41 protein-coding genes and 1 pseudogene (1 of these 42 running past the window's edge) are annotated in these 57671 nt (G+C 65.1%); 28 read left to right on the forward strand and 14 right to left on the reverse strand.

Annotated features, from left to right (window positions below):
* Window positions 1-388: 388 nt before the first annotated feature.
* The 5 genes from C8J98_RS15050 to C8J98_RS15070 form a co-directional block, all read right to left on the reverse strand.
* Window positions 389-1117: a hypothetical protein gene (locus tag C8J98_RS15050; protein WP_107914013.1), complete on the reverse strand. Its 729-nt coding sequence runs from the start codon at window positions 1115-1117 to the stop codon at window positions 389-391.
* A 20-nt stretch (window positions 1118-1137) separates the two neighbouring features.
* Window positions 1138-2889, reverse strand: coding sequence for a hypothetical protein (locus C8J98_RS15055; RefSeq protein WP_158272722.1), 1752 nt, complete (start codon window positions 2887-2889; stop codon window positions 1138-1140).
* A gap of 106 nt (window positions 2890-2995) precedes the next feature.
* Window positions 2996-4234 (reverse strand): imidazolonepropionase, encoded by a 1239-nt coding sequence (gene hutI / locus C8J98_RS15060; protein WP_107914015.1) that lies wholly within the window; start codon window positions 4232-4234, stop codon window positions 2996-2998.
* A complete protein-coding gene (locus C8J98_RS15065) occupies window positions 4231-5586 on the reverse strand; it encodes a chloride channel protein (RefSeq protein ID WP_107914016.1) in 1356 nt (451 codons plus the stop codon). The genes hutI and C8J98_RS15065 overlap by 4 nt, the downstream gene beginning before the upstream one ends.
* A complete protein-coding gene (locus C8J98_RS15070; protein ID WP_107914017.1) occupies window positions 5583-7154 on the reverse strand; it encodes a bifunctional GNAT family N-acetyltransferase/carbon-nitrogen hydrolase family protein in 1572 nt (523 codons plus the stop codon). Before C8J98_RS15070 ends, C8J98_RS15065 begins: the two co-directional genes overlap by 4 nt.
* Window positions 7155-7208: 54 nt before the next feature.
* On the opposite strand from C8J98_RS15070, the gene C8J98_RS15075 reads away from it, so the two are divergent.
* Complete coding sequence (locus C8J98_RS15075; protein ID WP_107914018.1) at window positions 7209-8567, forward strand: formimidoylglutamate deiminase; 1359 nt, start codon at window positions 7209-7211, stop codon at window positions 8565-8567.
* Here C8J98_RS15075 and C8J98_RS15080 read toward each other — a convergent pair.
* Window positions 8531-8962, reverse strand: a complete 432-nt coding sequence (locus C8J98_RS15080) for a hypothetical protein (RefSeq protein WP_146171647.1) — start codon at window positions 8960-8962, stop codon at window positions 8531-8533. The two genes, C8J98_RS15075 and C8J98_RS15080, sit on opposite strands and share 37 nt — an antisense overlap.
* Before the next feature lie 369 nt (window positions 8963-9331).
* On the opposite strand from C8J98_RS15080, the gene asnB reads away from it, so the two are divergent.
* The 15 genes from asnB (at window position 9332) to treY (ending at window position 37462) form a co-directional block, all read left to right on the forward strand.
* Window positions 9332-11002: an asparagine synthase B gene (gene asnB, locus C8J98_RS15085; RefSeq protein WP_107914020.1), complete on the forward strand. Its 1671-nt coding sequence runs from the start codon at window positions 9332-9334 to the stop codon at window positions 11000-11002.
* A 134-nt stretch (window positions 11003-11136) separates the two neighbouring features.
* Window positions 11137-12262 (forward strand): peptide chain release factor 2 gene (prfB, locus tag C8J98_RS15090; RefSeq protein ID WP_107914021.1). Its coding sequence is split into 2 segments (ribosomal slippage): window positions 11137-11211 and window positions 11213-12262, totalling 1125 coding nucleotides; the frame shifts between segments, so codons are not numbered across the junction.
* Between the two features lie 56 nt (window positions 12263-12318).
* Window positions 12319-13851, forward strand: a complete 1533-nt coding sequence (gene lysS, locus C8J98_RS15095; protein WP_107914269.1) for a lysine--tRNA ligase — start codon at window positions 12319-12321, stop codon at window positions 13849-13851.
* A 13-nt stretch (window positions 13852-13864) separates the two neighbouring features.
* Complete coding sequence (locus C8J98_RS15100; RefSeq protein ID WP_107914022.1) at window positions 13865-14164, forward strand: YciI family protein; 300 nt, start codon at window positions 13865-13867, stop codon at window positions 14162-14164.
* Entirely contained in the window at window positions 14161-14424 is a 264-nt protein-coding gene (locus C8J98_RS15105) for a BolA family protein (RefSeq protein ID WP_107914023.1), read from the forward strand. The genes C8J98_RS15100 and C8J98_RS15105 overlap by 4 nt, the downstream gene beginning before the upstream one ends.
* A gap of 147 nt (window positions 14425-14571) precedes the next feature.
* Window positions 14572-18072 (forward strand): chromosome segregation protein SMC, encoded by a 3501-nt coding sequence (smc, locus tag C8J98_RS15110; protein ID WP_107914024.1) that lies wholly within the window; start codon window positions 14572-14574, stop codon window positions 18070-18072.
* A 22-nt stretch (window positions 18073-18094) separates the two neighbouring features.
* Window positions 18095-19171: a cell division protein ZipA gene (zipA, locus tag C8J98_RS15115; protein WP_107914025.1), complete on the forward strand. Its 1077-nt coding sequence runs from the start codon at window positions 18095-18097 to the stop codon at window positions 19169-19171.
* Window positions 19172-19810: an FMN-binding negative transcriptional regulator gene (locus C8J98_RS15120; RefSeq protein ID WP_107914026.1), complete on the forward strand. Its 639-nt coding sequence runs from the start codon at window positions 19172-19174 to the stop codon at window positions 19808-19810.
* Window positions 19811-20132: 322 nt separating this feature from the next.
* A complete protein-coding gene (locus C8J98_RS15125; RefSeq protein WP_199229930.1) occupies window positions 20133-23405 on the forward strand; it encodes a maltotransferase domain-containing protein in 3273 nt (1090 codons plus the stop codon).
* 3 nt (window positions 23406-23408) lie between these two features.
* Entirely contained in the window at window positions 23409-26726 is a 3318-nt protein-coding gene (treS, locus tag C8J98_RS15130) for a maltose alpha-D-glucosyltransferase (RefSeq protein ID WP_107914028.1), read from the forward strand.
* Between the two features lie 50 nt (window positions 26727-26776).
* Window positions 26777-28909: a 1,4-alpha-glucan branching protein GlgB gene (gene glgB / locus C8J98_RS15135; RefSeq protein ID WP_233260256.1), complete on the forward strand. Its 2133-nt coding sequence runs from the start codon at window positions 26777-26779 to the stop codon at window positions 28907-28909.
* An 11-nt stretch (window positions 28910-28920) separates the two neighbouring features.
* A complete protein-coding gene (gene glgX / locus C8J98_RS15140) occupies window positions 28921-31029 on the forward strand; it encodes a glycogen debranching protein GlgX (RefSeq protein WP_107914029.1) in 2109 nt (702 codons plus the stop codon).
* Window positions 31026-32777 carry a malto-oligosyltrehalose trehalohydrolase gene (gene treZ, locus C8J98_RS15145; protein WP_107914030.1) on the forward strand — a complete coding sequence of 584 codons (1752 nt, stop codon included), beginning with the start codon at window positions 31026-31028 and terminating at the stop codon, window positions 32775-32777. Before glgX ends, treZ begins: the two co-directional genes overlap by 4 nt.
* A 3-nt stretch (window positions 32778-32780) precedes the next feature.
* Window positions 32781-34859 (forward strand): 4-alpha-glucanotransferase, encoded by a 2079-nt coding sequence (gene malQ / locus C8J98_RS15150; protein ID WP_107914031.1) that lies wholly within the window; start codon window positions 32781-32783, stop codon window positions 34857-34859.
* Window positions 34856-37462 carry a malto-oligosyltrehalose synthase gene (gene treY, locus C8J98_RS15155; protein WP_107914032.1) on the forward strand — a complete coding sequence of 869 codons (2607 nt, stop codon included), beginning with the start codon at window positions 34856-34858 and terminating at the stop codon, window positions 37460-37462. The genes malQ and treY overlap by 4 nt, the downstream gene beginning before the upstream one ends.
* Here the strand turns inward: treY and C8J98_RS15160 are convergent.
* Entirely contained in the window at window positions 37459-37719 is a 261-nt protein-coding gene (locus C8J98_RS15160; RefSeq protein WP_107914271.1) for an acyl-CoA-binding protein, read from the reverse strand. The two genes, treY and C8J98_RS15160, sit on opposite strands and share 4 nt — an antisense overlap.
* Window positions 37720-37843: 124 nt before the next feature.
* Here C8J98_RS15160 and cmk point away from each other — a divergent pair, with 124 nt between their 5' ends.
* From cmk to galU, 8 genes and pseudogenes are all read left to right on the forward strand, one after another.
* A complete protein-coding gene (cmk, locus tag C8J98_RS15165) occupies window positions 37844-38524 on the forward strand; it encodes a (d)CMP kinase (RefSeq protein WP_107914033.1) in 681 nt (226 codons plus the stop codon).
* A gap of 169 nt (window positions 38525-38693) precedes the next feature.
* Window positions 38694-40367 (forward strand): 30S ribosomal protein S1, encoded by a 1674-nt coding sequence (gene rpsA / locus C8J98_RS15170; protein ID WP_107914034.1) that lies wholly within the window; start codon window positions 38694-38696, stop codon window positions 40365-40367.
* Window positions 40368-40407: 40 nt separating this feature from the next.
* Window positions 40408-40722, forward strand: a pseudogene (locus C8J98_RS15175) (integration host factor subunit beta); the annotation flags it as partial.
* Window positions 40723-41002: 280 nt separating this feature from the next.
* The gene (locus C8J98_RS15180) at window positions 41003-41263 is read left to right on the forward strand and encodes a LapA family protein (RefSeq protein WP_107914035.1); all 261 of its coding nucleotides are present in this window, start codon (window positions 41003-41005) and stop codon (window positions 41261-41263) included.
* Window positions 41260-42432, forward strand: coding sequence for a lipopolysaccharide assembly protein LapB (gene lapB, locus C8J98_RS15185; RefSeq protein ID WP_107914036.1), 1173 nt, complete (start codon window positions 41260-41262; stop codon window positions 42430-42432). The genes C8J98_RS15180 and lapB overlap by 4 nt, the downstream gene beginning before the upstream one ends.
* Before the next feature lie 5 nt (window positions 42433-42437).
* On the forward strand, window positions 42438-43466 hold the full coding sequence (locus C8J98_RS15190; RefSeq protein WP_233260249.1) for a glycosyltransferase family 4 protein: 1029 nt from the start codon (window positions 42438-42440) through the stop codon (window positions 43464-43466).
* Entirely contained in the window at window positions 43453-45354 is a 1902-nt protein-coding gene (locus tag C8J98_RS15195) for a nucleoside-diphosphate sugar epimerase/dehydratase (RefSeq protein ID WP_107914038.1), read from the forward strand. The genes C8J98_RS15190 and C8J98_RS15195 overlap by 14 nt, the downstream gene beginning before the upstream one ends.
* Window positions 45351-46226 (forward strand): UTP--glucose-1-phosphate uridylyltransferase GalU, encoded by an 876-nt coding sequence (gene galU, locus C8J98_RS15200; RefSeq protein WP_046966714.1) that lies wholly within the window; start codon window positions 45351-45353, stop codon window positions 46224-46226. Before C8J98_RS15195 ends, galU begins: the two co-directional genes overlap by 4 nt.
* Before the next feature lie 130 nt (window positions 46227-46356).
* On the opposite strand, the gene C8J98_RS15205 is transcribed toward galU, so the two are convergent.
* Window positions 46357-47940 (reverse strand): amidase, encoded by a 1584-nt coding sequence (locus C8J98_RS15205; RefSeq protein ID WP_107914039.1) that lies wholly within the window; start codon window positions 47938-47940, stop codon window positions 46357-46359.
* A gap of 136 nt (window positions 47941-48076) precedes the next feature.
* On the opposite strand from C8J98_RS15205, the gene C8J98_RS15210 reads away from it, so the two are divergent.
* Both C8J98_RS15210 and C8J98_RS15215 read left to right on the forward strand, forming a co-directional pair.
* A complete protein-coding gene (locus C8J98_RS15210) occupies window positions 48077-48787 on the forward strand; it encodes a c-type cytochrome (RefSeq protein WP_107914040.1) in 711 nt (236 codons plus the stop codon).
* Between the two features lie 32 nt (window positions 48788-48819).
* The gene (locus C8J98_RS15215; RefSeq protein WP_233260257.1) at window positions 48820-50004 is read left to right on the forward strand and encodes a cytochrome c; all 1185 of its coding nucleotides are present in this window, start codon (window positions 48820-48822) and stop codon (window positions 50002-50004) included.
* On the opposite strand, the gene C8J98_RS15220 is transcribed toward C8J98_RS15215, so the two are convergent.
* From C8J98_RS15220 to C8J98_RS22090, 5 genes are all read right to left on the reverse strand, one after another.
* The gene (locus C8J98_RS15220) at window positions 49980-50498 is read right to left on the reverse strand and encodes a mismatch-specific DNA-glycosylase (protein ID WP_107914042.1); all 519 of its coding nucleotides are present in this window, start codon (window positions 50496-50498) and stop codon (window positions 49980-49982) included. The genes C8J98_RS15215 and C8J98_RS15220 overlap by 25 nt on opposite strands.
* Window positions 50491-51171 carry an ATP-binding protein gene (locus C8J98_RS15225; protein ID WP_107914043.1) on the reverse strand — a complete coding sequence of 227 codons (681 nt, stop codon included), beginning with the start codon at window positions 51169-51171 and terminating at the stop codon, window positions 50491-50493. The genes C8J98_RS15220 and C8J98_RS15225 overlap by 8 nt, the downstream gene beginning before the upstream one ends.
* Window positions 51172-51373: 202 nt before the next feature.
* Window positions 51374-53218 (reverse strand): translational GTPase TypA, encoded by a 1845-nt coding sequence (gene typA / locus C8J98_RS15230; RefSeq protein ID WP_107914044.1) that lies wholly within the window; start codon window positions 53216-53218, stop codon window positions 51374-51376.
* Window positions 53219-53345: 127 nt separating this feature from the next.
* Window positions 53346-53687, reverse strand: a complete 342-nt coding sequence (locus C8J98_RS15235; RefSeq protein ID WP_158272723.1) for a pilin — start codon at window positions 53685-53687, stop codon at window positions 53346-53348.
* A complete protein-coding gene (locus C8J98_RS22090) occupies window positions 53642-55534 on the reverse strand; it encodes a hypothetical protein (protein ID WP_158272724.1) in 1893 nt (630 codons plus the stop codon). Before C8J98_RS22090 ends, C8J98_RS15235 begins: the two co-directional genes overlap by 46 nt.
* A 451-nt stretch (window positions 55535-55985) precedes the next feature.
* Between C8J98_RS22090 and C8J98_RS15240 the strand changes: the two genes are divergently transcribed.
* Window positions 55986-56699, forward strand: coding sequence for a hypothetical protein (locus tag C8J98_RS15240; RefSeq protein WP_107914046.1), 714 nt, complete (start codon window positions 55986-55988; stop codon window positions 56697-56699).
* 7 nt (window positions 56700-56706) lie between these two features.
* Here C8J98_RS15240 and C8J98_RS15245 read toward each other — a convergent pair whose 3' ends face one another.
* Window positions 56707-57147 carry a hypothetical protein gene (locus C8J98_RS15245; RefSeq protein WP_107914047.1) on the reverse strand — a complete coding sequence of 147 codons (441 nt, stop codon included), beginning with the start codon at window positions 57145-57147 and terminating at the stop codon, window positions 56707-56709.
* Between the two features lie 304 nt (window positions 57148-57451).
* Between C8J98_RS15245 and C8J98_RS15250 the strand changes: the two genes are divergently transcribed.
* Window positions 57452-57671, forward strand: the 5' end (the start) of a protein-coding gene (locus C8J98_RS15250; RefSeq protein WP_146171649.1) for a hypothetical protein. The gene runs 722 nt beyond the window's last position; 220 of the gene's 942 nt are visible here — the first part of the coding sequence; the start codon lies at window positions 57452-57454; its stop codon lies off the right edge, out of view.

Consider the following 57671-nt stretch of genomic DNA (forward strand, 5'->3'; position numbering starts at 1 on the left):
GCCTTCGGTGCCCACCCTCGCTGCTCAGACAGTCCTCCGCGCTCGGTTCGGAAGACCGCTTCGCGGCCCATGTCTTATGTGGCCTGCGGCCGCTCCACTTGTGCGGAACTCGCCTCGAGGGTGGGCACCGAAGGCTCTCCCGAGCCCTGAGGTTCGCGTGGGTCGAGCCAAAGCGCGCGGCAGCATCGCCGGCCGGCGCGCAGGCACAGGCGCGAGGAAGGTGTTCGGCAGCCGGGTGCCAGCAACCGCCTCCACATCGACCCGGGGCTCCGACAATGGCCGGGGGCACCAAGGTCTCCCCCGCGAGACGCCCAAGTGTAGAGAGCGACCCGGTAATCCGCGAAGAACCTTTTTGTTTGGCTCGCTTTCGGCCTCGCGACGCACCGCCTCAAAGCTCGAGACGGTCGCCGAACTCGAAATGACTGTCTGCCGGCGCGGCGATGGCGTTCTGCTGGACGATGCCGGGGAAGATGTTGTCGTCGACACCAGCGTGATTCTCGCTGTTGTACAGGTAGGGTACGTGCGACCACACGCGGTAACCGAGCGCCTTGATTGACGCGACTTCCGCTGCGGCCTGGTCCATGCCCGACAGGCGCACATAGAGCAGAGGGCGGTGCTCGCGCAGCGTTTCCCTCGCACCGGCGAGCGCGTCGACAAGCGTGTCGGCAAGGTTGAACTTCATCAGGTGCACGGATTCCAGTTGCAGGCTGTCGATTGTTATCGCGCGCACGGTTTCTCTCGCGCCGAACGAGTGCAGCCCCGCACTGCGATCCAGCCACACCGGGTGGGTGAAAACATTGTCGAGCCGGTTCAGGGCCACGTTCGCGCAGAGTTGCTGGAAGCGAATGCGACGGGGCTCCACGACATGCACCTGTCCGAGTGGGCCGACAGCGTGCGCCATCCATAGGGCATGTGCAGCGAAATCGCCGCCGAACTCGAGGACGGTGTGGCCTTCTTCGATCAAGCCGCTGAGCAGGTTGGTCTCGTGCTCGGCCCATTCGCCATAGAGCTGGAGCGACCGCGCGACGACGTTGTCGGTGGCAACCGCTGCGGTAATGCCGTAACGCGTGTTCCAGAATGGCAAAGGCGCGTCGTCAGTGAAGTGGGGGGAGCTCATGGGTGTGCGGCGTTCCTGGTCTAGAGAGTGGCGCGTGCGATCGCAAGCTGGCGTACGGCCTGAGCGAGTGCGTGTCGGTCGTGGCCTGTGGTGTCGGCGGTCTGGGTCCAGCCGCGACAGGCGTCGCGCCAGAGATTAAGCAGGTGGGTGTCGTCACCCCCGCTGCGCCACGCCGCTTCGCAAAGTGCGCTGGCGCCGGCGAAATCGCCTTCGCGCAGACGCGTCGCCGCCATGGCGGTGCGTGCGCCAACGGAATCGGCTTCCATCGATGCGAGTTCACGTCCCAGTGATGCCGCCACTTCGCCCTGGATCGCGCGTCCGGGTAGCGACTCATAGGTCAGCTGTATGGAGAGACGACACTCGAGCGCATCCATGCGCCATGCGGGATCCTGCTCGGCGAGAAAGGCATGCGTGAGCCCCAGCGAGCAGGCATCGACGGCATCGGCGGGCGGCAGTGTCATCGCGCGCAGACGTGCGCAGCGGGCGAGCAGTAGTGCCGTGCCGGCATCGCCGCCCTGCGTGTAGGCGTCCTCGAGCAGGGATTGCGCGCGTTGCAGACTGGTCAGGCGTGCCGCGCCTTTCTCACCCTCGGCGCGCTGGAGAAAGACTTCGGCTCGCCGGCGCAGTGCGCGTGTCACCGCGTCGGGCCCGATCGCGGCGAGACGATCGCATAAGGCTTCGGCTTCGGCCTGGCGCGCGGCGGCGCCACCACCGAGAAGCCAGCCGGCCCAGGTCAGTTGCACGTCGATCCACGCGTCGAGCACGGGCGGTTCCTCGGCACCGAGGTCGACGCCCTGGCGCGACTGCAAGGCGCGCAGGGCAAACAGTCGTGTCGCCCCCGAAAGGCGCTCGATGCGGGCCAGCTCGACCCGAACCGCGCGGGCCACCCAGTGCGGGCGCTCGTCGTCCGCGGCGCGATTCATGCCGTCCCGGGTGCGCTGGGCGGCATCCTCGAGCAGCGCTTCGGCGTCCGGTCGGCGCAGGTCGCGCGAGCGCAGCGCGAGGATGGCCGGTGCGAGCCAGCGTGCCAGTCGGGCATCATCGCTGTCTCCCTTGCCGGCGTCGTCGACGATGGCCTGCCAGGCATCGACACTGGCGCTGCCCTCGCCCACGCGACGGATTTCCGGGAAGTGTTCGTCGCCGACAAGATGCAGGGCGGGGCTTGCATCGATGCGGTGAAGCTGCTCCAGCAGCGTGTCGCCAGGCGACGAGGTGGACGAAGCGGGCAAGAGCAGGTCGACAGGATCCGGGACCAGATAGAGCAACGGCGTTGCGTAGGGTGAGTCCTCATAGACCCATTCAGGTGGCTTCAGGTCGATGGCCTCGGCAGTCGGCACGGAAACGTCGGTGGCAAACAAGGCCGTGATGGACGGTTTCGGGGTGGGAATGAGTCGAGGTCGCCGGCGACGCCACCACAGGCAGGCACCGATGCCGGCGACGACGACGCCGGCAGTCACGGCGAGCAGCCCGCCTGGCCAGACGGCGGGAGCATACGGTTCGGAAGCTTGCGTGGGCGTGGCAGGTTCCAGCAGTGCTGAGGTCGCATCTGCGGCGGCACTGGGCGCGAGCCCGTTCGTGCCCGGTGGAGGCGGCGATTCCATCGCGTCGAGCATCCGCGATACGTCGCGCATCTGCCGTGCGCGCGTGCTGCGCTCGGCCTCGGTTTCCCTGCGGTCGGCACAACTGCCGAGCAGCGATAGAGCGAACATCAGGCTTGCGACGCGGCGGGACGTGGCGCGGTTCCCGCGGCGTGCTGGCGGTGTAACGTTCAACGGTGTTCCTTACGACGCGCGGCTCGTGCCACGCGAGATCAACGTCGAAGATCTTAGGCGAGAAGTTCCCGCCAATCGATGGAACTATTCGGAAAAGTAGCGCGGATTACGCCGCTTCAGGACGTTCCCCGGCGACCCGTACCTCGCGCAACAGGCCGCCGCCGATCCAGTAGCAAAGCTCCGGCAGATGGCGGATGTTCCAGATGGCGAGGTCGGCCCGTCGGCCGGGGGCGAGTGTGCCGCGGTCGTCGAGGCCGAGGGCGCGTGCCGCATGGACCGTTGCACCACGCAGCGCTTCTTCCGGGGTCAGGCGGAACAAGGTGCAAGCCATGCCCATCGCCAGGCGCAGCGAGAGCAGGGGTGAGGTGCCGGGATTGAGGTCGGTTGCCACCGCCATGGCCACGCCGTGGCGACGAAACGCCTCGACCGGTGGCGGGCGCGTGTCGCGAAGGGCGTAGTAGGCACCAGGCAGGAGCACGGCGACCGTGCCGGCCTCGGCCATGGCACGCACGCCTTCCTCGCTGGTCCATTCGAGATGATCGGCGGAGAGACCGCCGTAGCGGGCGACCAGCGCCGCACCGCCTAGGTCGGACAGCTGTTCGGCGTGGAGCTTGACCGGCAGGCCCAGCTCGCTCGCCTTATGGAAAAGCCGCTCGGTCTCGGCGTGAGTGAAGCCGATACCCTCGCAGAACGCATCCACCGCATCGACCAGGTCTTCCCCGGCCAGCGAAGGCAGCATGGTGTCGCAGACCAGCGCGACGTACTCGTCGCGTCGCCCTGCATACTCGGGGGGCAAAGCATGTAGTCCCAGGAAGCTGGTGCGCACGTCGATACCCAGTTCGACACCGATGCGTCGGGCAACGCGGAGCATGCGCCGCTCGGCATCGGGTTCCAGGCCATAGCCGGATTTGATTTCCAGCGTGGTCACGCCGTCCGCGAGCAGGGCTTTCGCCCGCGGCAGCGACTGTCGCAGCAGTTCGTCTTCGCTGGCGGCTCGCGTGGCGCGTACGCTGGAGACGATGCCGCCGCCCGCACGCGCAATCTCCTCGTAGGTAGCGCCTTCGAGACGCTGCTCGAATTCCTGCGCGCGGTCACCACCGAACACCAGGTGCGTGTGGCAATCGACGAGACCGGGCGTCACCCAGGTGCCGGGCAGGGATTCGACCCGATGCGACAAGGTATGTGGCTCACCCGGCAAATCGCTCAGCGCGCCGGCGAACGTGATGACGCCATCGCGCCAGCCGATGGCGCCCTCCGCGATGGCCCCATAGGGCACGCCATTGTCGACGAGCGTGGCGAGGCCAACGTCCAGTAGCAGGCCGTCCCAGCGATCATCGGTCGTCATGGCGATGTTGCTCCCTCGGCGGCGGGAGGCTCGCGGCGCAGGCGTTCCTCTTCGTAGTTGTCCATGAGCGCATCGGCGAGCGCCTTGTAGACGGGGACACGACAGACCGCGCCCGAGATCGCACGCGCCAGCAGGCAGGCGGCCATGATCGGCAGCGCCATCTGATGATTGGCGGTGAGCTCCAGCGAAATGACTACGGCGGTCAGCGGTGCCTGGGTGACGCCGGCGAGATAGGCAGCCATGCCGAGCAGCACGACGGCCGATGTGTCGGCACCGGGAAGGAGGTGGGCGATGTTCCCGCCCAGTCCGGCACCGACGGCGAGGGCCGGAGAGAAAATGCCGCCGGGAATGCCAGCCCACGACGAAGCGATATTGCCGAGGAACTTGAGTACGCCGAACAAAGGGCCCGTGTCACTGTGACCCTGGAGGATATCGCGTGCCTGGGCATAGCCCGTTCCGTAGAGACCATTGGCACTGAGCAGGCTGAGCAACACGAGCGCCAGGCCGCAGACGGCGGCGAAGACCACGGGCTGGCGCGCGCGAAGACGTCCCATGGCACCGCGAAAGCCGACGGCGGACGGAATGATCAGGCGAGAGAACAGGCCGCCGGCGAGGCCGCCGACGACGCCGGTGAGCAGCACCGCAATCCACGCCCTGCCCAGCGGCAGCGCCGCGGTGATATCGCCGAAGTACGAGTAATTGCCCAGGATACCGAGCGAAACGACACCTGCCACGACGATCGCGGTGAGCAGGGTGCCGCTGATGCGGTGTTCGAACGTACCGGACATCTCTTCAATGGCGAAGACCACGCCCGCCAGCGGCGTATTGAATGCGGCCGCGAGGCCGGCCGCCGAGCCGGCGAGAATGAAACGGCCCGCCGCGGTCGGATCGTCGAAACCGAAGCGTCGCCCCATGGAATACAGCAGTCCCGCGCCGACGTGGACGGTCGGGCCTTCGCGGCCGACAGAAGCACCACCGAGGAGGGCCGCCAGGGTGAGAGCCATCTTGCCGCCGGCCACCTTGAGCGAAAGCAGGCGCGCGCGGAAGTCTTCATCTTCGATCTTCAATGCGGCGATCGCCTGCGGGATGCCGGAGCCCCGCGTGGCCTTCATCGCGCCCTGGGTCAGCCAGCACAGCAGGGCGAACACGGTCGGGGTGATGAACAGGGGCACCCACCAGCCATGCGAGGCGACGCCACGGAATAGTTCGAAGGCGAAATCCGCCGCCTTGGCGAAAAGCACGGCGGCGAGGCCGACCACGACGGCGCCCGTCCAGAACAGGATGCGACGACGCCATTGGTAGGGCGAGAGCCAGCGGTGCTGACCGACTTCCCGGAGACGGGAGAAGTTCATTTGGCCTCCGGCATGCGCGACCAGCGCACCTGGTAAAGGTCGAAGCGGCGGTCTTTCAGGTTCTGCACGGCGCCGGAGTTGCGCGCGCGGGCCAGGTTTTCCAGTCGAAGGTCAGCGAACAAGACAGTCTCGATATTGGGTGTGGAGTCCGCGGCGATGCCATCGCGCGCGAAGGGTAAATCGCTCGGCGTGAGGATGCAGCTCTGCGCGTACTGGATGTCGAAATTATTGACGCCGGGCAGGTTGCCGACGTTACCGGAAAGCACCACGTAGCACTGGTTCTCGATGGCACGCGCCTGCGAGCAGTAACGTACGCGCAGGTAGCCCTCGCGTACATCGGTGCAGAACGGGACGAACAGGATCAGCGCACCCTGGTCGGTGAGGTGGCGCGCTACTTCGGGGAACTCCGAGTCGTAGCAGATCATCACGCCGATCGGCCCGCAGTCGGTCTGGATCGTCGCAGCCGTATCGCCGCCGGTGATGTTCCAGACATTGCGCTCGCTGGGCGTCGGGTGCAGCTTCTCGCGCTCGTGGATCGAACCGTCGCGAAGGCATACGTAGCAGACGTTGTGGATATCGCCGTTCGGTTGCCGCGTCGGGTGGGAACCACCGATGATGTTGATGTTGTAGTGCACGGCAAGGCGATGGAACATCGCCTTGACCTCGTCGGTGTACTCCGAGAGTCGGCGGATGGAATCCACCGGCGACAACTCGGCGTTCTCGATCGAGAGCAACTGCAGCGTGATCAGTTCGGGAAAGGCGACGAAGTCGGCATCGTAGTCGGCGGCGATATCGACGAAGTACTCCACCTGGGTGGCGAACTCGGCGAAGGAGCTGATCCGTCGCTGCTGGTACTGCACCGAGGCCACGCGCACGGAGTCCGGCAGACGATGGCTCTGCGAGACCTTGGGCGTATCCGGATGATCGTGCAGCTGTGGGTTACGCCAGATCAGGTGCGCCGCATAACCGAGTGATTCATGGTCGGACGGCACATACTCGCGCAACAGGCCGATCACTTCGAAACCATTTCGCAACTGGAAACTCAGTGTCGCATCGCGACGGCTGCCGTCGACCACGGCCTGCACGTAGCCTTCCGCGCTGCCGTAGCGGTTGATCGCGCGTGCGAGGCCGGGCATTCGGCCACCGAAAACGATGCCGCGAAGTTTCAGGTCGGTGCACAGTCGCTTGCGCGCCATGTACAGGCGCTGCCCGATGCGCATGCCGCGGTAATCCGGATGCACGACGACTTCCATGCCGTAGAGCCAGTCACCCTTTGGGTCGTGACGCGACGCGAAGCCACCACCGGTGATCTGCATCCAGGTGTGCGGCGCGAGTGCCACGGCCTCGTTGATGCGAAAGGTGGCACAGAAGCCGACGATCTTCCCCTCGTACTCGACCACGAACTGGCCTTCGGGAAAGTGGGTCTGCTGGCCCTGCAGCATTTCCGCCGAGTGGCCCCATTCGGGCGTGTAGACACGGGCGGTGAGGGCGACGAGTTCGGGCACGTCCGTCGGGCGCGCCAGACGAAGAAGCAGCTTCGGCGATTGGGCGGCGAGGGTCTCGGTCATTCCCCCATTATGCCCGTCGGTTACCATGCCCGCTGGAAACCACAGGACACCCCCATGTCACTTGCCACCTTGACCGCGGATTTCCTCTGGCAGGAAGGCAGCTGGCATGCGGGAGGGCCGGCCCTGGCGATCACCGGTGGGCGGTTCGCTCCCGCTCCCGCCGTTGTCGGCGAGCGCATCGGCCGTTTCGTGCTGCCGGGCATGCCGAATCTACATTCGCACGCCTTCCAGCGGGCGATGGCGGGCCTGGCGGAGCGGCGCGGTCCCGGTGAGGACAGCTTCTGGACCTGGCGCGAAACGATGTATGCCTTCGCAGAAGCCATCGATCCGGACGACCTGAAGGCGATCGCCACCCAGCTCTATGTGGAAATGGTGAAGGCGGGGTACACGCAGGTCTGTGAGTTCCACTATCTGCATCATGGCCCGCGCGGCGTTCACTATGCCGAGCCCGCGGCGATGTCGCTGGCGCTGATCGAGGCGGCAAAGGAGGCTGGCATCGGCCTGACCCTGTTGCCGGTGCTCTACATGACCGGCGGCTTCGACGGCCGCCCGCTGACCGAACGGCAGCAGCGTTTCCGTCACGACGTGGGCCAGTACGTGGCCCTGCTCGAACGCCTGGCGCCGATGCAGAACGACATGCTGCGCCTGGGCATCGCGCTGCATTCGCTGCGTGCGGTGCCGGAAGAGGCCATGCGCACCCTGTTGGCTAGCGGCGTGTGCCGCGAATTGCCTATTCATATCCATATCGCCGAACAGATTGGCGAAGTCCAGGACTGCCTCGCCGTACGTGGCGCGCGTCCGGTCGAATGGTTGCTCGACCACGCGGACGTGGACTCGCGCTGGACCCTGATCCACGCGACGCACCTCACGCCGCAAGAAACCGATCGCCTGGCGAAAAGCGGCGCGGTCGCCGGGCTTTGCCCAACGACGGAAGCCAATCTCGGCGATGGACTGTTCCCACTGGCTGCCTTCATCGATGCGGGCGGCACGCTGGGCATCGGCTCGGACTCGCACATTTCCGTGTCGCCGGTGGAAGAGCTGCGCTGGCTCGAATATGGCCAGCGCCTGATTACGCGGCATCGCAACGTGGCCGCCCGGCGGCCGGAAGAAAGCGTCGGTACGACACTCTGGCAGCGTGCGTTGCAGGGCGGTGCCCTGGCTGCAGCCACGGATATTGCACGGCTGGGCGAGGGTGCGCGCGCCGACCTTCTCGTTCTCGATGACCGTTCGCCGCTGCTCGCTGCACGCGACGAAGCCGACGTGATCGACACCTTCCTGTTCGCCGGCAACACGCCTCTGGTGCGCGACGTGATGGTGGGCGGCCAGTGGCGCGTGCGCGATTTCGCGCACGTTGCCGAACGATCCGCCGCCGAGGCTTACCGCGTGGTGGTCGAAAGATTGGCCGCGGCCTGAGACGCCGGCCCCGACGGGCACCTGGATTTGCCGTATAGGCCTTCCGCGGACGGCTCGTTACGTTTGGCAGCATCAGGCGACGCGTAGACGGCTACGCCCAGATCGCAATGGTTGTCGCGAAGGGTGAAACGCACCGTGTCCATGCGTGTTGGCGGTGCGTCGTCGAGCGTGCATCGGCTGTTCTTCGCCAGGTGGATCGTCACGCTGTTGTCGCTGGTGTCGACGACCTCAAAGCTTGCGTTGCTGCAATCCTTCCAACTGAGCGTGTTGTTGCCCTGGACGCTGAGCATGTGCAGGCCGATGAAGGCGTTGCTGTAGGGCTCCCAGTCGCCGGCCAGCCAGGCGGGTGCGGGCTGGGCGGTGGCGATGAGGGCGACGGCGAGTAGGGGGTGCATCTGGTAATCCTTGACGTTGTGCTTCGCAGGCATCGCCGCTGAAGCGGCTCCCACACAAAGCGCCGGGGAATCCAAGGATAATGTGGGAGCCGCTTCAGCGGCGATGCTTTCCGCTTTCCGTGGGAGCCGCTTCAGCGGCGAAAGGGTGCTTGCATCGATCTCGGGATCATGCTCTATTCACCCCATGATCCGCCTCACCGCCAATAACGCCAATACCAATAATGCCCGGAACCTCGGGAGGGTCGGCGTGTAGGCGGGTTAGCGAAATCACCCCACACACCAAAGGCCCGCCCTCACCAGGCGGGCCTTTTTCTTTGCACCTTTCTCGTCATCAGTAACTTTCCAGATACCGACCAGGAGTGACAGATCATGTGTTCGATCTTCGGGATGTTCGGCCTCACGGCCGGCGACGACCTTATCGCCCTGCGTACGCAGGCGATGGAGCTTTCCCAGCGGCAGCGCCATCGCGGCCCGGACTGGAGCGGCGTTTACGTCGACCAGGGCGCGATTCTCGTTCACGAGCGCCTTGCCATTGTCGATCCCGCCAGTGGCGCCCAGCCGTTGCGCTCGCCGGAAGGTGATCTGGCCCTGGCTGTGAACGGCGAGATCTACAACCACCGCGAACTGCGCGCCGCCAGCGACTACGCCTTCACCACGGGCTCCGACTGCGAGGTCATCAACGCGCTCTATCGCGAACACGGCGCAGGATTTCTTGGCCAGCTCAACGGAATTTTCGCCTTCGCCCTCTGGGACGCCGGTCGCCATCGCTTCCTCATCGCGCGTGATGCGCTCGGCGTCTGTCCGCTGTATTGGGGCCACGACCGGGCAGGGCGCCTTTGCGTGGCCTCGGAGATGAAGTCCCTGGTCGGCGTGTGCGCGGACGTGGCGCCATTTCCGCCCGGCCATGTTTACGACAGCGAGACGGGCGAGGCGGTGCGGTTCTGGACCCCGGCCTGGCGCGACTACGACGTCACCGCGGGACGAACGATCGAACCGAAAGACCTGCGCGCGGCCTTCGAAGCGGCTGTGCATCGGCAGATGATGACGGACGTGCCGTACGGCGTGCTCCTGTCCGGCGGCCTTGATTCATCCCTTGTCGCCGCCGTGGCGGCCAGCTTCGCGCGTCGCCGCATCGAGGAAGACGACCGCGGTGAGGCCTGGTGGCCGCGCCTGCATTCGTTCGCCATCGGCCTGGAAGGCTCGCCGGACCTGGCGGCTGCCGAGGTCGCCGCCAAAGCGTTGGGCACCGTGCACCACGGCTTCCGCTATACCTTCGAAGAAGGCCTGGATGCACTGCCCGAGGTGATTCGCCATATCGAAACCTACGATGTCACCACGATCCGCGCGTCCACACCCATGTTCCTGCTAGCGCGGCGTATCAAGGCGATGGGTGTGAAGATGGTGCTCTCCGGCGAGGGCTCGGACGAGATCTTTGGCGGCTACCTGTACTTCCACAAGGCGCCTTCGGCCCGGGCTTTCCACGAGGAAACCATCCGCAAGCTCGACGCGCTGCACTATTACGACTGCCTGCGCGCGAACAAGTCGATGTCCGCCTGGGGTGTAGAAGCACGCGTGCCCTTCCTGGATACCGAATTCCTCGATATCGCCATGGCCTTCGACGCCGAAGCGAAGATGGTGGCCCGCAAGGGCATCGAGAAAGGCATCCTGCGCGAAGCATTCCAGGGTGCGCTGCCCGAGGAGATCCTCTGGCGACAGAAAGAGCAGTTCAGCGATGGCGTGGGGTATGGCTGGATCGACGGACTGAAGGCCCATGCCGAGGCCATGGTCTCCGACCGTGAGTTCGCCGCGGCCGCCGCCCGTTTTCCGCTGAACACGCCGGCCACCAAGGAGGCCTTCTTCTACCGGACCCTCTTTGAGAAGCACTTCCCCGGCGAGGCCTGCGCCGCGACCGTGCCCGGTGGCAAGTCGATCGCCTGCTCGTCGCCCGCGGCCCTCGAATGGGATCCCGCCTTCGCCGCCGCCGCCGATCCCTCCGGCCGGGCCGTCCGCGGCATCCACCAGGAGGCCCTGCCAGCCTGATACAACCTTGTGGGAGCCGATTCATCGGCGAAAAGCCAACGGAGCGGTGATGCCATGACCCCTCTCGCCGCTGAAGCGGCTCCCACAGGGCACCGCAGGATTTGTTAGGATTAGACGCTTTAGGCAAGCCAACCATGATCGAGACCAATCCGATCTTCGCGCAGATTACGGACCTCAAGGGCCGTGTCGAGTCGCTTAGGGGGTATCTTTGACTACGCTGTCAAGAAAGAACGCCTCGAAGAAGTAACCCGCGAACTGGAAAATCCCAAGGTTTGGGATGAACCCAAGCGCGCCCAGGAGCTGGGCCGTGAACGCGCCCAACTCGACGGCATCGTCACCGGCATCGACGAGATGACCGGCTCCCTCGACGATTCGAAGGAACTGCTCGAGATGGCCGCTGCCGATGGCGACGAGGGCACCATTGCGTCGATCCTCGACGATCTCGGCAAGGTCGACGCCCGCGTCGGTAAGCTGGAATTCCAGCGCATGTTCTCCGGCGAACTGGATTCGGCGGCGGCCTTCGTCGATGTCCAGGCCGGTGCCGGTGGCACCGAGGCCCAGGACTGGGCTGAAATCCTCCTGCGCATGTATCTGCGCTGGGCGGAGTCGCGCGGCTGGAAAACCGAGATGATGGAAGTCAGCGCGGGCGACGTCGCCGGCATCAAGTCGGCCACCTTCCGTGTGGAAGGCGACTATGCCTATGGCTGGCTGAAGACCGAGATCGGCGTGCATCGCCTGGTCCGCAAGAGCCCGTTCGACTCCGACAACCGCCGGCACACCAGCTTCACCTCGGTGTTCGTCTCGCCGGAAGTCGACGACAACATCGAAATCGACATCAATCCGGCCGACCTGCGTACGGACGTCTACCGTTCGTCCGGCGCCGGTGGTCAGCACGTCAACAAGACCGAGTCGGCCGTGCGCATTACGCATATCCCGACCAACACGGTCGTGGCCTGCCAGACCGAACGCAGCCAGCACGCCAACCGCGACCGCGCGATGAAGATGCTCAAAGCCAAGCTCTACGAGCTGGAAGTGCAGAAGCGCAACGTCGAGCGGGATGCGCTGGAAGCGACCAAGTCCGACATCGGCTGGGGCAGCCAGATCCGCAACTACGTGCTCGACCAGTCGCGCATCAAGGATCTTCGCACCGGTCTTGAACGCACCGACACACAGAAGGTGCTCGATGGCGATCTCGACGGATTCGTCGAAGCCAGCCTGAAGTCCGGCCTCGAGGCCGGCTCCAAGCGCATCGATGCCTGATGTTCCCGGGCGCGCAGCCGCGCCCGGCCCTCCATCCACGAAGCCAGAATCACATCATGACCGACGACACCAGCGCCGACACTCCCGTTACCGCCGCCGACGAGAACCGCCTCATCGCCGAGCGTCGCGAGAAACTGAAATCGCTGCGTGCGCAGGGCATCGCCTATCCGAACGACTTCAAGGTCGATAGCTTCGCAGGCGACCTGCAGGCCGAATTCGCCGACAAGGACACCTTTACCGCCGAGTCCATCGAGGGTACGCCGCGCCGCGTGACCGTCGCCGGTCGCATCATCCTGATGCGCGGGCAGGGCAAGGTGAGCTTCGTGCAGATGCAGGACGGCACAGGCCGCATCCAGCTGTTCGTTCACCAGGGCACGCTGGGTGAGGAAGGCTACGACGCATTCAAGCGCTGGGACCTCGGCGACATCGTCGGTGCCGAAGGCCTGCTCATGCGTACGAAGACGGGCGAGCTGTCGGTCAAGGTCGAGTCGATCCGGCTGCTCACCAAGTCGCTGCGTGGCCTGCCGGACAAGCACCACGGCCTGGCCGACGTCGAGCAGCGCTATCGCCAGCGCTATGTCGACCTCATCGTCACCGAAGAGTCGCGCCGCACCTTTGCACTGCGCTCGAAGATCATCAGCCATGTGCGCCGCTGGCTCGAAGACGAACCGCGTCGCTTCATGGAAGTCGAAACGCCGATGATGCACGTGATCCCGGGCGGCGCCACGGCGCGCCCGTTCACCACGCACCACAACGCGCTCGATATCCCGCTGTTCCTGCGCGTGGCGCCGGAGCTCTACCTCAAGCGCCTGGTTGTCGGCGGCTTCGACCGCGTCTACGAGATCAACCGCAATTTCCGTAACGAAGGCGTGTCCACCCGACACAACCCCGAGTTCACCATGCTCGAGCTGTACCAGGCGTACGCCACGTACCACGAGATCATGGACATCACCGAAGGCATGATCCGCACAGCGGCTGCCGATGTGGTCGGCCACACGGTGATCGAGTGGGACGGTGAGACCATCGACATCGGTCCGGCGTTCCGTCGCTGGCGCATGGAAGACGCCGTGCTCGAACTCAATCCCGAGATCAAGCCGGCCGACCTGCGCAACCGCGAAGCGATGGCCGCGCACGCAAAGCGCCTCGGTATCCACGTCAAGCCGGGCTACGGCTGGGGCAAGCTCCTGCTGGAAATCTTCGAGGCGACCGTGGAGCACACGCTCATCCAGCCGACCTTCATCACCGATCACCCGGTCGAGGTCTCGCCGCTGGCGCGCGAAAGCGACACGGACAAGGGCATCACCGACCGCTTCGAGCTGTTCATCAACGGCAAGGAGCTGGCCAACGGCTTCTCCGAGCTCAACGATTCCGAGGACCAGGCCGCGCGTTTCCAGGCCCAGGTTGACGCCAAGGACGCCGGCGACGACGAGGCGATGCACTACGACGCCGATTACATTCGCGCGCTCGAAGTCGGCCTGCCGCCGACCGGTGGCCTCGGTGTCGGTATCGATCGCCTCGTGATGCTGCTGACCGGTTCCTCGTCGATCCGCGATGTCCTGTTGTTCCCGACCATGCGTCCCGAAGCCTGATAAGGAGCCACCCATGTTCTACGCCATCACCGGTATCGATCACCCGAACTCGCTTGAAAAGCGCCTCTCCGTGCGTCCGGCCCACGTGGCCCGGCTTTCGGCGCTCAAGGAAGAAGGCCGCCTGAAGCTGGCTGGCCCGTTCCCGGCCATCGATGCCGAGGATCCGGGCGAGGCCGGCTTCACCGGCAGTCTCATCGTGGCCGAGTTTGAAAGCCTCGAGGCCGCCCAGGCCTGGGCCGACGCCGACCCGTACATCGGCGCGGGCGTCTACCGCGAGGTCACGGTCCGGCCCTTGCGCGTCGTCCTGCCGTGACCGTCGAGAAGGTCGAGCGCATCCGCCAGCTGCTGACCGAGGCTCTCGCCCCGGTCCAGCTCGAAGTGATCGACGAGGGCCACAAGCACGCCGGGCATTCTGGCGAGGGCAAGGGCCACTTCTTCGCCCGTATCGTCAGCCCGGCTTTTGCCGGGAAGAACCCGATCGAGCGGCACCGGATGGTCTACGCTGCACTGGGCGAGATGATGCCGGACGGTATTCATGCCCTCGCGATCGAGGCAAAAGCTCCCGGTGAGTGATCGTTGGGCCGACAAAACAACGGGTTAGCGCTTTAACCTCATGCTGCTTCGCGTATTGCGCACCCCGCCCCCCTTTGGCAAAGTGACCGATCAGCCAGGGGGTGGCTCCCGAACGGAGCCCTCGGCCGCGTCCCAACGGAAACCATAATGCGTCTGACCACGATCAAGCTGGCGGGATTCAAGTCGTTCGTCGACCCCACCACGCTGCACCTGCCCACCAATATGACCGGCGTCGTCGGCCCTAACGGCTGCGGCAAGTCGAACATCATCGACGCCATTCGCTGGGTCATGGGCGAGTCCGCCGCCAGCCGGCTGCGCGGTGATTCGCTCACCGACGTGATCTTCTCCGGCTCCAGTGCGCGCAAGCCGGTGGGCCAGGCCATGGTCGAGCTCATCTTCGACAACAGCGATGCCACAATCCAGGGCGAGTACGCGAGCTTCGCGGAAATCTCGGTCAAGCGCATCGTCAGCCGCGACGGACAGTCCTCCTACCACCTCAATGGCGCGCGCTGCCGTCGCCGCGACATCACCGACCTGTTCCTCGGCACGGGCCTGGGCCCGCGCAGCTACTCGATCATCGAGCAGGGCATGATCAGCCAGATCATCGAGGCGGCGCCGGAAGAACTACGTACCCACCTCGAGGAAGCGGCGGGCATCTCCAAGTACAAGGAGCGCCGCAAGGAAACCGAAAGCCGGATCAAGGCCACTCGCGAAAACCTCGACCGCGTCCGCGATGTGCGCGACGAAGTGGAGAAGCAGCTCGACCACCTCAACCGCCAGGCCCGTGCGGCCGAACGCTGGAAGGCATTCAAGGAAGAGCACACCCACCGCGAAGCCGAACTGCGCGCGCTCGAGTACCGCACGCTGCACCGCCAGCACGAAGGTGAGGGTTCGGGTCTGCGTGAGGCTGAACTGGAGATCGAGAAGCATCTCGCCGGCCAGCGCCAGATCGAGGCGCAGCTGGAGAGTGTTCGCGAGCGCCACCACGGCGCGAGTGAGCACCTGAACCAGGTGCAGGGCGAGGTGTACAAGGTCGGCGCCGAGATCGCACGCGTCGAGCAGCAGGTTCGCCACAACCGCGACCTGAGCGAACGCCTGACCCGTTCCCGCGCCGACACCGAGCGCGAGTTCGAGGAACTGAACGGCCACATCACCGCCGATCGCGAGCAGGTGGAAACCCTGCGAATGGCCCTGGCCGAGGGCGAGCCGAAGCTCGAAGCCCTGCAGCAGATCCAGGACGACACCGGCGAAGCACAGCGCGCCACCGAAACCAAGCTGGCCGACTGGCAGCAGCGCTGGGACGCGCATACGCGTGGCGCCTCGGAATCGAGCCGTGCCGCCGAAGTCGAACGGACCAAGCTGGCCTATCTGGACCGCCAGACCGTCGATCTTTCCCGCCGGAAGGAAGCGCTCGAAACCGAACAGCGCGCGACCGACGTCGCCGCGCTCAACGCCGCGTCCGAACAGCTCGACATCGAGCACGACACCCAGCGCGAGCGCGTCGAAGCGCTCGGTGGCGTACTCGACCAACACAAGGTGTCGTACGAGCGCGTGCTCGACGAAGAGCGCCAGGTGCAGTCGACCCTCAACGAAGCACGCCAGCAACTGCAGACCGCGCGTGGCCGCCAGGCTTCGCTCGAAGCCCTGCAGACCGCAGCGCTCGGCCAGGAGGAATCCGCCGCGAGCGGCTGGCTGTCGCGTCTGGGTCTCGACCGTTCGCGCCGTCTCGGCGAGTCGCTCCAGGTCGATGCCGGCTATGAATCCGCGGTGGAAACCGTGCTCGCCGGTGTGCTCGATGGCGTGCTGGTGGATGCCATCGGCGCGTTGACCCCCGAGTTCGACTCGCTCGGCCAGGCCGATGTCGCGCTGTTCTCGAAAGAGCAGGGCGGCCCCGGTGCTTCCGGCACGCTGGCTGCCTATGTGCGCGGCCCGGTGGCGGCCGTGGCATTGCTCGGCCACGTCTTCATCGCCGACTCCGTCGACGATGCCGCGGCCCGAGTGTCCTCGCTCGCCGCGCATCAGTCGGTGATCACCCGCGATGGTGCCTGGATGGGTCCGGGCTGGGCCCGCGTGCTGCGCGCCCAGGGTAACCAGGTCGGCGTGCTCGCCCGTGAGCGCGAGATTCGCCAGCTGGCCGAACAGATCGAAACGCTGGAAGCCTCCAGCGAAGAGGGGACCGAACAGCTCGAGGCGCTGCGCACGCGCAAGTTCGAGACCGAGCGCCAGCGCGACGACGCGCAGCGCGACCTCTACGCCGCCCATCGCCGGCTCTCCGAGCTGGCCGGTCAACTGCAGAGCCATCGCGGCAAGATGGAAACCGCGCGCGCTCGCGCCGAGAAGGTCGGCGGCGAAATCAGCGTCATCCTCGAGCAGGTCGACGAGCTGGCCGGCCAGACGCGGGATGCACGCTCGCGCCTGGACGAGGCCGTCGGCCTCATGGGCGACCGCGAAGACGAACGCCGTGGCCTCGAGAACGAGCGTCGCGAACTGCTTGAAGCGCGCGAAGAAGCGCGCATCAACGCACGCGAAGCCGCCGACCAGTCGCATCAGCTCGCGCTGGGCATGGAGTCCAAGCGCGCGGCGCTCACCTCGCTCGAGCAGGCGTTGGCCCGTCTGGATACGCAGTTGCGCCAGGTCACGGCGCGTCGCGATGAGATCGACCAGCAGCTCGCCGCCGGGTCCGACCCCATCGCGGAGCTCGAGGAAGAGCGCCAGACCTACCTCGACCAGCGCCTGCTGGTCGACAAGCAACTGGTGGAGGCGCGCCGCGCCCTCGAAGACTGCGACGCCGAGTTCCGTCGCCTCGAGCAGGAACGCCAGCGCACCGAGCACGTCCTCAACCAGGTGCGCGAGAACGTCTCCGAGAAGCGTCTCGCTGCGCAGGCTTTGCAGCTTCGCGCCGAACAGCTGGCCCAGGCAATCAAGTCTTCCGGCCTCGAGCTCGAAGCCCTGCTCACCGAACTGGCCGAAGACGCCGAGCCCGAGCACTGGCAGAAGCAGCTGGTCGACCTGGCACAGAAGATCGCCCGCCTGGAGCCGGTCAACCTGGCCGCGATCCAGGAACACGCCGAACAGTCACAGCGCAAGGAATACCTCGATGCGCAGCTGGCCGACCTGGTCAGCGCCATGGAAACGCTGGAAGGCGCGATCAAGAAGATCGACCGCGAGACCCGCCAACGTTTCAAGGAAACCTTCGACCGCGTGAATGCGGGTGTGCAGGAGCTCTTTCCGCGCCTGTTCGGCGGCGGACACGCCTACCTGGAACTTACCGGCGAAGACCTTCTCGATGCCGGCGTGGCGATCATGGCGCGCCCGCCAGGCAAGCGCGTGAGCAACATCACGCTGCTCTCCGGCGGTGAGAAGGCGCTCACCGCGGTCTCGTTGGTGTTTGCGATCTTCGGCCTCAACCCGGCGCCGTTCTGCCTGCTCGACGAGGTCGACGCACCGCTGGACGAAGCCAACGTCGGCCGCTTCTCCGCCCTGGTCCGTGAGATGAGCGAGAAGGTGCAGTTCATTTTTGTCAGCCACAACAAGGCCACCATGGAGGCCGCGTACCAGCTGTGCGGCGTTACCATGCGCGAGCCGGGTGTGTCCCGCCTGGTTCAGGTCGACCTCGCCGAAGCGTCCAAACTCGTCGGCGCGGCTTAAGTACTAAACAAGGAATCGAAGCATGAATCCCGTCATCGGCCTCGCCTGGAACCCCGCAGTAGGCATCCCGATGCTCTTCGTCGGCATCGTCGTCCTTGTGCTGATCTGGCTGTTCGGCCAGCCGCGCAAGGAGCAGCAGGGCCGCCGCAAGCCCATGCCGGAGGCGCAGGAGCGTTCGCGCGAGCGGCGCGAGCCGGTGTTCAACGACAACGGTGACGAAGGCGGCGAAGCCGGCGGCGAATCCTTCAGCGCGCGGGACGATCGTACGTACGACACCCGCGACGACCGCGAATTCAGCGCCCGCGACGACGACGCCAACGACCCGCTGTTCCGCCCATCGCCCAAGCAGGGCGAGCTGGACGTGGATCTGCGCGCCGAACTGGAGCGCCTCGGCACCTCGCTTTCCGGCGATCGTGGGGCGATTCGTCCGCCGGAGGCTCGCGATGAGCCGGTCGCGCCGGCTGCTCCGCAACATCCGTCGCAGCAGCGCATCGAGCCGCGTATCGACCTGCCGTTCGAGCTCGACGAGCCCGTTGCCGCGGCTCCTGCGCCGGTGCGCCCACCCGTAGCCGCGCCGGCACCGGTCCCGGCGCCCGCACCGCCGCCCAAGGCCCCGCCGCGCTCGGATCTCGGTCGCCGTCCGTCGCACGCGCCGGTGGAGCGTATCGTCAGCCTTTACGTGGTCGCTCGCGAAGGTAGCAAGTTCCACGGCTCCGACCTGGTCGTCGCCGCTGAGAAGGCTGGCCTCGAATTCGGCGACATGGGTATCTATCACCGCCTGGTCGACGGTCATCCGGAGCAGGGTCCGATCTTCAGCGTGGCCAACCTGACCAAGCCGGGTAACTTCGACATGGGCCGCATCGCCACGCTGCAGACCTCGGGCCTGTCGTTCTTCATGGCCCTGCCGGGCCCGGCACCTGCGTTGGACGCCTGGGATGCCATGCTGCCGACGGCGCAGCGACTGGCTGAGTTGCTCGACGGGCTGGTCCTCGACGAGGAGCGCAATGCGCTCGGCCGCCAGCGCATCGCCCATATCCGCGACGAACTGCGCGGTTGGGACCGCGGCCACGAAGGCGAAGAGATCAAGTTCGGCCAGTAAATGTATACGCCGAAGTCCTTCGTCGAATCCCGCCTGCCCGTGTTGCACGAGGCGATCCGCTCGATCGCCTTCGGCACCCTGGTCACGGCGGGCGAGGGCGGCATCGAGGCAAGTCACCTGCCGTTCGTCCTCGTCCCGGATGAAGGCCCGTTCGGAACGCTGTACGCCCACGTGGCCAGGCCCAACAACCACGTGAGCCGCCACGCCGGCGAGGTGCTGTCGATCTTCGCCGGCGCCCATGCCTACATCTCGCCGAACGGCTACCCCGGCAAGGCCACGCATCACCGCGAAGTGCCGACATGGAACTACATTGCCGTCCATGCCTATGGGCGCATCGAAACCTATGACGACCCCGTACGCCTGCGCGCGCATCTGGTCAGCCTGACCAACCAGTCCGAACACGCCGCCAACCAGCCGGTTCCCTGGCAGGTCGACGACGCCCCGGACGACTACGTCGCCGCCAACCTCCGCGCCATCATCGGCATCCGCCTGCCCATCGACCGCATCGAAGGCAAATGGAAGCTCGGCCAGAACCGGCCGGTCGAAGACCGCCTCGGCGCGGCGGCATTGCTCGCCGAACGGCCTGGCGATGACGAGCAGGCGATTGCCCGTGCGATGCGGGACAGCACAAACGGATAGCTCGCGACGCGAGCTCATGCCTACCATTGTAGGAGCCGGCTGCGCCGGCGAAGCCTCAACAGTGATCTCGCGAATGAGGCGTTGATTCGCATTATGCAGGCGTTCACTCGCTCGCAAGATCACCTCGCGGCTTCATTCGCGTACCGGACAGCCTGAGGGTTCGCCGCTGAAGCGGCTCCCACACACCGCAAAAACCCACGCGTTCACATTGCCGCAACACCCGTCTGCGTCACTGTGAATGCCTTCGCGTGTCCGGGTCCATTGGCACGACGCATACATCCGACCCGGCATGCTCGTTCCAACCCCGAGGAACACGAGAGACATGTCGGCAAGCATGCGTGCGCCCCTTTGTATCTACTACCTGCATCCGTTGCTTGCAGGGCCGATGACCGCGTGGAACGCCTGGATCGAGCATGCGGCCTCGCTGGGCTTCCGCCAGCTGCTGATCGCGCCGCCGTTCGAGGCCTCGGCCTGCGGCGACGTCTTTGTCACGCGGGACTTCGACCGGCTCAACCCCGCCCTCGCCGCCGACGGCGACGCCACGACGCGACTGGGCCAGATCGCCAAGGCCTGCCGTGCGCAGCATATGGAGCTGTGGCTCGACCTGCCGCTGGACGAACTGGCCTCGGACTCGCCGGTGCGCAGCGAGCATCCTGGCTGGTTTCGCGCGATTGCGGTCGAACACGGCACGCCGGACCCCCGTTGGACGCCGAGCGAAAGCGATAGCGCCCGCTGGCGCCTGAACGATCCGGCCGTCGCCGACGCCGCCACGCAATGGTGGATCGAGCGTCTTCGCCGTTGGGCTGCGGCCGGCGTGGCCGGCTTTCGCCTGATGCATCCGCAGCGACTTCCCGCATCGCAGTGGAAGACCCTGATCGACGCGGTGCACGAGGCGACCCCCGAGGTCGGTTTCCTGGCCTGGACGCCGGGCAGCGCCCCGGAAGACCTGACGGCGATGCGCGGCGCGGGCTTCGATGCCGTGGTCTCCTCGGCAAACTGGTGGGACTTTCGCTCACCCTGGTTCGCCGAGGAAGCCGTTCGCCTGCAGGCGATTGCGCCCGCGCTGGCCTGTACCGAACAACCGTTCGCCACGCGGCTGGGCGATGAACTGGGCGAAGAGAACCAGCTCGATCACGCCTACCGTCGGGCCATCGCCTTCGCCGCCATCGCGCCTGCCGGCTGGATGATGCCGGTCGGCTTCGAGTACGCCGCGCACGACGCGCTCGATCCGCGGCGTGGCCATGCGATCACTCCCGCCGAGCTGGCATCGGTGGCAGTGCTGGACGTAACCGCGACCGTCAAGGCCGCCAACGCTGCCATCGGCGAACACGTCGGCAGCGTTCCGACCATCGTCACGCGAAAGGGCATCGCCGCCTTCCTCACCGTGGACGGCGCGGATGCGCGCACGGCGCCGCGCGCCACGCTCACCCTGGTCAACGCATCGCTCGATCGCGAGGCACCGCTGACCGCTGACGACGCCTTGATCGGCGACGCCTCCCACTTCGGTCCCTGGACCACGCCCGATGGCCGCAAGGTGTTCGATGAAGGTGACGGCGTCGTATTGCATCCGGGTGCCGTGCTGACGCTGACCGCCCATGCCGGCACGCCGGTGAAACGCAAGATCGGCGCCTCCGCCCATAAGGAATTCATGCAGTCAGCTACCAAAGCCCCTCGCGTCGTCATAGAAGCCGTCCAGCCCACCGTGGACGGCGGTCGGTTTCCCGCCAAACGGATCGTCGGGCAGGCCATCGATGTCACCGCCGATATCTTCATGGATGGCCACGATGTACTCGCCGCGCGTCTGCGCTACCGCGCGCTGGACGAAAAGACCTGGCGCGAAGTCGTGCTCGAGCCGGTGAACAACGACATCCACTCGGCGCGCTTCACGCCTATACGCATGGGTCGCTACGAGTTCCGGATCGAAGCCTGGCGCGATCCGTTCGGCAGCTATCGCCACGAACTCGAGGTGAAGCACGAGGCCAACGTTCCCGTGGAACTCGAGCTGGAGGAAGGCAGGCTTCTGGTCGAAGCACGCGCGAAGGATGCCTCGGGCGCGAAGGCGAAGGGTTTGCGCAGCCTCGCTGCGGCCGTGGCCAAAGCCGAAGGCGACGAGCGGCTGGAGCTCCTGCTTGCCGATAGCACGCTGGAACTGATGACCGTGACCGACCCGCGCGTTCGTTCGACGGTCACTGACTCGTTCCAGCTCGAGGTAGATCGACGCGAGGCCGGTTTCGCCAGCTGGTACGAACTGTTCCCGCGTTCGATGACCCAGGACAAGACGAAGCACGGCACGTTCCGCAGCACCATCGCACGCCTGCCTGCCGTTCGCGACATGGGCTTCGATGTGCTCTATTTCCCGCCGATCCATCCTATCGGCACGGCCTTCCGCAAGGGGCCGAACAATACGTTGACGCCGGGTCCCGACGACCCGGGCAGTCCCTATGCGATCGGCTCGCCGGACGGTGGCCATACCGCCATCCATCCACAGTTGGGCACCCTCGACGACTTCCGCGCGCTGCGCGATGCCGCTCGCGAGCACGGCCTCGAACTGGCGCTCGACTTCGCCATTCAGTGTTCGCAGGACCACCCCTGGCTGAAAGAACATCCGGAATGGTTCGACTGGCGACCTGACGGCAGTATCCGTTATGCGGAGAACCCGCCGAAAAAGTACCAGGACATCGTCAATGTCGACTTCTATGCCGACGGGGCGGTGCCTTCGCTGTGGCAGGCGCTATGCGACGTCGTGCTTTTCTGGGCCAACGAAGGCATCCGCACGTTCCGCGTCGACAACCCACACACCAAGCCATTCCCGTTCTGGGAATGGATGATCGCGAGGGTCCGCGCGAAGTATCCCGACGCGCTGTTCCTGTCCGAAGCGTTTACCCGCCCCAAGCCGATGTACCGCCTGGCCAAAGTGGGTTTCAGCCAGTCGTACACGTACTTCACCTGGCGCAATTCGAAGCAGGAGTTCATCGACTACCTGACTGAGTTGACGACCACGCCGCCGAAGGATTTCTTCCGGCCGAATTTCTTCGTCAATACGCCGGATATCGATCCGTACTTCCTGCAGACCTCGGGCCGGCCGGGATTTCTCATCCGTGCGGCGTTGGCGGCGACATTGTCCGGGCTGTGGGGCATGTATTCCGGCTTCGAGATCTGCGAAGCCGCGCCCATGCCGGGCAGGGAGGAGTACCTGGATTCGGAGAAGTACGAGATTCGCGTCCGCGACTTCAACGCACCAGGCAATATCGTTGCCGAGATCACCCGGCTGAATGCCATTCGTCGCGCGCATCCCGCATTGCAGAGTCATCTGGGAGTGCGTTTCCTGCCAGCAAACAACGCGCAGGTGCTCTTCTTTGAAAAGCGCTCGGGCGACGACGTGGTGCTGGTGGCCATCAGCATGGATCCGCACAACGCCCAGGCCGCCGACCTCTCCTTACCGCTGGGCGACTGGGGCTACGCCCCTGACGCCCCGCTTGATATCCACGACCTGCTTCATAACCAACCCATCGCCTGGCGCGGCGCCAACCAGCATGTGTGGCTCGGCCTCGGTCAGCCGTATGCGGTCTGGCACGTGCGTCTACCCGGAGTCTGATCCATGGCTACACGCGCCAAAGCAAAGAAACAGGCTGCCGCTCCGGATTTCTCGAGCGACCCGCTCTGGTACAAGGACGCCATCATCTACCAGGTGCATCTGAAGTCGTACTTCGACTCCAACGACGACGGTGTCGGTGACTTCCAGGGCCTGATCGAGAAGCTCGACTACATCGCGGAGCTTGGCGTGAATACGCTATGGCTTCTGCCTTTCTATCCGAGCCCGCGGCGCGACGATGGCTACGACATCGCCGAGTACAAGGCGGTGCACGAGGACTACGGCAAGCTCGCCGATGTGAAGCGTTTCATTAACGAGGCGCATGCACGCGGCTTGCGTGTGATCACCGAGCTGGTCATCAATCATACGTCAGACCAGCACGCCTGGTTCCAGCGCGCACGCACGGCGAAGGCGGGGTCGGCGGCGCGTAATTTCTACGTCTGGTCCGACACCGACCAGGCCTACGACGGTACGCGCATCATCTTCCTGGACACCGAGAAGTCCAACTGGACCTGGGATCCGGTGGCGGGGCAGTACTTCTGGCATCGCTTCTTCTCGCACCAGCCGGATCTGAACTTCGATAACCCGGCCGTGCTCAAGGCCGTGCTCGACGTCATGCGCTTCTGGCTGGACATGGGTGTGGACGGTCTGCGCCTGGACGCGGTGCCCTACCTGATCGAACGGGAAGGGACGAACAACGAGAACCTGCCCGAGACGCACGACATCCTCAAGGTGATGCGCGCGGAAATCGACCAGCACTATCCGGATCGCATGCTCCTGGCCGAGGCCAACCAGTGGCCGGAAGATACGCAGGACTATTTCGGCAACGGCGACGAATGCCACATGGCCTTCCATTTTCCGCTGATGCCGCGCATGTACATGGCGATCGCGCGCGAAGACCGCTTCCCGATAACCGACATCATGCGGCAGACTCCGGCGATCCCCGAAAACTGCCAGTGGGCGATCTTCCTGCGCAACCACGATGAGCTCACGCTCGAAATGGTGACCGATAACGAGCGCGACTATCTGTGGCAGACCTACGCCGCCGACAAACGCGCGCGTATCAACCTCGGTATCCGTCGCCGTCTTGCTCCTCTGCTCGAACGTGACCGCCGTCGTATCGAGCTGATGAACGCGTTGCTGTTGTCGATGCCCGGCACGCCGGTCCTGTACTACGGCGACGAGATCGGTATGGGCGACAACATCCATCTCGGCGACCGCGACGGCGTGCGTACGCCGATGCAGTGGTCGGTGGATCGTAACGGCGGCTTCTCTCGCGCCGATCCCGCCAGCCTCGTGTTGCCACCGATCATGGATCCGCTGTACGGCTACCAGGCGATCAATGTCGAGGCGCAGTCGCGCGACCCGCATTCGCTGCTGAACTGGACACGGCGCATGCTCGCCGTGCGCAAGCGTTACAAGGCGTTCGGCCGCGGCACGCTCAAGTTCCTTTACCCCGGTAATCGCAAGGTCCTTGCCTACCTGCGTGAGTTCGAGGGCGAACACGTGTTGTGCGTGGCGAATATGTCGCGCTCCCTGCAGGCCGTCGAGCTGGAGCTCGCCTCGTTCGATGGCCAGGTGCCGATCGAGATCATGGGTGGCTCGTCGTTCCCTCCCGTGGGACAGCTGCCTTACCTGTTGACCGTGCCGCCGTACGGCTTCTATGCCTTCCAGATCTGCCCGAACGCGCAGATGCCGGAATGGCACGAAGTACCCGCCGAGCCACTGCCGGACTACGAGACCCTGGTGGTTCGTGGGGCGCTGGTCGAAGGCCCGGTGATGGCGCATCACCGGGGTGTCATCGAAAAGCAGGTGCTGCCGACCTACCTGGCTGTGCGCCGTTGGTTCGCGTCGAAGGACCGCGGCATCGAGTCGGTGAAGATCCTTTACGCCGTGCCCTGGCCCGATCGCAGTGACGACGTGATATTTACGGAAGTCGAGGCGACGCTTGCCGACGGTGGGACAGAGCGCTACAGCCTGCCAGTCGGCATCGTCTGGGAAGATGAAAGTCCAACGGCGCGCCAGCAGCAGCTTACGCTCGCACGCGTGCGTCGCGGTCGCCGGATCGGCGTGCTGACGGACGGCTTCTCGCTTGATGCCTTTGCTTCCGGCCTGCTGATCGGCTTGCGCAACGAGATTGAACTGTCGGTACACAACGGCTTCGTCCGTTTCGAACGCACCGACGCCTTCGATCCCGATGCATTTTCGAGTGAGGTCGAGAATCGCTGGATGACCGCCGAGCAGTCGAACAGCTCGATGATCCTGCACGAGCAGGGCGTTTTAAAACTGTTCCGGCGTACCTCGGCCGGGATCAATCCCGAAGTCGAGATGGGTCGGTTCCTTACCGACAACGGTTACGCGAACACATCGCCCCTGCTCGGCGAAGTGGTCCGCGTGGATGAGCACGGTGATCGCACGACGATCGCCGTGCTGCAGGGTTTCCTGCGCAACCAGGGTGATGCATGGCGCTGGACGCTGGACTTTCTGCGTCGCAGCTACGACGAGTACAGCCACTCGAGCGATGACGAACGGCGTGCGGAAATCGAAGGCGGCTACGATGCCTTTGCCGCGGCCGTAGGTACGCGCCTGGCTGAATTGCATGCGTTGCTGGCTCGCCCGTCGGAGTTCCCGGCATTCGATCCGGAGACGGCAACCGACGCGGTGGCCCACGCATGGCGCGACAGCGTGCGTGAACAGGTCACTCGTGCGTTGCGTTCGCTCGACCATGCCATGGACGTTTCCGACTTCGTTCACGCCGAGATCGAAGCACTGCATGGCCTGGCTGCGGCGCTGGATCAGCGTATCGGTGACCTGGCGAAGGCAGGCAAGGGCGCACTGCTCACCCGCACCCACGGTGACTTCCACCTGGGCCAGATCCTCGTGGTCCAGGATGATGCGTACATCATCGACTTCGAAGGCGAGCCGTCGCGCCCGCTGGAGGAGCGGCGCGGCAAGCACACGCCGCTGCGCGACGTCGCGGGTTTCCTGCGTTCGCTGCACTACGCGGCCGCCATGGCCCGGCGCGGCGAAGACGGTCTGGCACCGGTTGAGGACGAAGGTTTCGGCCACTACCTCACCCGTTTCCGCGAGCGTTCCTCGAAGGTCTTCCTGGAGGCCTACCGGAGCGTGCTCGATGCGGCGCCCGCGCGCTGGGTCGATGCAGGCGCGCTCGCGCCGCTGCTGGAACTCTTCATCATCGAGAAGGCGGCCTACGAGGTCAGCTACGAAGCCGCGAACCGGCCGGGCTGGCTCGACGTGCCATTGCGCGGCCTGCTGCACGCGGCCCGTGGCGATACCGCCACCGAACTGAAGGAGGATACGTGACCGAAGCACGTAACTACGGCCTTGGCGATAGCGCTGCGGTCGCCGCGTTGGTGGAGGGCCGTCACGGCGACCCCTTCGCCTTGCTTGGACCGCATACGGTCGACGGACGGCGCGTCGTGCGCACCCTGCAGCCCGGCGCCCTGGGCGTCGAGCTGATCGACGCGAGGGGTCTGCCGGTAGCGGAGCTGCGACGCGTTCACGACGGCGGCCTGTTTGCCGGTATCGCTCCGGACGATGCCGCCTATCGCCTGCGCGTTCGCTGGTCCGGCGCAAGCCACGACACGCATGACCCCTATGCCTTCGGCACCTTGCTGGCCGACGACGATCTGGCGCGCATGGCCGACGGCAGCCATGTTGAATTGTTTCGCGTGCTCGGTGCTCATCCGGTCACGCTCGACCGCGTGCATGGGGTGCGCTTCGCCGTATGGGCGCCGAATGCGCAGCGGGTGAGTGTGGTTGGCGACTTCAACAGCTGGGACGGTCGCCGACACCCGATGCGTAAACGCGTGCCGTCCGGTGTGTGGGAGCTTTTCGTGCCGGGGCTGCTTGCCGGTGCGCGATACAAGTATGAGATCTGGGGCGCCGACGGCTCGCTCACCCAGCGGGCCGATCCCGTGGCGCTGGCGGCGGAGCTACCGCCGGCGACGGCGTCCATCGTGGCCGACCCGACCGCCTTCCACTGGACCGACGGAGACTGGTTGCGCAGGCGCGGCGCGTTGCACCATGCCGGTTCACCGCTGTCGATCTACGAACTGCATGCCGGTTCGTGGCTGCGCGGCAAGAATAACGAAGAGCTGCACTGGGACGATATCGGTGAGCGACTGATCCCTTATGTCGCCGGCATGGGGTTCACCCATATCGAGCTGCTGCCGATTTCGGAGCATCCGTTCGGCGGCTCGTGGGGTTACCAGCCACTGGGCCAGTTTGCCCCGACCTCGCGCTTTGGCACGCCCGAAGCCTTCGCGCGTTTTGTCGACCGCTGTCACGAGGCGGGTGTGGGTGTGATCGTCGACTGGGTGCCCGCGCATTTTCCGACCGATATCCACGGCCTGGCGCACTTCGACGGCACACCGCTCTATGAGCATGCGGACCCGCGTGAAGGCTTCCATCAGGACTGGAATACGCTGATCTTCAACCTCGGCCGTAATGAGGTCTCGGGCTTTCTTGTCGCCAGCGCGCTGGCGTGGCTCGAACGGTTCCATGTCGATGGCCTGCGCGTGGACGCTGTCGCATCGATGCTCTACCGGGATTACAGCCGCAAGCACGGCGAATGGGTGCCCAACAAGTACGGTGGCCGCGAGAACCTGGAGTCCATCGACTTCCTGCGCCGCGTGAATCAGCTCGTCGCCGAGCGGCATCCGGATTGCATGACCATCGCCGAGGAATCCACGGCCTGGCCGGGCGTCACCCAGCCGGTGGATCAGGGCGGCCTCGGTTTCACCTTCAAGTGGAACATGGGCTGGATGCACGACTCGCTCGACTTCATGACCCACGACCCGATTCATCGTCGATGGCACCATGGCGAGATGACCTTCAGCATGGTCTATGCGTATTCGGAGAAGTTCGTGCTTCCGCTGTCGCACGACGAAGTGGTGCACGGCAAGCGCTCGCTGCTCGGCCGCATGCCGGGCGACGAATGGCAGAAGTTCGCCAACCTGCGCGCCTACTACGGTTTCATGTGGGGGCACCCCGGTAAGAAGCTGCTGTTCACCGGTGGCGAAATTGCCCAGCCGCGCGAATGGAACCACGACGCCCAGATCGCCTGGGAGCTGCTCGACCATCCGCTGCACCTGGGTGTGCAGAAACTGGTACGCGATCTCAACCAGTTGTACGCGAACACACCGGCGCTCCACGCCTGGGATTCGGACCCGCGTGGCTTCCGCTGGGTCATCGGCGACGATGCCGAGCAAAGCGTGTTCGCCTGGTTGCGCATGGCCGACGGTGGGCGCACCGTATTGGTGGTGAGCAACATGACGCCGACACCACGGCACAGCTTCCGCATTGGCGTACCCGAAGGGGGGCGCTGGCGTGAGGCGCTGAACTCCGACGCCACCGAGTACGGCGGGTCGGGTGTCGGCAACGAAGGCGAACGCCACGCCCAGGCGGTGCGCGCGCAGGGCTTCGAGCAATCGCTGGTGCTGAGCCTGCCGCCGCTATCCACGGTCATGTTCGTGGCCGACTGACGAGGATCTCGATGCCTGCACTTCCCGAACGCATGCAGTCCGGTACGCCGTACCCCCTGGGTGCGACCTGCGACGGCATGGGTACCAACTTCGCGGTGTTCTCCGCCCATGCGGAGCGCATCGAGTTGTGCCTGTTCGATCCCTCCGGCAAGCGCGAGATCGCGCGTTACGAACTGCCCGAGTGCACCGACGAAACCTGGCACGGTTATCTTCCACGCGTCCGCGGTGGCACCTTATACGGATTCCGCGCGTACGGACCTTATGATCCCGAAGAAGGGCATCGGTTCAATCCGAACAAGCTCCTGCTCGATCCGTATGCACGCCTGTTACATGGCCAGGTGCGGTGGTCGGACGCCTTGCACGGCTACCGCGTTTCCTCACCACGTGCCGATCTCTCGTTCGACCGGCGCGACAGCGCCGTCGCCATGCCCAAGGCGGTCGTGGTCGACGAGCCGATGCACTGGACGGGCGGCAACCGGCCGCATACGCCGTGGAACGAGACGATCATCTACGAGACGCACCTGCGGGGCTTCACGCGTACGCTCAAGCGCATTCGCCAGAACGAGCGCGGCACCTTCATCGCCCTGGCCGACCCCTATGTCATCGACTACCTGGTCAAGCTCGGCATCACCGCCGTGGAGTTGCTGCCCGTACACGCCTTCGTGCAGGACCGCCGCCTCACCGAGATGAAGCTGCGCAACTATTGGGGCTATAACACGTTGGCCTTCTTCGCTCCCGAACCGGGTTACATGGCCGAAGGTGCGCTTAACGAGATACGTGCAGCCGTGCAGGCACTGCACGCCGCCGGCATCGAAGTCATCCTGGACGTGGTTTACAACCATACCTGCGAGGGTAGCGAGCTGGGCACGACCATGTCATTCCGCGGCCTGGACAACAAGAGCTACTACCGGCTGATGGCGGACAACCCGCGTTATTGCATCAACGACACCGGCACCGGCAATACGGTTAACACGGCACACCCGCGGGTGATCCAGCTGGTGATGGATTCCCTGCGCTACTGGGTGCAGACCTTCCACATCGATGGCTTCCGTTTCGACCTCGGGGTGAGTCTGGGGCGCGAGGAGGGTGGTTTCGATCCGTGTTGCGGCCTGTTCGACGCGATGCGGCAGGATCCGGTCCTGGCCAATGTGAAGCTGATCTCGGAACCCTGGGACATCGGTCCCGGGGGCTACCAGCTGGGCAATCATCCGCCCGGTTTCGCCGAGTGGAACGGCAAGTTCCGCGACGACATCCGCAAGTTCTGGAAAGGCGATTCGAACATGCGCGGGATTCTTGCCGGCCGCCTGCAGGCGTCAGGGGAACTGTTCGATCATCAGCGGCGCAAGCCATGGGCCTCGGTGAATTTCGTCACCGCGCACGACGGCTTCACGCTGGAAGACATGGTCAGCTACAACGACAAGCACAACGAAGCCAATGGCGAAGAGAATCGCGACGGCGGCAACGACAACGAGAGCTACAACCACGGTGTCGAAGGTCCGAGCGAAGACCCCGCCATCCGCGTGCCCCGCGACCGCGTGAAGCGCGCCATGCTCGCGACGATGTTCTTCTCGCACGGCACGCCCATGCTGTTGGGCGGTGACGAGTTTGGACGCACGCAGCAGGGCAATAACAACGCGTACTGCCAGGACAACGAACTGTCCTGGTACGACTGGAAACTTGCCACGTCCGAGCAGGGCAGGGAGCTCACCGATTTCGTGGCCCGGCTGTCCCGGCTGCGCGAGCAGCATCCCACGTTGCGTGCGAAGCACTTCCTGCGCGGCGACACGGAAGTGGCGCCCGGCATGCGCGAGGTCGCATGGTTCGACGAGAGCGGTGCGGAGATGACACAGGACACCTGGGGCTATACCGAGGGCAGGTTGCTGGCCCTGCGGCGTGCCCAGGCTTATGGCGAGAAGCGTGCCGACGTGACCCTGGTACTGATCAACGCCACCGCGGAAACCCACGTGTTCCATCTACCCCAGCCCATGGCCAGCTGGCGGCTGCGCTGCAACAGCGCGGCGCCCGCCGCCACCGAAGTCCCGTGGACGGAGCCGACCATTGCGGTGGCGGGACACAGCGTGATCCTGCTCGGCGCGATCGTCCGGACCGACCCGGCATGACCGCGCGCTACGTGCATGCCATGCCCTACGGCGCCAGGTCGCTGGGCGATGGGAATACCCGCTTCCGGTTATGGGCGCCGGATCTCGATGCGGTATCGCTCGAATGCGATACCGGGCACACCGCCGTGATGCGATCCCTCGACGACGGTTGGTTCGAATGCATCTGTCCCGCCGAAGTCGGCGTGGGCTACCGTTTTCGTGTCAACGCTTCGCTGGCTGTGCCCGATCCCGCATCGCGTCGCCAGCGCGGCGGCGATGTCCACGGCTACAGCATCATCACCGATCCGACCTCGTTTGAATGGCGCAACACGCAGTGGAACGGACGGCCCTGGCGCGAGACGGTGATCTACGAGCTCCATGTGGGCGTACTCGGTGGATTCCATGGCGTGGAGATGATCCTGCCGCACCTGGCCTCGTTGGGCGTCACGGCGATCGAGCTGATGCCGATTGCGCAATTTCCCGGTGAGCGCAACTGGGGTTACGACGGCGTGCTGCCGTATGCGCCGGCCGACGCTTATGGCTCGCCGGAAGACCTCAAGGCAATGATCGACACGGCACACGATCTCGGGCTGATGGTTTTCCTGGACGTGGTCTATAACCACTTCGGGCCCGATGGCAATTACCTCGGTGCCTATGCCTCGCGATTCTTCGACGAGGGCGTGCACACGCCCTGGGGTGCCGCCATCGGTGTCTCGTCGCCGCAGGTAGGCGACTATTTCGTTCATAACGCGTTGTACTGGATCCAGGAGTTTCGCTTCGACGGCCTTCGCTTCGATGCCGTGCACGCGATCGGCAATCCCGGCTGGTTGTCCTCGCTGGCCAGTCGCGTCCATGCGGCGGTGGGGCCCGATCGCCACGTCCATCTGATTCTCGAGAATGAGGCCAACCAGGCCAATCTGCTGGGACGCGGCCGCTTCGACGCGCAGTGGAACGACGACTTCCACAATGCGCTGCACGTGCTGCTCACCGGTGAGCGCGACGGCTACTACGCCCACTACCAGGCAGCAATGGACAAGGTTTTGCGGACCCTGCGCGAAGGCTTCGCCTTCCAGGGCGAAATGATGGGGCCGCGTCGGCGCGGTGAGCCCAGCGGGCACCTGGCACCGTCGCGCTTCGTCAATTTCCTGCAGAACCACGATCAGGTCGGCAATCGCGCCTTTGGCGATCGCCTCACCACCCTGATCGATGCCAGGACGATGGAAGCAGCCTTGACCCTGCTCCTGCTTGCCCCCTTCGTACCGATGCTCTTCATGGGCGAGGAATGGGCCAGCCGATCGCCTTTCCTGTACTTCACCGACTTCACCGACGACGACCTGCGCGACGCGGTGCGCGACGGCCGTCGCAAGGAGTTCGCCGAGTTCACCAGTTTCGGTGGCGAGGAGATTCCCGACCCGAACGACTATGACACCTTCACCGCGTCGATCCCAAAACGGGATATCGCAGACGGTGAGCATCGCCGCTTATTCATTCGTGACCTGATCGCCCTGCGCCACAAGTACGTGGCGCCTTACATCGACGACGCGCGCAGCCTCGGCGCGGTGTCTCTTGGTGAGCGTGCCTTTAGGGCGTCATGGTCGCTCGGCGGCCAGGCGCTGACCTTGTTCGTCAACCTCGGCGACACCGAAGTCACCTTCGCACAGCCACCATCGCCGTCGGCAGCGTGGCTACACGGCGACGCCGCCGAAATTGCTTCTGTATCGCGTGGCCTGCTTCCCGCATGCCGCGCGGTCGCCTGCCTGGAGTCCTGAGCCGTGAACGCCCCCCTCGACGATCGTCTCGCCCTGCTAGCGGAACAGGCCGGTGTGGACGTCTATTGGCGCGACGCGCTGGATCGTCCGCAATCCACCCCGGCCGACACGCTGCGCGCCGTCCTGCGTGCCCTCGATCTGCCTGCGGATAACGCCGACGATGTCGAGGCCAGCCTGCAGCGCATGGAACAGGAGCGCAGCGGCCGTCAGCTGCCACGGCTGCTCACGGCCGATGCGGGTGAGCGCTTCATCGTGCCGGTCGTTCCCCGCGGTCGCGTGTGGAAGCTGCTTGCCGATGACGGCACGCTGGTCAGCGAAGGCCAATTGCCCTCGGGCGAAGGTCAGCTCGATGCGCCCTCCCTCCCGGGCTACTACACGCTGTTTGTCGACGAGGACGAAGTGACGCTCGCTGTCGCGCCGCCGCGCACCTTTGGCATCGGCGACATCGCCGCCGCGCGTCGACCCTGGGGCATGGCCGTGCAGATGTCTGGCCTGCGTCGGCCAGGCGACGGTGGTATCGGCGATTTCACCGCCCTCGAGGCTTGCGCGAAGGCAGCGGCGGAAAAGGGTGCGGATGCGCTGGCCATCAGCCCCTTGCATGCCCTGTTCGCCGCGGCACCCGAGCGGTATAGCCCGTATGCGCCATCGAGTCGTCTTTTTCTCAACGGTCTGTACATCGACCCGGTGAGGACCAGTACCGCCCCGACCGTGCGCGCGGTGATCGACACGCACAATCTTCGCCAGGAACTCGCCGAACTGGAATGGCTGGAACTGATCGACTGGCCGCGCGCCGCGCGCGCACGGATGACCATACTGCGATCACTGTTTGAAAGCGCTTCGGTGGACCTGGCGCACTCCGAGCGCTTCGGCGCGTTCCGGCGCGAGCAAGGTGAACCGCTGGAGCGCCACGCGCGATTCGAAGCATTGCATGCAGACTTCAGCGCCCATGGGCGCCCGGGTGGATGGCAGGGCTGGCCCGCCGCGTTCCACGATCCGGCCAGTCGGGAGGTGGCTGCCTTCGCCCGCGAGCATTCGCGCGAAGTGGCCTTCCACGCCTGGTTGCAATGGCTCGCGAAACGAGGGCTCGAAGGCGCACAGAAGGCGGCACGCGATGCGGGCATGGCCATCGGTCTTATCGCGGACCTCGCCGTCGGCGCGGATTCGGGCGGCAGTCATGCATGGGCGCACCAGGCCGAAGTGCTCAAGGGCCTCTCCGTTGGCGCGCCGCCAGATGCGCTCAATCGGCTCGGCCAGGACTGGGGACTCACTACGTTCTCGCCGCGGGGACTACGCGATACCGGTTTCAAGGGTTTTATCGGCATGCTGCGTGCCGCGCTGGCGCATGCGGGCGGCGTGCGTATCGACCATGTGCTCGGCCTGAAGCGCTTGTGGATGGTGCCGCATGGTGCAGGTGCCACCGAAGGTGCGTACGTGCGCTATCCGCTGGCCGACATGCTTCGCCTTATCGCGCTGGAGTCCCACCTGCATCGCGCGATCGTGATCGGTGAAGATCTCGGTACGGTCCCCGCCGATTTCCGTCAGGCCATCGGCGACAAGGGCGTGCTCGGTATTCGTGTGCTCTGGTTCGAGCGCGCCGCGGACGGCGGCTTCGTCTCGCCGCATGAGTGGTCGGAGAAGGCCATGGCCACGACCAGCACGCACGACGTGCCCACGGTGGCCGGCTGGTGGAGTGGTCGCGACGTCGAGTGGCGCAAGAAGACGGGCCTGGACGATCCTGCCGTGGACGAAACCGCGCAGCGCGAGCGTGACCGCGTGCTGCTCTGGCGCGCCTTGTACGCGTCCGGCTCGGCGTGGAACGAAGAGGCACTGCCGACACCGGACGACATCTCCCCGGTGGTGGTGGCAGCCGCCAGGCATGTCGCGCTGGCACCTGCGCCGCTGGCCATTTATCCCGTCGAGGACATACTGGGCCTGCACGAGCAGCCGAATCTTCCGGGTCCCACCGATGCCATTCATCCGAACTGGCGGCGGCGCATGCCCGACTCGTCCTCACGCCTGTTCGACGGTCCGATCGCCCACGCGGTTTGCGACGTCATCGACAAAACACGGAACCGTACGTGAGCCCTCCGCGCGCACTGGCACGCCTGCAATTCCATGCGGGCTTCACACTCGACGACGCCGTCCCGGTGGTCGGCTATTATGCGCGGCTGGGCGTGAGTCATCTTTACGCTTCGCCGATCCTGCGGGCACGTGCAGGGTCCACGCATGGCTACGATGTCGTGGACTGCCACGAGGTCAACCCCGAGCTCGGCGGCGAAGATGCACTGCGCCGTCTCGTCGCCGAGCTGCGCAAGCACGGCATGAGCCTGGTTCTCGACATCGTGCCCAACCACATGGGCGTGGGCACGCAGAATGCCTGGTGGATGGATGTGCTGCGTCACGGACGCGAGAGCCGCTACGCGAATTATTTCGACATCGACTGGCAGGCGCCGGATCCGTTGTTGCGCGGTCGCGTGTTGCTGCCGATCCTCGGCGCGGGCTATGACGAGACGCTTCGCGAAGGGCATCTCCGCCTCGCGCGGCGAAAGGAAGCGTGGGTACTTCGTATCTACGACGACTACCTGCCGCTGTCACCGGTTTCGGTTGCCGGACTGGACGACGGTGCCGTCGCCGCGCACGATCCCACCCGGGACGAGGGCAGGGCGGCACTGCATGCCCTGATCGAGCGACAGCATTACCGCCTGGCGTTCTGGAAGCTCGCCAGCGACATGGTCAACTACCGGCGCTTCTTCGACATCAACGAACTCGCCGGCTTGCGTATCGAGCGAACGGCCGTCTTCGAAGACACGCACAAGACCATTTTTCGCCTTTATGCGGAAGGTCTTATTGACGGACTTCGCTGCGATCACGTCGACGGCCTCGCCGACCCGCGGCGCTATTGCCGGCAGTTGCGTCATCGCCTGGACAAACTGCGTCTGCAGCGGCCGCCCGGCGCCCCGCGTGACGGCGCTTACCTTGTGGTGGAGAAGATCCTCGCCGAGGACGAATCGCTGCGCCTGGACTGGCGTACCGACGGCACCACGGGCTATGAGTTCATGGACCAGGTCTCCGCCGTGTTGCACGACGGCGCGGGCGAAGCGCCCCTGACCGAACTCTGGCGCAAGCTCACCGGCGAGTCGGCCGACTTTGCGACGCAGGCCGTGCGCGCCCGGCGGCAGATCCTGGTCGACAGCTTCGAAGCCGAGCTGGACCGAACGGCGCGTGCCCTGTTCGCTTCGGCACGCGCCGATCGGGCGACGCGAGATGTTTCGCTGGCCGCCATCCGCCGTGTGCTGATCGAGCTGCTCGTGCATTTTCCCGTGTACCGGACCTATGCGGGCGGCGCGGGACGCGATGCCTACGACGAAGCGATTTTTGCGCGCGCTGTCGAGGGCGCGCTGCGGACGATTCGCATGGAAGACGCTGACCTGTTGCACCTGGTCGCCCAGTGGCTGGGCGGCGTGGCGCCGCGCAGCCTGCCGCCCGGCCCTGTACGGCGTGCGCGCGAGCGCGCGATCGCCATCTTCCAGCAGGCGACCTCGCCGGTGGCCGCCAAGGCGGTGGAAGATACGGCGGGGTACCGCTATGGGCGGCTGCTTTCACGCAACGAGGTTGGCGTGGATGCTGCGCAGCTGTCGATAACGACCGAAGACTTTCACGCGCGCTGCGTGGCCAGGGCGGCGACCTTGCCGCACAACCTGCTGGCCACGGCGACGCACGACCATAAGCGCGGCGAAGACCTGCGGGCACGCCTTGCCGTGCTGTCGGAAGTGGCCGAGCGCTGGGTGATCACGGTCGATCGGTGGCGCATTCGCCACGCCGACCTTCGCCAGCGCGCCGATGGGCGCATGGCGCCGTCGGCCGGCGACGAGCTGATGCTCTACCAGATGCTCGTCGGGGCCTGGCCGCTGAACCTGGCCGCGGACGATGTCGACGGACTGGAGCTGTTCGCCACGCGGATAGCCGCCTGGCAACGCAAGGCGCTCCGCGAGGCCAAGCGCTGGACGCGCTGGACTTCGCCGAACGAGCCCTATGAGGACGCCTGCGAGGATTTCCTCCGCGCGGTGCTTTCCGGCGAGGCCGCCGCCGAGTTCGCCGCCTTTGCCGGGTATATCGCCACGCCAGGCGCGGCGAACGGTCTTGCCCAGACCGTGCTGCGCCTGGCCACCCCCGGCGTCCCCGATATCTACCAGGGCACCGATTACTGGGACGTCAGCCTGGTCGACCCGGACAACCGGCGCCCGGTGGATTTCCCCGCCCGCGCGGCGTCACTGGATCGCGTCACCGCGCCGCGGGACGCGCTGGCGCACTGGCGGGACGGAACGATCAAGCAGGCGGTCATCGCCCGGCTGCTCTGGGCCAGGCGGGAGCATCCGGAACTCTTCGCCCGCGGCAGCTACCGGCCTGTGGAGATCGAGGGTCCTGCGGCGGGGCATGTGCTGGCTTTCCTCCGCGAACATCGGGGGCAGCGCCTGGTCGTCGCGGTGGCCAGGCATACGGCGCCGTGGCTGGCCGGTGCATCCGCGCCTGCGATACCCGCCGAATATTGGGCCGAAACGACCGCGGTCCTGCCCGGAGGGCGCTGGACGGGATTGCTTGCGGAGGGGGAGCTGCAGGGTGGGGTGGTGGACGTCGCCGGCTTGTTCGGCGACATGCCGGTGGCGGCCTGGTTGTCACACGGCTAGCCGCCCAGCGACCTCACCAGATCGATGTACTGGCGCATCGCGGCGTCCCGCGGCATACCCGCCAGCTTCGCCCACGCCTCGTACTTCGCCGTGCCGACGAAATCGAAGAACCCGGGCTTCTCACCCTGGAAATCACCCTCGGAACCCTGTTTGTACAGGGCATAGATCCGCAGGAGGGTGTCATTGTCCGGTCGGTGGCCGAGGCGGGTTATGTCCAGGGAAGCCTGCTCGAACTGGCTCTGGAGGTCGTCGGACATGGAGCTGGTAACCCGCGGATGTGGAACGATGGGGGCTTGTAGCACGCGCCCGCGAAAGCTGTCCATGGGACCAATTCGCCTGTCATGAGGGGATATCATGCCCGTTTCGCGAGAGAGCTATCCCATGCCCCATTCGGCTGTCGCCCCTGTCCTGACCATCGACGGCCCCTCGGGCTCCGGCAAGGGCACCATCAGCCGCCTGGTCGCCGAGAAGCTCGGTTGGCACCTGCTCGATTCCGGCGCGCTGTACCGGGCCGTCGGCTATGCAGCGGCGGAGGAGGGCATCGACCTCTCCGACGTGGACGCCGTCACGCGCTGCGCCCAGACCGTGAAGATTCGCTTCCGGGCCAGTCCGGACCACAGTGAGACGCACATCCTGGTCAACGGTCACGACGCCACGGACGAGCTACGTACGGAGACCGCCGGCGCCGCCGCTTCGGCCATCGCGGTGATCCCCTCCGTCCGCCAGGCCCTGGTGGACATGCAGCTCGGCTTCCGCAAGGGCCCGGGCCTGGTCGCCGACGGGCGTGACATGGGCACGGTGATTTTTCCGGATGCCGCCCACAAGGTATTCCTGACCGCCAGCGCCTCGGAGCGCGCGAAAAGACGCTATAAGCAGTTGAAGGATAAGGGTCTGAGCGTTACACTTGCAGGCCTCCAGCGAGAAATCGAGGCGCGCGACGAGCGGGATGCGTCGCGCCCCGTTGCCCCGTTGAAGCCCGCCGAAGGCGCCGTGGTGATCGATACCACCGGCATGCCGATCGACGTGGTGGTGGCAAAAGTATTCGCCGTGGTGCGTCCGTAAGGGGCATCCGGCACAACGCCCGCGCAGTGTGCGCGGGTTCTTGGCAACGGCACGGGGCGGTCCCAACCGGGATTGCTCAATGTGCCCACAACCGGTGGGTCCCCTGTCCGCACGCGTTAAAGAATGTACGCAGGCGCCGGGTACGACCTTTCATAACCCTGGAATCAACATGACTGAAAGTTTTGCCGAACTGTTTGAACAGAGCCAGCAGGCTATTTCCAAGCTGAAGCCCGGCTCCATCGTCACCGGTATCGTTGTGGAAATCCGCAACGACGTGGTGGTGATCAACGCCGGCCTGAAGAGCGAAGGCATCGTCCCCATTGAGCAGTTCAGGGACGAGTCCGGCGCGCTGGAAGTGGAAGTGGGCGACGAGGTCAAGGTCGCGCTCGACGCGCTCGAAGACGGCTTCGGCGAGACCAAGCTCTCCCGTGAGAAGGCCAAGCGTTCGATGGTGTGGGACGACCTCGAGCAGGCGTTCGACAAGGAAGAGACCATCACCGGCAAGATCTCCGGCAAGGTCAAGGGCGGCTTCACGGTCGACATCAAGGACGTCCGCGCATTCCTGCCGGGTTCCCTGGTCGACGTGCGTCCGGTCCGTGACCCGGTCTACCTCGAGGGCAAGGACCTCGAGTTCAAGATCATCAAGCTCGATCGCAAGCGCAACAACGTCGTCGTCAGCCGCCGCGCGGTTGTCGAGACCGAGTTCTCGGAAGAGCGCGAGAAGCTGCTCGAGCGTCTGACGGAAGGCGCGGTCGTGAAGGGTGTGGTCAAGAACCTCACCGATTACGGCGCATTCGTCGACCTCGGCGGCATCGATGGCCTGCTGCACATCACCGACATGGCGTGGAAGCGCGTGCGTCACCCGTCCGAAGTCGTCAACGTCGGCGACGAGCTGGACGTCCGCGTGCTCAAGTACGACCGCGAGCGCAACCGCGTTTCGCTCGGCCTCAAGCAGCTCGGCGACGACCCGTGGGTCGCCATCGCACGCCGCTACCCGGTCGGCAGCCGTCTGTTCGGCAAGGTCTCCAACGTGACCGATTACGGTTGCTTCGTCGAGATCGAGCCGGGCGTCGAAGGCCTCGTGCACGTGTCGGAAATGGATTGGACCAACAAGAACGTCAACCCGGCCAAGGTCGTGCAGGTCGGTGACGAGACGGAAGTCATGGTCCTCGACGTGGATGAAGAGCGTCGTCGTATCTCCCTCGGTATCAAGCAGACCCGCTCGAACCCGTGGGAAGCATTCGCCGCCATGCACAAGAAGGGCGACAAGGTTTCCGGTCAGATCAAGTCGATCACCGATTTCGGTATCTTCATCGGTCTGGACGGTGGCATCGACGGTCTCGTCCACCTGTCCGACATTTCGTGGCAGGCCTCGGGTGAAGACCTCGTTCGCAACTTCAAGAAGGGCGACGAAGTCGAAGCCGTGGTTCTGGCGGTCGATCCGGAGCGTGAGCGCATCTCCCTCGGCATCAAGCAGATGGAGCAGGATCCGTTCGGTCAGTTCATGGCCACGAATCCGCGCGGCACGATCCTCAACGGTACCGTCCGCGAAGTCGATGCCAAGGGTGCGGTGATCGACCTCGGCGAAGGTGTCGAGGGCTACATCCGTGCGAACGACATCGCCAAGGAACGCGTCGACGACGCCACGCAGTACCTGAAGGTTGGCGACGCCGTCGAGGCGAAGTTCACCGGTATGGACCGCAAGGGCCGTCAGCTGCAGTTGTCCATCCGTGCCAAGGACGAGGAAGACGTGGCTGACGCCATGGCTGACTACGCCTCGGCTGCTGGTGGCACGACCAAGCTCGGCGCGCTCCTCAAAGAGCAGATGAACAAGGCCGACTAACTGTCGGGCGAGGGGCGGTTCGCCGCCCCTTGCTTCAGCTAAAAACAGGGGACCCATGACAAAGTCGGAATTGATCGAGGCGCTGGCGCGGCGTCAGACCCACCTTGCCTTCAGCGATGTGGAACTAGCCGTCAAGAGCGTGCTCGAACAGATGAGCCAGGCCCTTTCCACGGGTGAGCGTATCGAGATTCGTGGGTTCGGAAGCTTTGCTCTGCACTTCCGTCCTCCGCGCATGGGGCGCAACCCCAAGACCGGCGAGGCAGTTGCCCTGCCGGGCAAGCACGTGCCACATTTCAAACCTGGCAAGGAACTACGCGAACGCGTAAACCTGGCCGAGGAAGACGCCGCGCTTTGACGCGGCGTTTTTTTGTCTGTGAAGCCCGGCCTTGCCGGGTTTTTTTGTTGTGGGAGCCGATCATCGGCGATGTGGGAGCCGATTCATCGGCGATCCCGCGGCAGCGGCCAGGTTCGACGCAACCTTCGGCCGTGCCGCGAGCACCTATCGCCGATGAATCGGCTCCCACACAGGGCACCACGCAGAGCGCATAAAGCGCATCTCCAGGCTGCTGGCGAACCTGTACGGATCGCCAACCGCGGCGCACCATCGTATTCAGGATTCGGGTACAGTCGTTGCTATGCGCCTAATTGCCATCCTCTTTCTCCTGTTGTTCGTCGCTGCCGGCATCGTTTTCGGCGCGCTGAATGCCGATCTCGTGCCGTTCGATCTCGGCTTTGCCCGGCTGTCCCTGCCCAAGGGCGGAGCTATGCTCGCGGCGGTCCTGGTGGGCTGGGTTCTTGGCGGCATCACCGCCTGGCTCGGCACCTCCTTCGCCCAACGGCGCAAGCGCCGTGGCGAACGCAGCGATCGCAAGGTAGCCAACGCGACGACCGCATGAATCCGATCTGGTTGCTGGCGCTCGTACCCCCGCTGGCCTTCGCCTGCGGCTGGTGGATGGCCCGTCATACACATACGCGGCGCTCCGGCGAACGAGTCAATGAACTCTCGTCCGACTACTTCCGTGGCCTCAACTACCTCCTCAACGAGGAGCAGGACAAGGCGCTGGAGGTGTTCCTGCGTCTGGCCGAATACAACCGCGATACCGTGGAGACCCACCTCGCGCTGGGCAACCTGTTCCGCAAGCGCGGCGAGGTCGATCGCGCCATCCGTCTGCACCAGCACCTGGTCTCGCGCCAGGGCCTGTCTGACGAGATGAAGACGGTCGCCTTGCTCGAACTGGGCGAGGACTACATGCGCGCCGGCCTACTGGACCGCGCCGAGACGTTGTTCTCCGACCTCGTGGCGATGGACGCGCTGGCGCCGTCCGCCTTGCGCCACCTCATCTCGATCTACCAGCACGAGCGCGAATGGCATAAGGCCATCGACCACGCGCGACGCCTCGAGACCATGACCAGCGAGGACGAGTCCGCGATGATCGCGCAGTTCTATTGCGAGCTGGCCGAGCAGTCGCGACAGCACGGAGCACGCACCGAGGCTCGCGACTATGTGCGCGAGGCCTTTGCCTGCCAGCAGGACTGCGTGCGCGCGCACATGATCGCCGGGCGCCTGTCGTTCGAAGACGACGACATGCTTGCCGCGGTCGAGTCGTACGAGTCCGCGATCGCCGCCGATATCGCCTTCGTGCCGGAGATCCTGCCGCCGCTGTTGAACTGCTACGCGCGCTCTCAGCAGATGGACCGCGCCGAGGCCTTCCTGCGCGACATCATGGAGCGCTACCACGGCATCTCGCCGGTGCTTGCCCTGACCCGCCTCTACGAGGGCAGGGATGGTGAGCGCACGGCCATCGATTTCCTCACCGGTCAGCTGCGCAAGCGGCCCTCGGTGCGTGGCCTGATGGCGCTGATCGACGCCACGATGGACAAGGTTTCGGGCGAGGCCCGTGAGAACTACCTGATCCTGCGTGACCTGACCCGCAAGCTGCTCGAAGGACAGGCCATGTATCGCTGCAGCCGCTGCGGCTTCGGTGCCAAGGCGCACCACTGGCAATGCCCGAGCTGCAAGAACTGGGGTACGGTCCGCCCGATCCATGGCGTCGCCAACGAATGATGCCCGTGTCCGCGAGCGCCCCATCCCTGATCGTCGGCAGCGCCGTCCTGTCCTTCGTCGTTTCCTTCGCCAGCGTGCGCATGGCCATGGCCTACGCGCAGCGGCGGGGGATGCTGGACGAGCCGGGGCGTCGCCGCTCGCACAGCATGCCTACGCCGCGCGGCGGCGGCATCGGCATCGTGCTGGGTGCGCTGGTGGGTATGCCGTCCGCCTTGCTCCTTCTTCCGGTCTCACCGGGTGCTGCGACGACCGCTGCCTTTAGTGTCTCGGTGATCGCGGTCGCGGCCATCGGCTGGCTGGACGATCACGGCTCGCTGCCGATCCGGCCGCGCCTGCTGATCCAGCTCGCCGCGACCCTCCTGCTCTGCGTGGCGGTCGCCTCATACACATCGAGCCTGCTCTGGGCCATTCCGTTGCTGGTGGCCGGTGTCTGGTGCATCAACCTGCATAATTTCATGGATGGCATCGACGGCCTGGCGGCCCAGCAGGCCATGTTCTTCGGGGCGGCTTACGCGGCCCTGGCATGGTCCGCCGGCAGCCCGGCTCTTGCCGGTGCCGGGCTGGCGCTCGGCGCGGCCGCCACCGGCTTCTGGTGGTTCAATCGCTCGCCGGCGAAGATTTTCATGGGCGACGTGGGCAGCGCCACCCTCGGCCTGATCGTCTTTGCCCTGTCAGCGATGCTCTGGGCATTTCGTACGAATTTGCTGTGGCCGGCGCTGATTTTCTCGTCAGGTTTCGTCGTCGACGCGACCTTGACGCTGCTCGTGCGAATGCTGCGTGGTGCGCGCTGGTACACTCCGCACCGCGAGCATCTGTACCAATGGCTCGTGAGGCGGGGTGCGTCACATCGGAAGGTAGCCCTGGGCTACTTTGCATGGAACGTTCTCGTCTGTGTTCCTGTCGCATGGATCGCGTTCCGCTGGCCGGCGGCGGCGTCCATGTGTTTCGGAGCAACCTATCTGCTAGGGGCGGCGGTCTGGCGTACTGGCAAGCACTCTTGCTTGCGTCGAAGGGAGCGGCATGTTTCTGCGTAAGTTCATCGGCATCATCCATCCACGTACGGCGGTCGTCGCGCACGACCTCGCCATGGCGGCTCTCGCATGGTGGATAGCCAAGACGCTCCGGTATGCCCTCATGCCGGACCTCGCGCCGGTGACCTATCTGCCGATGGAGTTCCCGATCGTCCTGCTGGTGCAGGGCGCGGTGTTCAACTGGACCGGCCTCTACAAGGGCGTGTGGCGCTTCGCCAGCCTCCCCGATCTGTGGAACATCATTCGCGCGACGGTCATCGGCGCGTTGATCATCGGCCTGGCCATGGTCATGTACGCGCGCCTCGATGGCGTGCCCCGTTCGGTACTGCTGGTCTACCCGGTGGTGCTGGTCGTGCTGCTCGGCCTGCCTCGCCTCAGCTACCGGTTCTGGAAAGACAGTCGCATCGACCTGTTCCAGTCGGCGCCGACCAAACGCGTGCTGATCGTCGGCGCCGATCGCGCCGGTGAAGCCCTCTCGCGCGATCTTCGTCGCGACAGCCGTTACAGCGTCATCGGTTTCGTCGACGACAACATGGCCCTGCGCGGTGCGCAGATCGGTGGCATCCCCGTGCTCGGCACGGTGGACCAACTGGCCGAGTTGTCCAAGGCCGTAGCGGTGCAGATGCTGCTCATCGCCGTGCCCGGTGCCACCACGGCGCAGATGCGTCGCATCGTAGCTTTCTGCGAAAGCACCGGCCTGCCGTTCCGTACCGTGCCGCGCCTGGAAGACGTCGTCGCCGGCCGCGCCCAGTTCAACGAGATCAAGGAAGTGGCGATCGAGGACCTGCTCGGCCGTGACGCCGTGGAGCTGGACTGGACCGCCATTCGCGAGAACATCAGTGGTCGACGCGTGCTGGTCACCGGCGGCGGCGGTTCGATCGGCTCGGAGCTTTGCCGCCAGGTGGCGCGCCTCGGTGCCAGCTCGCTGACCGTGGTCGAGATGTCCGAGTACAACCTCTATCGCATCGGCCAGGAACTGACCTCGGCCTATCCCGAGCTGATCTTCAATGGCGTGCTCGCCGATGCGCGCGAGACGGTGGCGGTGAACCGCCTGTTCGAGGAAACCCAGCCGCAGATCGTCTTCCATGCTTCCGCGTACAAGCACGTGCCGATGCTCCAGGGCCAGCTGCGCGAAGCCTTCCGCAACAACGTCATGGGCACGCGCGTGGTCGCCAACGCCGCGGTGCGCTGCGGTGTCGAATCCTTCGTGCTCATCTCAACCGACAAGGCCGTGAACCCGACCTCGGTGATGGGTGCGTGCAAGCGCATGGCCGAGATCTGGTGCCAGAATCTCGCAGCGCATACTTCGACACGTTTCATTACCGTTCGTTTCGGTAACGTTCTGGATTCCGCCGGCTCGGTGGTCCCGTTGTTCCGCCGGCAGATCCGCCAGGGCGGTCCATTGACGATCACCCATCCGGAGATTTCGCGTTACTTCATGACCATTCCCGAAGCCTGCCAGTTGATCCTGCAGGCGGCGAGCCTGGGCAAGGGTGGCGAGATCTTTGCGCTCGACATGGGCGATCCGGTCAAGATCCGCGACCTCGCCGAGCAGATGATCCGTCTGGCTGGCAAGCGTCCCGGTTCCGACATCCAGATCGTCTATACCGGCCTGCGCTCGGGCGAAAAACTGTTCGAAGAATTGTTCCACCCGTTGGAGAACTACACCAGCACCACCCATGCCAAGATTTTCCAGGCCCAACATCGCCAGGTGTCGTGGGAGATGCTGCAGACGCAGTTGGCTCGTGCCGAAGAGGCCGCGGCCACGTTCGATGAAGAGACCCTGCGTCGCTGCGTGTCGCAACTGCTGCCTTCGTTCCGCTGGAGCGACGCACAGACCGACAACGTCGTGCCGCTACGCCGAAACGAAAACGGAGACATCGCATCATGACCCAACCCCTGCGCAAGGTCGTATTTCCCGTCGCTGGCCTCGGTACGCGCTTCCTCCCGGCGACCAAGGTAGTGGCCAAGGAAATGCTGCCCGTGCTCGACCGTCCACTCATCCAGTACGCCGTGGATGAAGCCGTCGATGCGGGTGCCGATACGCTGGTGTTCGTCACCAACCGTTACAAGCACGCCATTGCCGATTACTTCGACAAGGCCTACGAGCTGGAAGAGAAGCTGGCCGAGAAGAACAAGGAAGAGCTGCTGTCGATCCTGCGCGGCATTCTTCCGCGCCACGTGCGTTGCGTCTTCGTCACCCAGCCGGAGGCCCTCGGCCTGGGCGATGCCGTGCTGCGTGCCGCGCCGGTGATCGGCGACGAGCGCTTCGGCGTCATGCTTCCGGACGACCTGATCTGGAACAAGGGCAAGGGCGCACTGCGCCAGATGGCCGAAGTGGCGGACAAGTACGACGCGGGCGTCATCGCGGTGGAAGAAGTGCCGGAGAAGGACACCGACAAGTACGGCATCGTCGACGCCACCGAACAGGTGGACGACCGCTCGACCGTCATCAAGCACATGGTCGAGAAGCCGAAGCCGGCCGACGCGCCGTCCACGCTCGCCGTGGTGGGTCGTTACGTCCTGCCGGGAAACATCTTCGAATACCTGCGCAATACGCGCGAAGGGGCCGGTGGCGAAATCCAGCTGACCGACGCTATCGAGGATCTGCTTAAGGCCAAGGGCAAGGTGCTCGCCTATCGCTTCGAAGGCACGCGCTTCGACTGCGGCAACAAGGCCGGTCTGGTCCGCGCCACCATGGCGATGGCCCTGGAAGATCCGAAGCTCGCCCCGATCGTCCGCGAGTTCGCCAACAAGGCATAACCGGCTCTCGTGGGAGCCGCTTCAGCGGCGATTTGTAGGAGCCGATTCATCGGCGATCCCGCGGCAGCGGGCCAGGGTGTCGCGAGCACCCCATCGCCGATGAATCGGCTCCCACAAGGCCCTTTCGTTATCAGCGAACCGGCAGGGTCGGCAGAAACCTCGGCCGCCTGTACGCGTTGGCTTTTTGCTCGACACCATACGCGATTGCGATGAGCACAGGTTCGCTCCACTTCGCACTAAAGAACACTACCCCTACCGGTAGCTCGTGCGCGAAATCGACAGGCAGGGTGATCGACGGGTAACCGGCGATCGCTGCCGGCGCGGAGACGCCGCCGACGGTCGGGTCGCCACTGACGACATGATCGCCCAGCACCAGGTCATTGACGAACGCCGGGCCCCAGCTCGGGGCGAGCAGGGCGTCGAGGTGATCCTTGGCCAGCGCGGCATCGATACCTTCCGGGCCGGCGAGACGCTGGTTGCGATCGCGATACTCGATGTACGTCGGGTCGGTGAGGTCGGCCTTCGCCTGCGCCTGCAGGAACAACTCCTGGCCAAACCACGGCATCTCCTTCGCGGCTTCCCGGTCATTGAACGCAATGAGGTCGGCCAGGGTCTTCATGGGCTGGTCGGGGCGGCTGGCAAGGTAGGCGTTGATGTCGTGTTTGAACTCGTAAAGCAGCACGTCGATCTCGTGCTCGCTGAGTTCCTTCAGATGCGGAATCTCGACGGGGTCGACGACCGTCGCGCCCTGGGCCTTGAGAATAGCGATGGTCTTGTCCAGCGCACGATCCGCATTGGGCTCGATGCCACCGAGCGCGCGCACCACGCCAATGCGCTTGCCACGCAGCGCGTTCGGGTCGAGGAACTTCGTGTAGTCGGTGGCGTGCTTGTCGGCGTCTTTCGTCGCCGGATCGCGCGGGTCGCTGCCGGCGATCGCGCTGAGCACGGTCGCTGCATCGGCGACACTGCGCGCCATCGGCCCGGCCGTGTCCTGGCTGTGCGAGATGGGGATGATGCCTATGCGGCTGACCAGCCCGACCGTGGGTTTGATGCCGACCAGGCCGGTCATCGACGCGGGGCAGATGATCGAACCATCGGTCTCGCTGCCAATCGCCACGGTAGCCAGGCCAGCGGCGACGGCCGAACCCGAGCCCGCACTCGAGCCACACGCATTGCGATCGAGTACATAGGGATTGACCGTAAGCCCACCGCGTCCCGTCCAGCCACTGGTGGCATGGTTGCTGCGCATGTTGGCCCATTCGCTGAGGTTGGTCTTGCCGAGGATCACGGCACCCGCCTTGCGCAACTTTGCCGCCACCGCCGAATCGTGCGGCGCAGGCTTGCCCACGAGGGCGAGCGAGCCGGCCGTCGTCTGCATGCGGTCGCCGGTGTCGATGTTGTCCTTGAGCAGGATGGGAATGCCAGCCAGCGGACCGGTCTTGCCCGACTTGCGCGCGATGGCCAGGGCGTCGGGATTGGTTTCGAGCACCGCGTTAACCGTGGGACCGGCCTTGTCGATTGTGGCGATGCGCGAGAGGAAGAGGGTGGTGAGGCCTTCCGGTGTCAGTGCGCCCGAGGCATACGCCTGGCGAATCGTCGCGATGGAGGCGAAAGCATCGTCTTCGTTCGCGTCGCGCGCTTGCGCGGTGCCGGTGGACAACGTGACTGCGAGGGCCAGCGTGAGCGCGGCCGGCCTGATCCATACATGCTGCATATGTCTTTTCCCCCTGGCGATGCTGTGGTGACTCCATGCAATCTACCGCATACCCGTGCGCGGCTATACTGCACGGACGCCAAGCCCGTGCAGGCCCTGCCGCCGGGCCACGCCAACGTAAGCCAGGGAGTGCCACATGCGTCGTCTCTTCCGTCGGCTGGCCGTCATCGCCGCCGTGCTCTGCGCCATGCAGGCTATGGCAGCCGACACGCCGCCGGTGCCCGACACACTGGTCCAGCGCATCGCGGCCTGCACCAGCTGCCACGGCGAGCACGGGGAAGGCGGCAGCAACGGGTTCAATCCGCGCCTGGCCGGCAAGCCGGCGGGTTACCTCCATCGTCAGATGCAGGATTTCCAGCGCGGCCTGCGGCACTACCCGATCATGGAATACACGGTGGGCCCGCTCACTGACGGCTACATGCGTGAGATCGCCGAATACTTCTCCGCGCAGGAAGTGCCCTACACCCTGCACGATGTACCTGCGACGTCGCCGGCGGCGATGGCCCGTGGCGAACAGCTGGTGACCAAGGGCGATACGGCACGGGGCGTTCCCGCCTGTATGGCCTGTCATGGCCCCAACCTCACCGGCGTGCAGCCGGACATCCCCGGACTGGTTGGCCTGCCTTATGACTACATCAGCGCCCAGCTGGGTTCTTGGCGTACGAACACGCGCAATACGGTCGCGCCCGACTGCATGAAGACCATTGTCGGTCACCTGAGCGACGCCGACATCAGCGCCGTTTCGGCGTGGCTGGCCCAGCGCCCGGTACCGGCGGATGCGCATGCGGAACCCGCGGGTAGTGTGTCGCCGCCGCTGCGCTGTGGCGTTCTGGGAGGCGGCACATGAAGACCTTGCCTCGCCTGTTCGCTGCTTGCGTGATGCTTTGCACGGCATGGACCGCCAGCGCCGACGACCTTGTCGCACGGGGTCGCTACCTCACGCTCGCCGGTGACTGCGATTCCTGCCATACCGCCCGCAATGGCCGCGCTTTCGCCGGTGGCCACGTCGTGGCGACACCGTTCGGCGCGATCCCGGCGCCCAACCTCACTGCGGATCGCGAGACGGGTCTGGGCGGCTGGACGGCCGACGATTTCTACCGCGCCATGCATTCGGGCAAGGGGCACGATGGCACGTCGTTGTATCCGGCCTTTCCATTCACCTCGTATACCAAGGTCACCCGCGCCGATACCGACGCGATCTTCGCGTACCTGAAGACGCTCCCGCCGGTGAAGCTTGCCAATACGGAAGCGTCATTACGCTGGCCATACAGCATGCGCTCGCTGATGCCGTCGTGGCGTTTGTTGTATTTCGACGAAGGGGAGTATCAGGCGGATCCGAAGCAGTCGGCCGCATGGAACCGCGGTGCCTATCTCGTGAAGGGGTTGGGCCACTGCAACGAGTGTCACGCCCCGCGCAACACCTTCGGCGCGATGGTTACCGAGCCTTTCCTCGCCGGAGGTCTTATTCCCGTGCAGAACTGGTACGCGCCCGATCTGTCGATGGGTCCGAACGGTGGCCTGAGCGGCTGGAGCGAGGCGGACCTGGTGGCACTGCTCAAGAACGGTCGCTCGCAGAAGGGCACCGCCTTCGGTCCCATGGCCGACGTGGTGATCCGAAGCACCCAGCACCTGGACGACGGCGACCTCGCCGCGATGGCTACCTACCTGAAGTCGCTTCCCGAGCGTGCGCCGCCGCGCCAGCGCGAATCCGCCGCCGATGCAGCCGATCTGGCGAAGGTGGGGCAGAAGGTCTACGCGGACCAGTGCGCGAGTTGCCATGGCGCCGACGGGCGCGGCAAGAGCGAGGCGTATCCGCCGCTGGACGGTAATTCGTCTGTCGTCGAGCCGACCGGCATCAACGCCATCCGCATCGTGTTGTCCGGCGGCTTTGCCCCGGCGACGGCGGGTAACCCTCGTCCGTATTCCATGCCGCCATTCTCACAGACGCTGTCCGATGACGATGCAGCAGCCGTCGTCACCTATATCCGCCAGGCCTGGTCGAACAAGGCTGCGTCGGTGTCACCGAACGACGTGCGCGCCTACCGCTCGATTCCTGGCGGCTGAGCGCGTACGAAGTCGGCCAGTTCCTGCCAGAGGCCGGCGTTCCACGAACGCCGCGCCTGGCCGGAAGGCGAGGGCAGGACGAAGAGTTGCGTGTTGCCGAAGGCGGTCGGCTGCAAGCCGTAGGCGATGGGTTTGCCGAGTGCCGACGAGCCACCGTACTTGCTGGTGAAGGCGAGGACACGCGGCGCGAAGGTCTCGATCTTGGCGCGCAAGGCGGCGACATCGAAGGCATCCACCGGCAGTTCGTTGTCGTTGCCGTAGTGGAACTTGGAGAGGTCCGTGAGGCCAAGCCCGAAGGCCGGCATCAACGGAAACTCCGCAGGCGCGAGCAGGCGTGGTGTCAGGCCAACCGCGAATATCGTGCGCCAGAACATGTTGCCAGGGTGCGCGTAGTACGCGCGGTCCTGCGCGGAACGCGTGCCCGCGGCGGTGCCACAAAAAACCAGCGACAGGCCGGGCTCGAGCACATCGGGCAGGACGAACGACTCAGTCATCGAGCAGGAAGTCGGTGTACTGGAAGCGTTCGTCGCGTAGCAGCGATTCGCCTCGCGCGATGCGCATGTCGTGTGCGAACAACGGGCCGCCATAACTGAGTGTGTGGAATTCGCCGTTCTCGCCACAGGGATCGACGCCCGCAGGCAGGGCATCGAGCAGGGCGTTGTCGTAATCGCGTCCACAGAAACCGGCATCGAGCTGGGTGGTGTCCACGCAGCAGAGCGCCGCGCGGTGACCGGCGGCGACGAAGTGACGACCCAGTAGGGTGGTGTCCTCGCCCCAGAGCGGATAGACGCCGGTCCACCCACCGATGCGGGCAAGCTGCGCTTCGCGATAGGCGCGCACATCGGCGAGGAAGAGGTCACCGAAGGCGATGTGGGCGACGCCGGGCCAGCGCGCCTTCACGGTCGCCAGGGCCGCCGCGAAGGCTTCCTCGTAGGCCTCGTTGTGGCTTGGCCAGGTCAGCACCGCCTCGACCACAGGCAGGCCCAACGCGGCGCCCTGCGCGGCCAACACAGTGCGGCGCACGCCATGCATGGCGATGCGGTCGTGGTTGGTGGTTACCGTGGTCACCAGACCCATGACCTGCCATGACGGGTCGGCACGGAGCCTGCCGAGGGTCATCAGGCAGTCCTTGCCGCCGCTCCAGGAAACAACGATTGGAGTTGGCATAAGCGGAACTGTACCTCGCTCTGGCCCATATTCGCTGCGCCATGTGGGAGCCGCTTCAGCGGCGAATGGGTGCTCGCGGAAACCCGGCCCGCTGCCGCGGGATCGCCGATGAATCGGCTCCTACGGCAGGGGGTGTGGCTATAAAAAAAGGTCCGGCGTGAGCCGGACCTTTTTAGCTAGCGTAGAACGCTACTGAATCGAATCAGCCGCGCGAAGACTTCTTGCGGTCGCCTTCGGTCAGGTGCTTCTTGCGCATGCGGATTTCCTTCGGCGTGACTTCGACCAGCTCGTCGTCGTCGATGAAGTCCAGGGCCTGTTCCAGCGTGAACTTGAGCGCCGGGGTGAGCTGGATCGCATCGTCCTTACCGGAGGCGCGCATGTTGGTCAGCGGCTTCGGCTTGATGGCGTTGACGGTGAGGTCGTTGTCCTTCGCATGGATGCCGATGAGCTGGCCTTCATACACGGCGTCGCCTTCGGCAGCGAACAGCTTGCCGCGTTCCTGGAGGGGTCCGAGCGAGTAGGCCGGGGTGTTGCCGCCGGCATTCGCGATCATGACGCCGTTCTGGCGCTTGGCGATCGGGGCCGGAGTGTACGGACCGTAATGCTTGAACACGTGGAACAGCAGGCCCGAACCCTGGGTCAGGGTCTTGAACTGGTTCTGGAAACCGATCAGGCCGCGGGCCGGGATCTCGTACTCGAGGCGCACGCGACCGTTGCCGTCCGAGACCATGTTCTTCAGGTCACCCTTGCGGATGCCCAGGCGCTCCATGACGCCACCCTGGTGGATCTCTTCGATGTCGATCACCAGTTCCTCGATCGGCTCCATCCTCTGGCCTTCGATTTCCTTGAGGATGACTTCCGGACGCGACACAGCCAGCTCGTAGCCTTCGCGACGCATGTTCTCGATCAACACCGACAGATGCAGTTCGCCGCGGCCCGAGACCAGGAACTTGTCGGCATCGGAGCCGTCTTCGACGCGGAGGGCGACGTTGTGCACCTTCTCGCGGTCGAGGCGCTCACGCAGCTGGCGGCTGGTGAGGAACTTGCCGCCCGAGAGATCCTTGCTGCCGACGAACGGCGAGTTGTTGACCTGGAAGGTCATGCTGATCATCGGCTCGTCGACGCTCAGCGCCGGCAGCGCTTCGGGCGTATCCGGCGAGGTCAGCGTGTCCGAAATGGTCAGGTCGGCGATGCCCGAGATAGCGACGATGTCGCCGGCTTCGGCAGTGTCCTGCTCGATGCGCTCGAGGCCGAGGAAGCCGAGCACCTGGGCGACCTTGCCCTGGCGCTTCTTGCCTTCGCGGTCGATCACGGCGACCTGCATGCCCTTCTTCAGGGTGCCGCGCTGCACGCGGCCGATGCCGATGACGCCGACGAAGTTGTTGTAGTCCAGCTGGCTGATGCGCATCTGGAAGGGGCCGTCCGGATCGACGTCCGGCTTCGGCGCGTGCTTCATGATCGCTTCGTACAGCGGGGTCATGTCGCCTTCGCGGGCGTTCTCGTCGAGCGAGGCATAGCCGTTGAGCGCCGAGGCGTAGACGATCGGGAAGTCCATCTGCTCGTCGGTTGCACCGAGCTTGGCGAAGAGGTCCCAAACCTGCTCGACGACCCACTCCGTACGCGCAGCGGGGCGGTCGACCTTGTTGACGACGACGATCGGCTTGAAGCCCATCGCGAACGCCTTCTGGGTGACGAAGCGCGTCTGCGGCATCGGGCCGTCCATCGCGTCGACCAGGATCAGCACGGTGTCGACCATGGACAGCACGCGCTCGACTTCGCCACCGAAGTCAGCATGTCCCGGGGTGTCGACGATGTTGATGCGGTTCTTCGCACCCGACTTCTTGTCTTCCCAGGTGATGGCCGTGTTCTTGGCCAGGATCGTGATGCCACGCTCCTTTTCCTGGTCGTTCGAATCCATGACGCGCTCGGCGAGCACGGTACGCTCGTTCAGCGTGCCCGACTGCTTCAGAAGCTGGTCGACGAGGGTGGTCTTGCCATGGTCGACGTGAGCGACGATAGCGATATTGCGCAGGAATTCGATCGACATGCGGTATGCGCCGGCGTTAAGCCGGATCGCCTCTTTGGATTGGGAAGCCGACGATTGTAAAGGAAAAGAACGACTTTCGCATGACTGGCGGGGTCCGCCTTCATCGGACCCCGCCCGGCGCCGCTTCTCAGGGCGCGACAGGCTCGTCGCGGCAGCTCTGCGGCAGGTTTTTCGGCTCGATTCCGTCGCCCGAGCAGGTCCAGGTGATGGCTTTGCCGTCCACCCTGGGGGTCAGGATCAACTGCCCGGAATCCAGCTTCGGGTCCGTCTTGTGAGGTGGGGTGGCGTCCAGCGAGACCACGATCTCACCGCCCTGGCCGACTTCGACGGAACCGGCGTAGTCGTTGCCGAGCGTCTCCGGCTTACCCAGGCCGGCGGCGGCGTTGTTGGCCGGGAACTTACCCGTTGCCAGGCGGCGCTCGGCTACGGCCAGCTTGACCGGGTAGGCCGCGGCGAGCGCGCCGGCCACCTGGCTGCGGAGGACGTACTGCTGGTATTGGGGGATCGCGATGGCGGCCAGGATCGCGGCCGTACCGATGGCACCGGCCGAGCCCATCTGGCCCACGAGCTCCGTCGGGCTCTGTTCGTAGGTGAAGGAGATGGCGAGGGTATCGGTGTCCGCTTCGGCCGCCGCGCCAACCACGCCCTTCTCGGGCAAGCCCAGCGTATGGGCGGCCGGGAGGCTGGCAATGTCGAGGTCGGCCCCGCTATGCCGCCCATCATCTGCAGGATCTCGATGTATGCGTAGTAGGCGTCGCGTTGGGCATCCCGACTATTGGCGGTGTATCCCATCAGTACGTGGGAGCCCGGGTAGGCGCGACCCGTGAACCACTCCTCGAGCGAGGTGTCCGGCTTCGCGGCGGCACGGTCGGCCAGCGCCTGGGGAATCTTGGCCAGGACGATCCAGTCACCTTCCTCGACCCAGTACAGCCGACTGCCGAAACGCTGCATCAGGTTCATGAAGGGAACCAGGGCCTGCTGTTCGGGATGATTGGCCTCAGGCTGGTAAGGCGCACCCGGCATGAACAGCCAGTGCACCTTTGCGTCGTCGACGGTCATTTCGCCGCTGCGCCAGCGGCCTGCCTTGGTCATCTCATCGATGCGCGCGTACCAGGCTTTGAGGTCGCGGGCGCGGATGGCAAAGAACTGGCCGGCGTCGTCGGCGAAGACGATGGACTCGGGTCCCATCCACTTCGTGTAGTCGGCGACATCGAATCCGTACGTCGTGCGCATCTTCGCCAGGCCGTCGCGGATCTTCTTCGCACGGTCCGCACCAAAGTCGAGGTTGAGGTTGTCCTCGAACGCCTTGTAGCCCTCGGCGCTGGGCAGCGCGAACGTCATCGCCCATCGTGGCTCGCCTGCGCTCTTCAGGGTTGGAGCGAACGAACGCGGCGCCGCGTATTGAAGCACTCGCGCCTGCGGTGCATGCACGACGATGCGGAACCGGCCATGGCCATCCACCGTGCCACTACCGAAGGCGAAGGCATCGGCCTTGGAAGCGAAATCCGTAGGCAGCTTGCCCAGCGGCGATTCACCTGCCTGGTTCGCCGCGACAGCACCGATGCCACGGACGGTCGCCCAGCCGTACAGGCCTTCGCCCGACGTGTCGATGTGGGCTTCGAGGGCGCCGAGCGTAGCCGGTGCCGTGGTCGGTGAGGACTTGCCGAATGTATCGACCAACTCGTCGATCGTGTGTTCGTCGCTAGGCTGCTGCAGCGACTGGGTGACCCAGAGGCGACGCTCGGCCACGACGTAGCGGACGCTGCCGCCAGCGGCGAGCTTGCCGTTGCCCTTCGCGTCGAGCGGCGCAACCAGCAGCGGTGCGTTAAGGGAGGCGAGGCGAGCGTTGAACGCGTCGACCGAATCGAACGAGAAGCTACCGGTCAGGACGATCCGTGAGGTTGGCGACGGAATACCCAGCGGATCGATGAGCGCGATCTCGAGCGGCGAACGCAGGTCGCCAAGCAGGAGGTTCAACGCCGGACCGATTTTCGCATCGGCCAGGACCTTGTCCCTGGCGATGGCTTCGCGCAGCTTCGCCACGGCGTCGAGGTTCGCCTTCACGGAAAGCGCGGCATCGAGCGGACGGCCGTTCGGCACGCCGCCGATCACATGCCAGGGCGACGGCAGTCGCAGGTACGCGACGGTCTGTGCCGGAAGATGCTGGCGTAGCCATGCGGGCGCAGCGATAGCGGCCTGTGCGGCGGCGACGGCCTTCGGATCGGCCGAGGGCGCTTCATCTTTCTTGTGGCAGGCGGCGAGGCCGAGGGCCGCGGTGATCGCGGCAGACAGCAGGACGGTACGACGGGCAATCATTGCTCTGTATCCCCTTGGGTTCTTCCGGCTCCTGCCGGGAACCGGAGGATAGCAGCGCCCGCCAGTTCCTTGTGGAAGCCGCCATCGCCCCTGTGGGAGCCGCTTCAGCGGCGATAGACGCCCGATAAAACGACGCCTCACCAAACATGCTGCACCCAACAAATCCATCCGCTACGCTCCCCACATCTGCCGTTGACGACGGCAAATCCAGGGACATGGAGTGGGGAACATCAACACATCAAGCGGAAGACGAAGCGCCTTGCCATGGCTCCTGGCGCTGTGCTTCATATGCCTGGCCGTCGTATTCCGGCTGGCAGGGCAGGCCGTAGCAGATCCAGTTCGCGGTGCCCCGCCTCCGGTCGTAGACTCGCGCCACGCTAGCGGCGAAGCGACGAGGAAAACAGCGCAGACGCAGCCGCAAGCCGCATCTTCATGGGCTCGCAGCCGCGCATTGTCCGGCAACATCAATCCGGACGGCTATCTTCTTCCCGGCGACGACTTTTCCGCTATCGAACGTCGTCTGGCAGACCGGGTGACGTACGACGAGCGGGCCTTGTTCGTCATGTATCACGCCGCGGGATTGTGCAGCAGCCCAGTCAAGCCAGATTGGCGTAAGACGGTCAAGCGTGAATCCGGTCGTACTTTCCTGGCGTGGAAGGAGTCGTTCTGTCATGGGCGCACGACCGCTGACGAATCCCATGCCTATATTGAGATGACTTTCGATTCATTTCAGAAACGTCACGAAGACTGGAACGACAAGGGCGACGAAGATGGGAACCGTCTCATCTTCGAGGCCGTTCTGGATTCGGATTCGCCTGAAGACAGCGCCCTCGCGGCAGATCTGGCCAGCATGCCGGGTCTCGAGTGGGCGTTGGGCCAGGAGGATGTCGAGGGGACGGCACACGTCGCGAAACTACCGCGCTACCAGCAGGTAGCGCTGCAGGGCATTCAGTGTTCGGAACTTGGCGGGTGCGGCCCGAATGATCTCATGACCCTGTGGCTCTGCGTGAGACCGCCAGCTTTGGGCTGCCGCGCGGGGCTGAGTGTCGACGACATGTGGGCGGATGAATTCTCCGCCGACGAAATCGTGATCATCGCCCGCATCCAGCAGCGCATTCTCGACGAACGCGCTCGCCATGACGAAGCTCGGGCGGGCTCGCCCTGATTCTCGCTCATCGGGACGGAATACTTGCATCGAGCCTTTGCTTACGCTCGCGCATCCGTCGCCTTGCGCGCTGGAATAACCACGCCCAGGCGACCACGATCAAGCCAACGACCGCGTAAGCACCTGGGGATGTCCAATCGCCCCAAAGTAACGCGAGCGAGAACATGAAGACGCTCAACGTAATGAACATCCAGCCCACGGCAAACGCTGCGGGAGCGATTCGACCATCGTAGACGGCACCGTAAAGCTGCCCCTCCGCATGGGCTGTGCCCAGCGGATCGCAGGTATTGGGAAGGCCCTCGGGAGGCAGGCGAGTCACCTCGATCGTCCTGTCCTGCGACGTGTCGGGCAGTGGCCTGCCGGTGCGCACGTCGATGCTGCGCTCCAGCGCGCCGGTGCGGTCGTCAAGCACCACGACCTTGTCGCCCAGCCTCAGTTCGCGTTCCATTCTTCGCTCCCCGTATCTTCCAGCCCCCTGCTGGGCTTCGAGGATAACAGCGGTGGTAAAAAATGCTTCACCCGAGCAGGGGGGCAGGGGAGCAGGGGAGCAGGGAGTTGCCCTCGGCACCTGAGTCGCGGTGGGCACTTTCGAATCGGTGCAAAGGTCGACGATCGAAGGTGCCGGAAAGGCATGCCTGCACCTACAACTTATCGGATATGTCGGGTTGGTTCTGGATGGGTTAGTGTCAAGGCGTACTTGTACCTGACCTTCTCGGCAGTACGACATGCTCACTTCCACGGAGGGAAACATCATGAGCACCTCAACGTCAGAATTGACACACTTGTCGCAATCGAAGGAGACGGCACGCGAGGACTTCGAAGGCGTCCCTCCGGGGGAAATCCCTCCCGAGGGTCTTCAGGTTGGGCTGATCTGGATAAGCTACGGAACGCCCGAAGCTAATCGCGTGAAAATCGATCTATGCGAATACGACGACAACAGTCATGTTGTCGAAAAGCACGTACTGCAATCAG

The organism is Luteibacter sp. OK325, assembly GCF_003050935.1.
Classification (GTDB): domain Bacteria; phylum Pseudomonadota; class Gammaproteobacteria; order Xanthomonadales; family Rhodanobacteraceae; genus Luteibacter.

Bases quoted from the DNA above. Each gene is read 5' to 3' on its own strand.
- C8J98_RS15205 (WP_107914039.1), bottom strand. From the start codon at position 47,940: ATGCAGCATGTATGGATCAGGCCGGCCGCGCTCACGCTGGCCCTCGCA.
- typA (WP_107914044.1), bottom strand. From the start codon at position 53,218: ATGTCGATCGAATTCCTGCGCAATATCGCTATCGTCGCTCACGTCGAC.
- zipA (WP_107914025.1), top strand. From the start codon at position 18,095: ATGAATCCCGTCATCGGCCTCGCCTGGAACCCCGCAGTAGGCATCCCG.
- hutI (WP_107914015.1), bottom strand. From the start codon at position 4,234: ATGACGACCGATGATCGCTGGGACGGCCTGCTACTGGACGTTGGCCTC.
- C8J98_RS15195 (WP_107914038.1), top strand. From the start codon at position 43,453: ATGTTTCTGCGTAAGTTCATCGGCATCATCCATCCACGTACGGCGGTC.
- C8J98_RS15160 (WP_107914271.1), bottom strand. From the start codon at position 37,719: ATGTCCGACGACCTCCAGAGCCAGTTCGAGCAGGCTTCCCTGGACATA.
- C8J98_RS15210 (WP_107914040.1), top strand. From the start codon at position 48,077: ATGCGTCGTCTCTTCCGTCGGCTGGCCGTCATCGCCGCCGTGCTCTGC.
- C8J98_RS15125 (WP_199229930.1), top strand. From the start codon at position 20,133: ATGTCGGCAAGCATGCGTGCGCCCCTTTGTATCTACTACCTGCATCCG.
- cmk (WP_107914033.1), top strand. From the start codon at position 37,844: ATGCCCCATTCGGCTGTCGCCCCTGTCCTGACCATCGACGGCCCCTCG.
- C8J98_RS15075 (WP_107914018.1), top strand. From the start codon at position 7,209: ATGTCACTTGCCACCTTGACCGCGGATTTCCTCTGGCAGGAAGGCAGC.
- galU (WP_046966714.1), top strand. From the start codon at position 45,351: ATGACCCAACCCCTGCGCAAGGTCGTATTTCCCGTCGCTGGCCTCGGT.
- C8J98_RS15100 (WP_107914022.1), top strand. From the start codon at position 13,865: ATGTTCTACGCCATCACCGGTATCGATCACCCGAACTCGCTTGAAAAG.
- C8J98_RS15120 (WP_107914026.1), top strand. From the start codon at position 19,172: ATGTATACGCCGAAGTCCTTCGTCGAATCCCGCCTGCCCGTGTTGCAC.
- rpsA (WP_107914034.1), top strand. From the start codon at position 38,694: ATGACTGAAAGTTTTGCCGAACTGTTTGAACAGAGCCAGCAGGCTATT.
- smc (WP_107914024.1), top strand. From the start codon at position 14,572: ATGCGTCTGACCACGATCAAGCTGGCGGGATTCAAGTCGTTCGTCGAC.
- C8J98_RS15050 (WP_107914013.1), bottom strand. From the start codon at position 1,117: ATGAGCTCCCCCCACTTCACTGACGACGCGCCTTTGCCATTCTGGAAC.
- C8J98_RS15065 (WP_107914016.1), bottom strand. From the start codon at position 5,586: ATGAACTTCTCCCGTCTCCGGGAAGTCGGTCAGCACCGCTGGCTCTCG.
- C8J98_RS15215 (WP_233260257.1), top strand. From the start codon at position 48,820: ATGCTTTGCACGGCATGGACCGCCAGCGCCGACGACCTTGTCGCACGG.
- asnB (WP_107914020.1), top strand. From the start codon at position 9,332: ATGTGTTCGATCTTCGGGATGTTCGGCCTCACGGCCGGCGACGACCTT.
- C8J98_RS15070 (WP_107914017.1), bottom strand. From the start codon at position 7,154: ATGACCGAGACCCTCGCCGCCCAATCGCCGAAGCTGCTTCTTCGTCTG.
- treS (WP_107914028.1), top strand. From the start codon at position 23,409: ATGGCTACACGCGCCAAAGCAAAGAAACAGGCTGCCGCTCCGGATTTC.
- C8J98_RS15180 (WP_107914035.1), top strand. From the start codon at position 41,003: ATGCGCCTAATTGCCATCCTCTTTCTCCTGTTGTTCGTCGCTGCCGGC.
- C8J98_RS15080 (WP_146171647.1), bottom strand. From the start codon at position 8,962: ATGCACCCCCTACTCGCCGTCGCCCTCATCGCCACCGCCCAGCCCGCA.
- glgX (WP_107914029.1), top strand. From the start codon at position 28,921: ATGCCTGCACTTCCCGAACGCATGCAGTCCGGTACGCCGTACCCCCTG.
- C8J98_RS15225 (WP_107914043.1), bottom strand. From the start codon at position 51,171: ATGCCAACTCCAATCGTTGTTTCCTGGAGCGGCGGCAAGGACTGCCTG.
- treZ (WP_107914030.1), top strand. From the start codon at position 31,026: ATGACCGCGCGCTACGTGCATGCCATGCCCTACGGCGCCAGGTCGCTG.
- C8J98_RS22090 (WP_158272724.1), bottom strand. From the start codon at position 55,534: ATGATTGCCCGTCGTACCGTCCTGCTGTCTGCCGCGATCACCGCGGCC.
- lapB (WP_107914036.1), top strand. From the start codon at position 41,260: ATGAATCCGATCTGGTTGCTGGCGCTCGTACCCCCGCTGGCCTTCGCC.
- C8J98_RS15245 (WP_107914047.1), bottom strand. From the start codon at position 57,147: ATGGAACGCGAACTGAGGCTGGGCGACAAGGTCGTGGTGCTTGACGAC.
- lysS (WP_107914269.1), top strand. From the start codon at position 12,319: ATGACCGACGACACCAGCGCCGACACTCCCGTTACCGCCGCCGACGAG.
- C8J98_RS15220 (WP_107914042.1), bottom strand. From the start codon at position 50,498: ATGACTGAGTCGTTCGTCCTGCCCGATGTGCTCGAGCCCGGCCTGTCG.